The organism is Paenibacillus sp. NPDC058898, from assembly GCF_049316025.1.
GTDB lineage: Bacteria > Bacillota > Bacilli > Paenibacillales > Paenibacillaceae > Paenibacillus_AQ.
Window position 1 is genome coordinate 692,059 of sequence record NZ_JBMOSM010000001.1, and the last position, 57,671, is coordinate 749,729.

General features: G+C 47.6%; 51 protein-coding genes and 3 pseudogenes (2 of these 54 only partly in view). 14 read left to right on the forward strand and 40 right to left on the reverse strand.

The genetic code is table 11. The features are described from left to right. From opp4C to ACOZB4_RS02970, 12 genes and pseudogenes are all read right to left on the reverse strand, one after another. Window positions 1-781 carry the 5' portion of an oligopeptide ABC transporter permease gene (opp4C, locus tag ACOZB4_RS02915; RefSeq protein WP_379406162.1) on the reverse strand. 104 nt of this gene lie to the left of the window's left edge, so 781 of the gene's 885 nt are visible here — the first part of the coding sequence; it begins with the start codon at window positions 779-781; its stop codon lies beyond the left edge, outside the window. Window positions 782-847: 66 nt separating this feature from the next. Further along, window positions 848-1,801, reverse strand: coding sequence for an ABC transporter permease (locus ACOZB4_RS02920; protein WP_339265004.1), 954 nt, complete (start codon window positions 1,799-1,801; stop codon window positions 848-850). 99 nt (window positions 1,802-1,900) lie between these two features. Beyond that, entirely contained in the window at window positions 1,901-3,649 is a 1,749-nt protein-coding gene (locus ACOZB4_RS02925) for an ABC transporter substrate-binding protein (protein ID WP_379406113.1), read from the reverse strand. A gap of 768 nt (window positions 3,650-4,417) precedes the next feature. After that, on the reverse strand, window positions 4,418-4,912 hold the full coding sequence (locus tag ACOZB4_RS02930) for a MarR family transcriptional regulator (RefSeq protein WP_379406112.1): 495 nt from the start codon (window positions 4,910-4,912) through the stop codon (window positions 4,418-4,420). 117 nt (window positions 4,913-5,029) lie between these two features. After that, window positions 5,030-5,848, reverse strand: a complete 819-nt coding sequence (locus ACOZB4_RS02935; RefSeq protein WP_379406111.1) for an MFS transporter — start codon at window positions 5,846-5,848, stop codon at window positions 5,030-5,032. A 14-nt stretch (window positions 5,849-5,862) separates the two neighbouring features. Next, window positions 5,863-6,612 carry a 2,3-diphosphoglycerate-dependent phosphoglycerate mutase gene (gpmA, locus tag ACOZB4_RS02940; RefSeq protein ID WP_379406110.1) on the reverse strand — a complete coding sequence of 250 codons (750 nt, stop codon included), beginning with the start codon at window positions 6,610-6,612 and terminating at the stop codon, window positions 5,863-5,865. A 63-nt stretch (window positions 6,613-6,675) separates the two neighbouring features. Beyond that, complete coding sequence (sufB, locus tag ACOZB4_RS02945; RefSeq protein WP_379406109.1) at window positions 6,676-8,073, reverse strand: Fe-S cluster assembly protein SufB; 1,398 nt, start codon at window positions 8,071-8,073, stop codon at window positions 6,676-6,678. Between the two features lie 15 nt (window positions 8,074-8,088). Continuing rightward, the gene (gene sufD / locus ACOZB4_RS02950; protein WP_379406108.1) at window positions 8,089-9,405 is read right to left on the reverse strand and encodes a Fe-S cluster assembly protein SufD; all 1,317 of its coding nucleotides are present in this window, start codon (window positions 9,403-9,405) and stop codon (window positions 8,089-8,091) included. A gap of 17 nt (window positions 9,406-9,422) precedes the next feature. After that, the gene (gene sufC / locus ACOZB4_RS02955) at window positions 9,423-10,250 is read right to left on the reverse strand and encodes a Fe-S cluster assembly ATPase SufC (RefSeq protein WP_379406107.1); all 828 of its coding nucleotides are present in this window, start codon (window positions 10,248-10,250) and stop codon (window positions 9,423-9,425) included. Between the two features lie 281 nt (window positions 10,251-10,531). Beyond that, window positions 10,532-11,482, reverse strand: coding sequence for a LacI family DNA-binding transcriptional regulator (locus ACOZB4_RS02960; RefSeq protein WP_339265018.1), 951 nt, complete (start codon window positions 11,480-11,482; stop codon window positions 10,532-10,534). A gap of 516 nt (window positions 11,483-11,998) precedes the next feature. Next, window positions 11,999-12,478: a DUF5946 family protein gene (locus tag ACOZB4_RS02965; RefSeq protein WP_422759466.1), complete on the reverse strand. Its 480-nt coding sequence runs from the start codon at window positions 12,476-12,478 to the stop codon at window positions 11,999-12,001. A 108-nt stretch (window positions 12,479-12,586) separates the two neighbouring features. Continuing rightward, window positions 12,587-12,937 (reverse strand): annotated as a pseudogene (locus tag ACOZB4_RS02970) (EamA/RhaT family transporter); the annotation flags it as partial. Here ACOZB4_RS02970 and ACOZB4_RS02975 point away from each other — a divergent pair. Next, window positions 12,912-13,112 (forward strand): EamA family transporter, encoded by a 201-nt coding sequence (locus ACOZB4_RS02975; RefSeq protein ID WP_379406105.1) that lies wholly within the window; start codon window positions 12,912-12,914, stop codon window positions 13,110-13,112. The pseudogene ACOZB4_RS02970 and the gene ACOZB4_RS02975 sit on opposite strands and share 26 nt — an antisense overlap. A gap of 321 nt (window positions 13,113-13,433) precedes the next feature. Here ACOZB4_RS02975 and ACOZB4_RS02980 read toward each other — a convergent pair whose 3' ends face one another. Continuing rightward, window positions 13,434-14,459 carry an SGNH/GDSL hydrolase family protein gene (locus ACOZB4_RS02980; RefSeq protein ID WP_379406104.1) on the reverse strand — a complete coding sequence of 342 codons (1,026 nt, stop codon included), beginning with the start codon at window positions 14,457-14,459 and terminating at the stop codon, window positions 13,434-13,436. A gap of 269 nt (window positions 14,460-14,728) precedes the next feature. On the opposite strand from ACOZB4_RS02980, the gene ACOZB4_RS02985 reads away from it, so the two are divergent. Further along, the gene (locus ACOZB4_RS02985) at window positions 14,729-15,790 is read left to right on the forward strand and encodes a GntR family transcriptional regulator (RefSeq protein ID WP_379406103.1); all 1,062 of its coding nucleotides are present in this window, start codon (window positions 14,729-14,731) and stop codon (window positions 15,788-15,790) included. Window positions 15,791-15,830: 40 nt separating this feature from the next. After that, window positions 15,831-16,838: an SGNH/GDSL hydrolase family protein gene (locus ACOZB4_RS02990; RefSeq protein ID WP_379406102.1), complete on the forward strand. Its 1,008-nt coding sequence runs from the start codon at window positions 15,831-15,833 to the stop codon at window positions 16,836-16,838. Between the two features lie 284 nt (window positions 16,839-17,122). On the opposite strand, the gene ACOZB4_RS02995 is transcribed toward ACOZB4_RS02990, so the two are convergent. The 3 genes from ACOZB4_RS02995 to ACOZB4_RS03005 all read right to left on the reverse strand — a co-directional run bounded on the left by ACOZB4_RS02995 (window position 17,123) and on the right by ACOZB4_RS03005 (window position 21,053). Further along, window positions 17,123-18,661, reverse strand: coding sequence for an extracellular solute-binding protein (locus ACOZB4_RS02995; protein ID WP_379406101.1), 1,539 nt, complete (start codon window positions 18,659-18,661; stop codon window positions 17,123-17,125). A 448-nt stretch (window positions 18,662-19,109) separates the two neighbouring features. Further along, window positions 19,110-20,021: a carbohydrate ABC transporter permease gene (locus tag ACOZB4_RS03000; RefSeq protein WP_379406100.1), complete on the reverse strand. Its 912-nt coding sequence runs from the start codon at window positions 20,019-20,021 to the stop codon at window positions 19,110-19,112. A gap of 126 nt (window positions 20,022-20,147) precedes the next feature. Further along, window positions 20,148-21,053 carry an ABC transporter permease gene (locus ACOZB4_RS03005; protein WP_422759467.1) on the reverse strand — a complete coding sequence of 302 codons (906 nt, stop codon included), beginning with the start codon at window positions 21,051-21,053 and terminating at the stop codon, window positions 20,148-20,150. A gap of 308 nt (window positions 21,054-21,361) precedes the next feature. On the opposite strand from ACOZB4_RS03005, the gene ACOZB4_RS03010 reads away from it, so the two are divergent. Next, window positions 21,362-23,611: an AraC family transcriptional regulator gene (locus ACOZB4_RS03010; RefSeq protein ID WP_379406098.1), complete on the forward strand. Its 2,250-nt coding sequence runs from the start codon at window positions 21,362-21,364 to the stop codon at window positions 23,609-23,611. Between the two features lie 157 nt (window positions 23,612-23,768). On the opposite strand, the gene ACOZB4_RS03015 is transcribed toward ACOZB4_RS03010, so the two are convergent. The 7 genes from ACOZB4_RS03015 to ACOZB4_RS03045 form a co-directional block, all read right to left on the reverse strand. Next, window positions 23,769-25,394: a hypothetical protein gene (locus ACOZB4_RS03015; protein WP_379406097.1), complete on the reverse strand. Its 1,626-nt coding sequence runs from the start codon at window positions 25,392-25,394 to the stop codon at window positions 23,769-23,771. Between the two features lie 505 nt (window positions 25,395-25,899). Continuing rightward, window positions 25,900-26,079, reverse strand: a complete 180-nt coding sequence (locus ACOZB4_RS03020; protein WP_379406096.1) for a hypothetical protein — start codon at window positions 26,077-26,079, stop codon at window positions 25,900-25,902. Continuing rightward, window positions 26,076-29,126 (reverse strand): alpha-mannosidase, encoded by a 3,051-nt coding sequence (locus tag ACOZB4_RS03025; RefSeq protein WP_379406095.1) that lies wholly within the window; start codon window positions 29,124-29,126, stop codon window positions 26,076-26,078. Before ACOZB4_RS03025 ends, ACOZB4_RS03020 begins: the two co-directional genes overlap by 4 nt. Before the next feature lie 92 nt (window positions 29,127-29,218). After that, window positions 29,219-30,844 carry an extracellular solute-binding protein gene (locus tag ACOZB4_RS03030; protein ID WP_379406094.1) on the reverse strand — a complete coding sequence of 542 codons (1,626 nt, stop codon included), beginning with the start codon at window positions 30,842-30,844 and terminating at the stop codon, window positions 29,219-29,221. Window positions 30,845-30,955: 111 nt separating this feature from the next. Continuing rightward, on the reverse strand, window positions 30,956-31,852 hold the full coding sequence (locus ACOZB4_RS03035) for a carbohydrate ABC transporter permease (protein ID WP_379406161.1): 897 nt from the start codon (window positions 31,850-31,852) through the stop codon (window positions 30,956-30,958). Between the two features lie 11 nt (window positions 31,853-31,863). Next, on the reverse strand, window positions 31,864-32,778 hold the full coding sequence (locus ACOZB4_RS03040; RefSeq protein WP_379406093.1) for an ABC transporter permease: 915 nt from the start codon (window positions 32,776-32,778) through the stop codon (window positions 31,864-31,866). A 476-nt stretch (window positions 32,779-33,254) separates the two neighbouring features. Further along, on the reverse strand, window positions 33,255-34,103 hold the full coding sequence (locus ACOZB4_RS03045) for an AraC family transcriptional regulator (protein ID WP_076321459.1): 849 nt from the start codon (window positions 34,101-34,103) through the stop codon (window positions 33,255-33,257). Window positions 34,104-34,248: 145 nt separating this feature from the next. Here ACOZB4_RS03045 and ACOZB4_RS03050 point away from each other — a divergent pair, with 145 nt between their 5' ends. Together ACOZB4_RS03050 and ACOZB4_RS03055 are read left to right on the forward strand one after the other, a co-directional pair. After that, window positions 34,249-35,190, forward strand: coding sequence for an MTP-1 family protein (locus ACOZB4_RS03050; protein ID WP_379406092.1), 942 nt, complete (start codon window positions 34,249-34,251; stop codon window positions 35,188-35,190). 326 nt (window positions 35,191-35,516) lie between these two features. Further along, on the forward strand, window positions 35,517-36,596 hold the full coding sequence (locus tag ACOZB4_RS03055; RefSeq protein WP_379406091.1) for a substrate-binding domain-containing protein: 1,080 nt from the start codon (window positions 35,517-35,519) through the stop codon (window positions 36,594-36,596). 445 nt (window positions 36,597-37,041) lie between these two features. Here the strand turns inward: ACOZB4_RS03055 and ACOZB4_RS03060 are convergent. Next, window positions 37,042-37,182, reverse strand: a pseudogene (locus tag ACOZB4_RS03060) (polyketide cyclase); the annotation flags it as partial. A gap of 100 nt (window positions 37,183-37,282) precedes the next feature. On the opposite strand from ACOZB4_RS03060, the gene ACOZB4_RS03065 reads away from it, so the two are divergent. Beyond that, window positions 37,283-37,492: an ester cyclase gene (locus tag ACOZB4_RS03065; protein ID WP_379406090.1), complete on the forward strand. Its 210-nt coding sequence runs from the start codon at window positions 37,283-37,285 to the stop codon at window positions 37,490-37,492. Between the two features lie 71 nt (window positions 37,493-37,563). Next, on the forward strand, window positions 37,564-37,965 hold the full coding sequence (locus tag ACOZB4_RS03070; protein ID WP_379406089.1) for an ester cyclase: 402 nt from the start codon (window positions 37,564-37,566) through the stop codon (window positions 37,963-37,965). A gap of 161 nt (window positions 37,966-38,126) precedes the next feature. Here the strand turns inward: ACOZB4_RS03070 and ACOZB4_RS03075 are convergent, their stop codons facing one another. The 4 genes from ACOZB4_RS03075 to ACOZB4_RS03090 form a co-directional block, all read right to left on the reverse strand. Continuing rightward, complete coding sequence (locus ACOZB4_RS03075) at window positions 38,127-38,435, reverse strand: hypothetical protein (RefSeq protein ID WP_339290113.1); 309 nt, start codon at window positions 38,433-38,435, stop codon at window positions 38,127-38,129. A gap of 65 nt (window positions 38,436-38,500) precedes the next feature. Beyond that, on the reverse strand, window positions 38,501-38,719 hold the full coding sequence (locus ACOZB4_RS03080; protein WP_379406088.1) for a helix-turn-helix domain-containing protein: 219 nt from the start codon (window positions 38,717-38,719) through the stop codon (window positions 38,501-38,503). Between the two features lie 51 nt (window positions 38,720-38,770). Further along, a complete protein-coding gene (locus tag ACOZB4_RS03085; RefSeq protein ID WP_379406087.1) occupies window positions 38,771-39,688 on the reverse strand; it encodes a GNAT family N-acetyltransferase in 918 nt (305 codons plus the stop codon). 66 nt (window positions 39,689-39,754) lie between these two features. Then, on the reverse strand, window positions 39,755-40,870 hold the full coding sequence (locus ACOZB4_RS03090; protein ID WP_379406086.1) for a hypothetical protein: 1,116 nt from the start codon (window positions 40,868-40,870) through the stop codon (window positions 39,755-39,757). 164 nt (window positions 40,871-41,034) lie between these two features. On the opposite strand from ACOZB4_RS03090, the gene ACOZB4_RS03095 reads away from it, so the two are divergent. Both ACOZB4_RS03095 and ACOZB4_RS03100 read left to right on the forward strand, forming a co-directional pair. Further along, window positions 41,035-41,256, forward strand: a complete 222-nt coding sequence (locus ACOZB4_RS03095) for an ATP-binding protein (RefSeq protein WP_379406085.1) — start codon at window positions 41,035-41,037, stop codon at window positions 41,254-41,256. A gap of 517 nt (window positions 41,257-41,773) precedes the next feature. After that, a complete protein-coding gene (locus ACOZB4_RS03100) occupies window positions 41,774-42,544 on the forward strand; it encodes an ANT(4')-I family aminoglycoside nucleotidyltransferase (protein ID WP_379406084.1) in 771 nt (256 codons plus the stop codon). Between the two features lie 140 nt (window positions 42,545-42,684). Here ACOZB4_RS03100 and ACOZB4_RS03105 read toward each other — a convergent pair whose 3' ends face one another. From ACOZB4_RS03105 to ACOZB4_RS03120, 4 genes are all read right to left on the reverse strand, one after another. Further along, window positions 42,685-42,981 carry a putative quinol monooxygenase gene (locus ACOZB4_RS03105; RefSeq protein ID WP_379406083.1) on the reverse strand — a complete coding sequence of 99 codons (297 nt, stop codon included), beginning with the start codon at window positions 42,979-42,981 and terminating at the stop codon, window positions 42,685-42,687. A 10-nt stretch (window positions 42,982-42,991) separates the two neighbouring features. Next, on the reverse strand, window positions 42,992-43,630 hold the full coding sequence (locus ACOZB4_RS03110; RefSeq protein WP_076321468.1) for a nitroreductase family protein: 639 nt from the start codon (window positions 43,628-43,630) through the stop codon (window positions 42,992-42,994). A 27-nt stretch (window positions 43,631-43,657) separates the two neighbouring features. Next, window positions 43,658-44,059 carry a MarR family winged helix-turn-helix transcriptional regulator gene (locus tag ACOZB4_RS03115; protein ID WP_379406082.1) on the reverse strand — a complete coding sequence of 134 codons (402 nt, stop codon included), beginning with the start codon at window positions 44,057-44,059 and terminating at the stop codon, window positions 43,658-43,660. 269 nt (window positions 44,060-44,328) lie between these two features. Continuing rightward, a complete protein-coding gene (locus ACOZB4_RS03120) occupies window positions 44,329-45,015 on the reverse strand; it encodes an endonuclease/exonuclease/phosphatase family protein (RefSeq protein ID WP_379406081.1) in 687 nt (228 codons plus the stop codon). 445 nt (window positions 45,016-45,460) lie between these two features. On the opposite strand from ACOZB4_RS03120, the gene ACOZB4_RS03125 reads away from it, so the two are divergent. Continuing rightward, complete coding sequence (locus tag ACOZB4_RS03125; protein ID WP_379406080.1) at window positions 45,461-46,618, forward strand: lyase family protein; 1,158 nt, start codon at window positions 45,461-45,463, stop codon at window positions 46,616-46,618. A 310-nt stretch (window positions 46,619-46,928) separates the two neighbouring features. Here the strand turns inward: ACOZB4_RS03125 and rpoN are convergent, their stop codons facing one another. Together rpoN and pruA are read right to left on the reverse strand one after the other, a co-directional pair. Beyond that, window positions 46,929-48,239 carry an RNA polymerase factor sigma-54 gene (gene rpoN, locus ACOZB4_RS03130; protein WP_379406079.1) on the reverse strand — a complete coding sequence of 437 codons (1,311 nt, stop codon included), beginning with the start codon at window positions 48,237-48,239 and terminating at the stop codon, window positions 46,929-46,931. Between the two features lie 147 nt (window positions 48,240-48,386). Further along, the gene (gene pruA / locus ACOZB4_RS03135; protein ID WP_379406078.1) at window positions 48,387-49,934 is read right to left on the reverse strand and encodes an L-glutamate gamma-semialdehyde dehydrogenase; all 1,548 of its coding nucleotides are present in this window, start codon (window positions 49,932-49,934) and stop codon (window positions 48,387-48,389) included. A 191-nt stretch (window positions 49,935-50,125) separates the two neighbouring features. Between pruA and ACOZB4_RS03140 the strand changes: the two genes are divergently transcribed. Next, window positions 50,126-51,046 (forward strand): proline dehydrogenase family protein, encoded by a 921-nt coding sequence (locus ACOZB4_RS03140; RefSeq protein WP_379406077.1) that lies wholly within the window; start codon window positions 50,126-50,128, stop codon window positions 51,044-51,046. Between the two features lie 85 nt (window positions 51,047-51,131). After that, complete coding sequence (locus ACOZB4_RS03145) at window positions 51,132-52,871, forward strand: sigma 54-interacting transcriptional regulator (RefSeq protein ID WP_379406076.1); 1,740 nt, start codon at window positions 51,132-51,134, stop codon at window positions 52,869-52,871. Window positions 52,872-53,325: 454 nt separating this feature from the next. Here ACOZB4_RS03145 and ACOZB4_RS03150 read toward each other — a convergent pair whose 3' ends face one another. The 5 genes and pseudogenes from ACOZB4_RS03150 to ACOZB4_RS03170 form a co-directional block, all read right to left on the reverse strand. Then, window positions 53,326-54,552: a copper amine oxidase N-terminal domain-containing protein gene (locus ACOZB4_RS03150; RefSeq protein WP_379406075.1), complete on the reverse strand. Its 1,227-nt coding sequence runs from the start codon at window positions 54,550-54,552 to the stop codon at window positions 53,326-53,328. Window positions 54,553-54,787: 235 nt separating this feature from the next. Continuing rightward, window positions 54,788-55,159 (reverse strand): hypothetical protein, encoded by a 372-nt coding sequence (locus ACOZB4_RS03155; RefSeq protein WP_379406074.1) that lies wholly within the window; start codon window positions 55,157-55,159, stop codon window positions 54,788-54,790. Between the two features lie 33 nt (window positions 55,160-55,192). Continuing rightward, window positions 55,193-55,297, reverse strand: coding sequence for a putative immunity protein (locus tag ACOZB4_RS03160; protein ID WP_379406073.1), 105 nt, complete (start codon window positions 55,295-55,297; stop codon window positions 55,193-55,195). 567 nt (window positions 55,298-55,864) lie between these two features. Then, a pseudogene (locus ACOZB4_RS03165) lies at window positions 55,865-56,119 on the reverse strand (virginiamycin B lyase family protein); the annotation flags it as partial. A 61-nt stretch (window positions 56,120-56,180) separates the two neighbouring features. After that, entirely contained in the window at window positions 56,181-56,675 is a 495-nt protein-coding gene (locus ACOZB4_RS03170) for a DUF6022 family protein (RefSeq protein ID WP_379406072.1), read from the reverse strand. 151 nt (window positions 56,676-56,826) lie between these two features. Between ACOZB4_RS03170 and ACOZB4_RS03175 the strand changes: the two genes are divergently transcribed. Beyond that, the gene (locus tag ACOZB4_RS03175; protein ID WP_379406071.1) at window positions 56,827-57,525 is read left to right on the forward strand and encodes a MerR family transcriptional regulator; all 699 of its coding nucleotides are present in this window, start codon (window positions 56,827-56,829) and stop codon (window positions 57,523-57,525) included. Window positions 57,526-57,666: 141 nt separating this feature from the next. Here the strand turns inward: ACOZB4_RS03175 and ACOZB4_RS03180 are convergent, their stop codons facing one another. Beyond that, on the reverse strand, window positions 57,667-57,671 hold the 3' end of the coding sequence (locus ACOZB4_RS03180) for a DUF4855 domain-containing protein (RefSeq protein WP_379406070.1). Its footprint extends 166 nt past the window's final position; only the last 5 of its 171 coding nucleotides appear in the window; its start codon lies beyond the right edge, outside the window — the gene reads right to left on this strand; its stop codon occupies window positions 57,667-57,669.

The window sequence follows — 57,671 nt, forward strand, 5'->3', positions numbered from 1 at the left end:
ACAGCCAGGGCCGTTTCTCAAAATCGATGACGTTGTTGGCCGCATCGATCATATTTCCCCAAGTGGGCGTCGGGGGCATGACCCCGAGCCCGAAGAAGCTGAGCACCGATTCCGACAGTATCGCTCCTCCGATGCTAAGTGTGGCAATGACGATCAGAAGCGGGAAGACATTGGGCAGCAAATGGCGAAACAGCTTTCGCTTATCGCTGAGACCTAGCACGTCGGCAGCTATCATATACTCCCGTTCCCGCAGGGTCAGCATTTGGCTGCGGACGAGCCTCGCCACGCCTGGCCAGCCGATGACGCTGAGCATGAGCATGACCAGATACAGCCGATAGTCGGTCGGAACCTTCCAATCTGACATCAACGCCCCCATGATGAAAAGAATTGGAAGACCCGGAATCGTAAACAACAAATCGGCGGTTCGCATGATCAACTGATCGACTACTCCACGATAATAACCCGAAATGACGCCGAGAACCGTCCCGATTGTCATGGATAACGCCATGGACGCAAGGCCGACCGTGAGCGAAATTCGGCCTGCTTGCAAGAGCCGGGTCAGCACATCGCGGCCAAGCAGGTCCGTTCCCAGCCAATGCTTGCCGCTTGGGGGCTGGTGCATCATCGCGGGATTGATTTTGCCATCCGCATATGGCGAGAACAAGGGACCGATAAAGCAAGCAACAAACATCAACACGATGAAGGCGAAGCCAGTTACGGCCAGCTTGTTTTTCTTGAGCTTCCGAGTGGATTGCTTCCATAAGGAGTCTGAGACCTCCATTTCTCGGCTGGCTTTTCCGGCTTGACTTGCCGTCGTTGGAATCGACAAAGGTAGTTCCTCCTTTCTTTAAAGCCTGACCCGGGGATCGGAAGTGTGGTAGAGGATATCGGATATGAGCGTCCCGACGACCGTCAAGATAGCCAAAAACATGGTAAAGCCCATGAGGAGCGGATAATCCCGCACCGTGAAAGATTGCATGTACAACTGGCCGATGCCCGGCCAATTGAATATCTTCTCAATGATGATGGAGCCGCCGAAAAGGCCCGGCAATTCGAAGCCAATCAACGTAATCGCGGGCAGCATCGCGTTTTTCAATGCGTGGCGGAACAGCACCGTTCTCTCCTTCAACCCTTTTGCACGGGCGGTGCGGACATAATCCTGCCGGATCACCTCCAGCATGTTGCTCCGGAAATAACGGGTGAGCGACCCGACGCCAAGCAAAATCATGACGGCTGCCGGAAGCAGCATATGGTGCAGCACCTCGACGACGTAGTCCCAGCCCTCGGCCCGGCTCCCTGTCGTGATCATTCCACCCGGCGGGAGAATTTTTAAATCGACGGCGAATACTTTGATGAGGAATAACCCGATGAAGAACGAAGGAATCGACATCGCGGCGAAGATGCCGATCATCACCAGGGTATCCAGCAGCGAGTATTGCTTATAGGCCGTAAGAACGCCCACGACGACCGCAATGAACCAGGTGAAGAACGTCGAAACCACTGCCAGCAGAAAGGAGTTCCATATGTAATCCTGAAACAGGTCCAGGACGGGGCGCTGCTGGGCCAAAGAATAACCGAAATCGCCTTTGAAAATGTTGGCCATCCAGTTCACGTATCGTTCAATGACAGGCTTGTTCAACCCGTGAATTTCCCTTAGTTCCGCCTTGCGCTCCTCGCTCAAACTCAAGTTGTTGTCTACATAGTCGCCTGGCGTTAAGGAATACAAGATAAAGATTAACAAGGACGCGCCAATTAATATCAAGAGCATGTACAAGCATCTTCGGAGCAAATAGGTTCTCATGTTCTCTCCTTCATCAGTCACCTCCTTGCCTGATGGGTTCAGGCAGGAGATGTCTTCTTTGATAGAGCTGTCTAATCTTCCCTCCAGCTGCCAGCTCGCTTATTGCAAATTCCAACCCGGCAAGCTGTATGCGATACCCGCGAGCGGGTTCAACTCAAAACCGTCGATGCGTCCGTTGATCGCGATGACTGATTTCGTATAGTTGGTAAACATGATCGGCAATTCGTCATTCAATATTTTGAACATTTCGTGGTAAATCGCTTTACGCTCTTCGACGTCGCCAGTCGCAAGACCCTGGGCGTAAAGCTCTTCGATGCGTGGATTGTCGTAGCCCTTCGTTTCTCCTTTGATGAACCGCTCCACCCCTTGCGAAGGATCACTGATAATCGTCGTCGAGAACGAAGCCATGTCATAATCGCCGTTATTGACCTTGGATACAAGCGTGTTGAAATCCGGGAATTGCTCAGGCACGAAATCAACTCCGATTTCTTTATAGTTCTCTTTGGCGACGGCAATGAAAATATCGGTATTCGGGCTCTTCGATCCCAAATAGTTGATACGGAGCTTGACCCCGTCCTTCTCCCGAATGCCGTCTGCGCCGACCGTCCAGCCCGCTTCGTCCAGCAATTGTTTTGCTTTCTCCGGATCATACGGATACGGGTTGATGCCTTCCTCGGTATAAGACCACAGAATCGGAGATGATGGAATGTTGGCGATCGACGCTGCCCCTTGCCTGGAATCCACGTAAATCAGCTGACGATTCAGACCGTAAGTCAAGGCTTGGCGAACCCGCTTGTCTTTCAATTGATCCCTCTCCAGATTGAATTGATTATAGCCGTAGTTACTGGCCGTGGACGGAATCAGGTTTAAGAAGCCAAGGGATTTCAGTTTCTCGATGTTATCTGTCGTAGCTGAAAAGCTGCCATAGTCGACTTCCCCGGTTTCGATAAACTGCCAAGTGTCTCCCTCCGTGGTCTTGTAGATGAAGTATTCGGTCTTCGGTTTGCCTAACACATAGTGTTCATTGGCGACAAAACGCACTTCTTGGCCTGGAATGAACTTCTCCAGCTTGTAAGGTCCGTTCGTGATCGGATTGGCGTGCAGGTTCTTAATATAATCCAGGTTGCCGAACTGATAATCCTTTCCATAGTACGCTTTGGACAATATCGGTCCACCAAGCACTGTCAACGCCGTTGCGTTGGTCTCTTCCAGCGTCACGGAAATGGTTCGCTCATCGATAATTTGAATGCCTTCAATGGAATCCGCCTTACCGTCCTTGTAGGCTTGACCACCTTTGATCTTCGTCTCCACCACGCTGTTGAGGCCGTCATAAGACGGGTCATGAAGCAAGGTCCATGTAAATTCCACATCCTCGGTTGTCATGGGGGAACCATCGCTGTACTTCAGTCCTTCGCGAAGATAATATGTATAAGTCAGCTTATCCTCGGAAATGTCCCATTTCTCCGCGAGACCCGGAACCGGCAAACCGCCGGTGTCGACGCGGACAAGCGGTGTGTACAGGACAGAGTTTACGTTCCCGTCATAGCCCACTTGGGTGAAGTATGGTGTGAAGGCCCCGCTCGGATTCACCAGCGTCACGATAATCGCATCATTGCGCTGCTTCGCCCTGTCCGGGAGCTTGTTTAGATCGGTTGCGGTCAAGGGTTCTTCGAGTAAATGGCCCTCCGTCCCCTGCTCAGCCGGCTCACTTGCGGCAGTCGCTGGGGGAGTTGACGGCGGCGATGCCTCCGGCTCGTTGTTGGTAGATGCGGATGAGCAAGCAGACAGTATTAGGAATAGCGTCAATAACCCTAACCATAACAAACCGTAATATCGTTGTTTTCTCATAGAAACCACCTTTGTCTTTTTTTAAAACCTAGATTCCAAGTAAAATTATAATTCTAATAGGATAAGTAGGATTTATAGCCAAACTGATGCATCAGTAAGATCATTTTAGCCAGCGTTATTGATTCTGTAAATAGCTAACTTCCGCGTGTTTCTGCCTGAACAGAAACATTCTGACGACTTTTGAACACTACAACGCCGGCCTTAGATTGGCCGGCATTTGTTCAAATGTTGAATATCAATCTTCTTCGGTTCTTCAACGCTTACGATGGATTTCGTCAATCCATTCATGTTCTTTCATCCTAGTTTTCGAATGGAACGACATGCTTCGTGATAGGAAGAAATCGAATGTGCACGCTCCGTTCAATCCCTAAGTTCAGAATCCGTTTTTGCACCGATGATCTCTTGGGCACCCCGACATTCCGCTAATCCGAATTAAGATGCTATTTGTCCAAATGTTGACTCTTCCATATCAGTCAAATTTAGTATTTCACGTACGGTTCGAGCATTTAATTTTTTTTAAAAAAATCTTTTACGTGGCTTTTGCACGTCGTTTTGCATCCTAATAGCACTTAAATACGGATTAAAGTCTGTTGAAGATATGCTTAAATACAAAAAAAGCCACATTTCATGTGACTTTCAAGATACCATGCTCTTGTCGTCCGATCGGAATGTGAACACTTTTGTATCATTAGACATTTACGCTGTCGGAGGACTAGAAACATCTATCAAAAGTTGAATAACCAATTTACGAGGCATCAGGCCGCTCGCCTACTCCTGCTCTTTGTTAGCCCAATACGAGGATACGCTTTGTAAAAATCGCAGAATAACGTGTAATTCCGCTTCCTTAAACGGCTCAAGCAGCTGCATAAACCTCTCCTCCTCCAGCTTGTGAAGCTGTTGATGAAGCTCAAAAACCCGTCTGCCCTTCTCCGTTAAACTAAAGTAGACTTCCTTCTTATTATCATTCAGTTGCCTTCGATGGATATAGCCTTCCTCCAACAGCTTCGCGCTGATCTTCGTAATGCCGGCCTTGGACAATTTCATCTTCTCTGCAAGCGCCGTATTGTTAATCGGCTCGTTGTTGCCGATGCAGTCGATCACGTGTACGCTAGTCAAATGACGCGGGATCGACTCCAATTGCTGCTCTTGTGCATAACGAAAAATCTTGTCCTGCTCCGATTCGATCCTTTGCTCGCTCAGATGCACAATATGAACAACCTGATCCTGGACCAGCCATTTGATCGTCTCCAATGAATTCATCATCTCGCACCTTCCGTAACACAAATTATAGTTTACCGAGAAACAATCGTATCATGTTCCGATACCAGGGAGCAACGTTCCTCTACCAAAGATACGAGATGGTTAACGCACGGGATTCCTTTAGGCTCTGTCGATTCCCCGTTCCTTCTGCCGCGCTTTGCGAATTGCAAAAACAAATGGTAGTGCCAGCACGACAATAAGCGTTGATAAAATGTTCAAATCGTTGATGCCCATCGTTGTGGACAGGTGGGCCAAGTTCGGTCCGACTTCCCCATCGGTCAGCCTTGCGGCGTGGTCAGCCGTACGTGAAGATAGCAGCGTGGTGAATAGAGCCACACCGAACGATACGAATACATTCCGCAGCCAGTTCTGAATGGAGGAGGCGTGTCCGATATATTCGCGGGAAATCTCCTCCATCCCGGCCGTCGTCGCCGGCATCAGCACCAGGGCGAGACCTAGACTGCGGACCGTCATCCACAAGAGCGTATATGCAGATGAGCTGTCGATTTTCAGCCACGCTAGCGGCAAATTTCCTGCGGCCATCAACAGTACGCCAACAAGCAGTAGCGGCATGGGGCCAACCACTTTGTACAGCCGACCGACAACCAAGGACATAATCGCCATGGCACATGTAGCTGGTAACAGAATCATCCCCGAATCAAGTGGCGAATGTCCCTGAACATTTTGCAAGAAAACGGGAACGAGGAGCATGCCCGAAAAAAAGTTGATCATCACGATACACAGCAATATCACCGTCGACGTGAATCGCCGATTCAGAAATACTTTGAGCTGTAGAAGCGGCGTGTCGATTGACATCTCGCGCCAAAGAAACAGTGCTAGCGCCAATAGCCCGCCTCCCAGACAAAGCAGCGTACGGGCCGAGCCCCATCCCCAACCGGAGCCTTGCGACAACGTGATCAACAGCAGCGACAGTTTCAATCCAATTCTTGCCCTTATTCCATAATCTTATCTGGCTCGGCAACCTGCTTGATCTTACTCTCGAGATGCTCCTCGCTTCCAAGGTAATATCTCTCGACCGGATGTAGTCGGTCATCAAGATTATATACAAGCGGAATACCCGTTGGGACGTTCAAATCAATAATCTCTTTTGAGCTGAGATCTTCCAGAAACATGATTAAGGCCCGTAGACTATTGCCATGTGCAGCGATAATGACATTTTTACCCGCTTTAATCTGCGGTGCAATTTCCTTATCCCAATAATCCCTAACCCGAACAACCGTTTCCTTGAGGCTTTCTGTTAACGGGATAAGCTCGTCATCCATGTCGCGATATTTAATATCGTATCTTGGATAACGGGCATCGTCCTTTGTCAAAGCAGGAGGCAGCACATCATAGCTTCTGCGCCATAATTGAACCTGCGCTTCTCCATATTTCTCAGCGGTTGTTGTTTTGCTTAAACCTTGAAGCGCACCATAATGGCGCTCATTAAGCTGCCATGTTTTATATACAGGGATCCACAGCAAATCCATTTCTTCCAGCACATAATCTAGTGTTTTAATCGCTCGCTTTAAATATGAGGTATAGGCTACATCAAATACGAACTGTTCTTCCTTAAGTAATTTGCCGGCATGTAAAGCCTCCTGAATGCCTTTATCCGACAAGTTTACATCCATCCAGCCTGTAAATAAATTCGCTTTGTTCCACAGACTTTCTCCATGTCTAATCAAAACCAATTTATGCATATCTCTCCCATCCTTTCTGATGAACTCAGTTGCAACCTCATAATTCTGGACAGATGATAGAGCTTACCCTATACTGCCTTCCATCTCCAGCTTGATGAGCCTGTTCATTTCAACCGCATATTCCATAGGCAGTTCTTTCGTAAACGGTTCGATGAAGCCCATCACAATCATCTGGGTCGCTTCGTCTTCAGACAGGCCTCGACTCATCAAGTAAAAGAGCTGGTCCTCGGATACCTTGGAAACGGTCGCCTCGTGCTCAAGCGTGACATTGTCGTTCTTGATCTCGTTATAAGGGATCGTATCCGACGTGGACTCATTATCAAGAATGAGCGTGTCGCATTTGATGTTCGATTTGGCTCCTGAAGCTTTGCGTCCAAAGGAAGCCAGACCGCGATACGTGACTTTACCACCATGCTTGCTGATCGATTTTGAAATGATAGTCGAGGTCGTGTCCGGCGCCAGGTGAATCATTTTGGCCCCGGCATCTTGATGCTGTCCTTTGCCAGCGACTGCAATCGAGAGTACCGAACCCCTTGCTCCGCGGCCTTTTAACAATACGGAAGGGTATTTCATGGTCAGTTTCGAACCAATATTGCCGTCCACCCATTCCATTGTTGCATTTTCTTCGGCTACCGCCCGCTTTGTCACCATGTTGTAAATATTGGGCGCCCAATTCTGAATGGTTGTATATCGCGCACGGGAATTTCGCTTACAGATGATTTCCACAACGGCACTATGTAGCGAATTCGTGCTGTAAATCGGTGCAGTGCAGCCTTCTACATAATGCACAAAGCTGTCCTCTTCCGTAATGATGAGCGTCCTTTCGAATTGTCCCATGTTCTCCGAATTGATGCGGAAGTAAGCTTGCAATGGGACTTCGCATTTTATCCCTTTTGGAACATAAACAAAGCTTCCTCCGGACCATACCGCGCTGTTAAGTGCGGCAAATTTGTTATCGCTCGGCGGAATAATGGTGCCAAAATACTGGCGCAGCAGATCCGGGTGCTCGCGCAGCGCCGTATCCGTGTCTGTGAAGATGCCCCCTTGCTCCTCTAACTCTTTCTGGATGCTGTGATACACGACTTCGGATTCATATTGGGCGGACACGCCGGCAAGAAACTTCTGTTCCGCTTCCGGTATGCCAAGCTTGTCAAAGGTTTGCTTAATCTCAATCGGCACTTCCTCCCAGGTCTTCCCCTGCTTCTCGGAAGGCTTGACATAATATTGAATATCATTGAAGTCCAGTGCTCGCAGATCGCCGCCCCATGCAGGCATCGGCATACTTTGGAACAATTCCAGCGATTTCAGACGAAAGTCGAGCATCCAGCCCGGTTCTCCCTTCATCTCCGATATGGTAGCAACAATCTCACGCGTCAGTCCCTTCCCGGATTGGAACACCGCTTGATGCGCATCTTTGAAGCCATACTGATATTCACCCAGCTCCATCAATTCCTTGGCCATTTGTTGTCATCCTCCTTATTCAGATATACTTGCTTGATCTAGTTCCTTGATTTGCCCCAGCTTATGTTCCACGAGTGCTTGCATCTGAGTGGCTACACCTTCCAGCGGTACTTCGGCCACGACGGGAGCGAGGAAACCATACACGATTAGCCGCTCGGCCTCTACGCGGCTAATGCCTCTGGACATCATATAATACAGCTGTTCCGGATTGACTTGTCCGACGCTGGCGGCGTGTCCGGCTTTCACATCGTCTTCATCAATCAACAGGATCGGATTGGCGTCGCCGCGCGCTTCGGGATGCAGCATCAATATTTTTTCCGTCTGCTGTCCGTTCGCCCCGCTTGCACCCTTCTCAATTTTGGTGATCCCGTTCAATATTGCGGTTGACTGCTCTCTCATCACTGCTCTGATTACCATATCGCTTGGCGAATTCTTGCCAAAATGGACCGTCCGGGCTGTGATATTCATAGTCTGATTGCCGGATCCTACCAAGATTGATTTTATATCCGAGCGTGCCCCTTCGCCTTTGAGTATGGATACCGTATCGCTCATCGACTTGCCCCAATTCATTTCGCCATTCAACCAATTCACACTTCCGTCTTGTTCAACGATTGCGCGCCGATAAGTCAGGTCGATCACGTCTCTTTCCAGTTGGTGCAATGACACGACATTGACTGCTGCACCTTCGCCAACGAATACTTCCATAATGGCTTGATTCACTGCCACACTCTTATCTAATGAGGACATGGTATTCTCCACCAGCGTTACGGAACTACGCTTCTCGGCTACCACCAAAACATGCGGCATAAAGAGTGTATCGGATTCGTCTACAAAAAATAGCGTCTGCAGTGGGGTCTCTACATGAACCCCCTCAGGAATGTAAATAAAGGCTCCGCCGCTCCAGTGCGCGGCATGCTGCGCAGTAAGCAGATTCTCTTCAGTCTGCACGGCTTGCATGAAATGAGGCTTTACAAGTTCCGGATACTGCCTTGCTGCTGTTTCCAGATCGGTCAGAATAATTCCCTGCTTCTGAAGCTCTTTTGACAAGCACTTAATGATTGGGCCCGAATTCCGCTGTACCAACATATTGTCCGAGTACACCCATTTCCTGATGGATTCCGGCAATTCATCGAAAGACCTCACCTGCTCTGGCTTACGGCAAATCCCTTGCTGCTGTAATGGCCACCGCTGCAGATTCGTCTTTTCCAGCTTGGGCAGTTGCAGGGTGCTGACGGCATTGATGCCTCTCTTCCTCGACATGATCAACCAATCTGGCTCTGCTTCATATTGAAGCTGTCCTGATACCTGGTTTTCTGCACTGTTCATTGTCATGTTACGGCTCTCCCCTTTCAGATACGCGGTGACTTGGTTTGCATCGGAATTTGAAACGACTCTTCTTCATCCGGCGTCGCCGCTTCTTCTGTAATACCCAGCTCTTCTTTGATCCACTCATATCCGTCTGCTTCTAACCGCTCCGCTAATTCCGGCCCTCCAGACTTTACGATGGTTCCTTGCATCATCACATGTACAAAGTCCGGCTTAATATAATTAAGGAGTCGCTGATAGTGCGTAATAATTAAGAATCCTCGGTCTGCACTGCGCAAAGCATTGACCCCTTCAGCAACGATGCGCAGAGCATCGATGTCCAGACCGGAGTCGATTTCATCCAGAATGACCAATGACGGCTCGAGCATTATCATTTGCAAAATTTCATTTCGCTTTTTCTCCCCCCCGGAAAAGCCCTCGTTCAAGTAACGATGCATAAATTCAGGGTTCATCTCCAACGTCTGCATGCTTGCTTCCATCATGCGCACTAATTTGATCAACGAGATTTCCTGGCCTTCTTCACGTGTTGCATTGATCGCACTACGCATGAAATCGGAATTCGTGACTCCCGTGATCTCACTCGGATATTGCATGGCCAGAAACAATCCTGCCCGTGCCCTTTCATCCACTTCCATCTCCAGCAGATCTTCTCCGTTCAGCGTAACCCTTCCCTCTGTTACTTCGTACTTGGGATGCCCCATCAAAGCGGAGGCCAATGTACTCTTCCCTGTTCCATTCGGTCCCATCACGACATGAATTTCTCCCCCATTTACCGCAAGGCTCAGACCTTTCAAGATTTCCTTACCCTCAACTGCCGCCTTCAATTGTTCTATTCGCAGACTCACTGTCATTTCATCGCCACTCCTTTTCATATGTGTTGATCATATTTTGTTTACTAGTTAACATAATAGTTGATAATGATTCTCATTGTCAACTATCTTTTTGAGAATAACCGTGAATACACCGGTGACTTCCGTTGAATATTGGCAACTGCATCGATAAAACTTAAAAAGCCGCTAAAATAGCGGCTTTCAATGGAACCATGTTTTTGCCCATCGACAAAGCTTTAAAACTCTTCTAAAACCTTGGATTTGTCGCCATTCCATCAGCATTATTAAAGATGAGCTCCTAACTATATCGATTGACGTACAATGATGTGGTAAGGAATCTCTACCTTATCCTTTGATTTCTCAATTGTAAGATCAAAGGCTTGTTCACCGACTTTCACCAATTGATGATCAACCGTAGACAGGTGCAGCCCAATTCCAACGGGTTGATTCTCTTGGCCAATGATCGCCAGATCCTCTGGCACCCCCAGTTGTATGCTCCTTGCATACTGATAAATGCCTGTCGCAACCTCATCGCCGTTCGCATAAACAGCGGTTGGTCTAAGATCCATATTAAGTAGTTGTTGTGCTGCTCTTACCCCGTCATCAATGCTGTAGCAATCCGTGATATGGTATGCTGGCGACAGATCACCAAATATATACTGATACGCTTTTATTGTCAGCTGTGTACTATTACTCTCTTCTCCTCTTGCTGTCGTAAAAGCGACTCGTGAATGCCCTCTATCCTTTAACAGTTGAAACGTGTCTACATAAGATGCATATCGATCCATGTAAGCACAGCCAATCTCAGGATGATCCGTAAACTCGCATGCGACGATCGTCCCATACTTGGTATATGGCATAATGGCATCCCAAGTGTTCGAACGAGAGGTAATGATAATTCCATCCAGTTGTTTATTTTTCAGCATATTTAAGCAGCTAAGCTCTTTTTCAGGATCGTACTTTGTAGGGAGAACCATCACGGAATAATCACGTTCAACCGATCGATTAAGTACACCATGAAGCAGTTGATCAAAGGCTTGATTGTTGTTGTACGGCATGATCACACCGATACTTCTTGTTTCCTTTCGGATTAAATCGACAGCTAAGCGATTTGGCGTATAGTCCATTTCATCAATCACACGCTGCACAGCTGCCCGCTTCGATTCAGATACATAAGGATGTTGATTCAGAACCCTTGATACGGTTGATACGGATACTCCTGCACGCTTTGCGATATCATTAATATTTGCCATTGTCACCTTCTCCTATATCTCACATTTCATACACTAGTCTTACACCAAATCAGCATGTAAAACAACAATCAGCTTCCGACAAGTGTAATCACACTAATGAGGACCTTAACCTAGATTGGCCGCTTATATCCAATATTCCTTGAAATACACAATTCCCCGGATGTTACATTTAGTTTGTGCAATATAACTCTACTAAAAAAATCAAGAAATAAGCGCAAAAAAGACCCCACCGGTGCTGGAAGAGTCTTTGGTCGTAAAATGCATGTTGGATGTAGTAGACGCCTGGTTATCAAGCAGGCATTAATACTGAAGTTCCTATCCCTGATCAGAGGCGTACTTGCGGATTGAACGCACCACTTCGCGATCGAGAGTATTTCCCCTAAAAGGCGTCAGAGTCAGTACGTCGCAATCCTCAATTTGCGCATTCTTCCAAGAATAGATGCTGGCAGCGCTGACCCATCGGTTTTGCTCAAAAGAGCCGCACGCGGTTGACTTGGTTCTGATTCGCATCATTCATCATAAAACAAGTGCTCCCATCTCTTTAAGCGTCGTACGCCCCCACTGCTCTATGAGCTTACAATAGCTTTCGGCGTCATGCATCTGTACAGCTACGTCGGCAATCGTCATGGTCCAAGCCACCTTGGGGAGAGGCGGCGCATTCACTGGCCTTCGAATCTCCTTGGTGCTCCCTGGTCCTCTGGCCATATCTTGGCGAATCAACCCGGTTGCGTAGCCTTCTTCCAGATGCTTCCGTAATGCGGTTTGGACCCAGACGTACATTTCATCGCTATAGCCTTCATGTTGAACCATGTAAGATGCAACAGTGAGAAAGTGAACCTGTCCATAGCTAGGATCGGTGAATTCGAGTGCCATAAATTCGTTAAAAATCGATTGACATGTATTCCCCATAGGTAGATGGGCACTGCATTTTTCGCAAATATTCGACACGTATTCCCCTCCTAACAGCTCATAATCCCCTCTTTCCTTTAGAATCATAATCCTTAACCTTGCGAGAAAGTCAATACCTAAATGAATGAAGTCGTTCTTATCCGCCCAAATCTTACCGAAAAACCGCTAATGTTATGCGGTGATCCGTTTGCAGCGCATTCCAATTGAATACAGAAATGGTGGAAGGACGCCGCTGAATATGCCCAGAGCTAATCCATAAGGAATGATTCCCATAAGTACATCCAAGTCAAACAACAACGTTGGCGGAAATACGATAAATACGGTCAATGCGCCTCCCGTGGAAAGAAGTGCGCTTTTTAAAATAGGAGGGGTCTCCTTTTCAATCGACCCACTCAAAAAAACGAATGTGGAAAAGGATAATGCCGCAAGCATTCCCCAAAAGCTTCCCTGCCATGACAACGCCAAGGGTACCTGAAATAGGATATTGGCAGCCAACACGGAACCAACCAGAAGCAATGCGATGGAAATAAGTTTTGTTGGTTCGGGATTGGGAACCATTCTTACGTCATCCGAATTGCCGGTTGTCGTTACCATGTCCTCTTTAGTGCTGGAAGAAGACATAAGCTGGCCTCAGTGGATAGGGGTGATCATTATTCTATACGGGATTGTTAACAGTAACATTCGATTTCGATCGTACCGCTCAGCAAAATCCTATATGTAGGTTATCAGGCTCTCATATGCTTGTAGTACGCACTTTTTTGTATGGTCCGATCATTTTTGTAAGGGTAGGATACATTTTGATCCTGGGATTATGAGGAGTCATCAAGGATCATTAGCGAAAATAGAAAAGGTTCATGACGTTTAACGCCATGAACCTTTGTTGTCCGAAGAAAATAATATGGGCAATTCATTACATACAAGAACCGGACATTATGGGATCCGGTTCTTGTAATAGCAAAGCAGCGGGGCAAGTCTGTTGAACTCAATATATTTTTTGTTGCAGCCATATATCACAAGTTTCCTTCCCAATAAACGAGCGATTTCAGAACACGCATTCCGTGGCGATCGACGGGCGCTTAAGCAATTCCCATCCGGTCTTGGCGGATATAAAAGAGGCTAGTTCCCATCCCATTCGGTAATGCGTCTGATAGCCGGGATGATATCGGCCGCCCCATCCTTCCACCTCCGGATGAATCAACCCCAGATCAACTACGAATACCTTCCCGTTTCCGCTTTGATTGAAATAGGACACGACCTTATTCACGCTCGCAAGATAGTTGTTATTCATGGTTCCGACACAGCAAAAGACGTAGGGATCGTTATACTTTTCCAGGATAACCTGAATGAATTCAATATAAGCGGCAATATACGCCTCATCGTCAATTGGCGTAGAATAATCGTTCTGGCCCAAATTAATGACGATTCCATCAGGCATATACCGGGAAAAGTCCCATGGCGCCGTCCCTTTGCCGAGCGTCCCCGAAAAATGTTCCGCCAATCCTTGCTTGTTCCCTACCGCATCCTGCCAAACGCCAATTCCGCATATGGCCATCGTATGATATTCCGCATTCAACATTCTGGCGCTGATCCCGACATAGGACATGTATCCGTCGTCAAGATGCGGAGCTTCAGCGAGCACATGCGGATGACCGATCCCTGCTCCATCCGTGATGGAATCCCCAAAGTATTCAAGCCGGACAGGTTTTGCCGCGGGCGGGGCAAGGAAACTTCCGCCGTCAGGCAGAGAAAAATGATGAAATGCTATACTTCCGGTGAGGATCCCCGTTCGTTTGTGGATCTCTAAAGTGTGTTCACCCTCCGGCAGCCCCTGTTCGATTATGTATTCATGTACCCCCTTCTTCAAATTGATCCAATTACGAGCGACACCGTCCACTACGATTTCAACATAATCCTGGCCGTCGGAATCCTCAGCCGTCATCGAGATGACCGTACCTCGGAAGGCAACAAAAACCGCGCTGTTGACCCATCCGCATTTCGGCTTCTCTTTCTCGGTCAGATCGAATCTCCCCATCAGCCTGGCATATTTGATAAAACTAAACTCCAACATAATTCCTCCCTTCAGCTTTTGCATAGACTAACGAAATCCTTATAGTGCAAATTAAAGTATACTTTAATTAGTTATTAACTATATTTATATTATCAATCGATATACTTCTAGTCAATTACAAAGCAATGAAACTCCCTTAATTTATACGTATACATGTGCATGAAATTCAAGATAACAGCCTTGATTTCAATGCATTAATAAAGTATACTTTTATAAAATCATTTGAAGTACCGTGATTAAGCACCAGTCTGTAAAAGAGGAGAATTTTTGTGAACGAGCCGAAGTACATGAAGGTAAAACAAGCGCTGCTGCATCAGATTCAAGTCGGCAAGCTTCGCTCTGGCGATAAGCTGCCGAATGAAGAAGATCTTATGAAACAATTTCATGTAAGCGGAATAACGATTCGAAAAGCAATGACGGAACTGGCCAACGAGGGCGTAATCACCAGAATCAAAAGAAAGGGCTCTTTTGTAAATGGAGATCAAGCCGCAGACCATTCGAGTCACTTGATCGCGTTCATTTTATCGGCGGAGGACAATTACGATGTATCGTATATGAGAATCATCAAAGGCGCCCAGCAAGTGGCCGCCGAATTCAATTACTCCTTAATCGTGGAATGGAGCAACGAAAATTTGGCCGTTGAACAAGCATCCATTCAGAAAATGCTGGACCGGAAAGTCGACGGCTTCTTGATTTATCCGTTCGATCCGATCCAGAGCAAGGATAACTACCTATTTATCGAACAAAATAACATCCCCTATCTATTGGTAGACCGGTACAATGTGGATCATCCCAGCTATTTTTCCGGATGCAACAATTATGACGGAGCGATCCTGGCTACCCGGGAGCTGATCCGTCTGAAGCACACCAAAATAAAGTTCGCAAGCTATCACTTCTTTCTTCATTCCGAGCAGGAGCGGTTCGCCGGCTATTGCAGCGCCATGCGTCAGGCAGGGTTTCCGTTAACCGACGATAACTTGCTGACCCGCGTGGACTATGACGCACTAGCCGACAGTATTTTGATGCGGAATGTTACTGCTTTGTTTTGCTGCAATGACAAACTTGCCATAGAAATGATCGAGAAGCTGACGGACCGCGGCATTAGAATTCCACAGGATGTTTCCATTATGGGATTCGACGATTGGGACCATGCCAGCAACCTGTCGATCGGATTGTCTACCGTCCGGCAAGATTTCGAGGAAATCGGCAGAAACGCTGCGCATTTACTCCACCAAGTTATTCAAGGCAAAACTCTTGGAGGAAACACGAAAATATTGTCTGGCGTTTCTTTGGTGATTCGGGAGTCTACATGTGAGAATCCTTACGCATAAATTCTTTACTTAAATAGATCCTTGAAAGGAAGGTATGTTTATGAAATTCGACTTTTTGAATTTAAGTCTGAGACACGGGCTCTTCCATCAAGAGCCGGATGGCATCTCCTGTTTTCTTCCCGGAAGTGCGATAACCGTGCGCTTTCAAGGACGGGAAATAACGGCCGAGATCGAGGATGTCAACGGAGAGGGGAAAAGCTGGCTTAACGTCTATATCGACGATCTTCCGGTAAGGGTGATGAGAATCGATCCGGATAACCGGCTGTACCAGCTTGCGGATGACCTTGAGGACTCGCCACATACCTTAACGCTGCAGAAACGTACGGAAGCGGCATTCGGCAGCATTAAATTTACTGATTTAACTACGGAGAACGGGACCTTTCTAAGTCCGCCGTCCCCTCTGCCCCATCGGATGCTCATCATTGGTGATTCGATCACGTGCGGCTTTGGTAACGAGGCGCAGATTCCCTGCGACTGCGATGCTTCACGCGAAAATATCGCGCTGGCTTACAGCTCGCTGACCGGTCAACTTTTGAATGCCGAAACTTTGATTGTGGGCGCGTCCGGCACGGGATGCTATCAGAATTTCGGCGGTGGCCAGGAAGGCCGCATGTCGGATTATTTCATGGAAACCATCTGTCCTGATCTCGATCAACAAGCCATGGATCCGTTTCATCCTGAAATGGTTGTCGTTAATCTCGGAACCAATGATTGGTCCGCGCCCATCGAGCCTGCGGATTACCTTGAACAATATCGCAAATTGACGGGTTTTATTCGCGATAGATATCCATCGGCCCCTTTGTTCTGCGCAATCGGTCCGATGACGCTGGATCCCGCTCCCCATTTGAAGGCTCTCGTCCAGCGTCTCCACGAAGAAGGCGACGACAACATTCATTTCGTGGAGTTTCCGCTCATCAAGCGGCCGGAAGACGGAATGGGAGGCTGCGGGCACCCCTCCGTCAAGAAGCATCGGCAAATGGCCGAACACCTGGCCGCGACGATCCGTCAGGTTATTTCCGGTCCTGCCCCGTTTACCGGAAGCCGTTAGAAAATAACAACGACCCGCAAAAAGAACCGCTTCCTATGCGAAGCGATCCAATCTTATCAAGGACGATTTCGTCAAAATATCTATACATGCCTCATAATCACTTTCGATTTATTTTGCGAGTCGATGCAGAAAGAAACGGACTAGCGTAAAGTCATACGCTAGTCCGTTTCTGTTTGTTCATTATTCGCCATTTTGAGCTACTTTCGCTCCACATGGGACACTCCACATTGATGTAAGGATTCCAAAATCGGGGACAGAGGCATTGTTCCAGTGAACAGCAATCTCTATTTTGCCAAGAAGGCATCGACCTGATTCTGCAGCTCCGTCTGGATTTGCTTGAGCACCGCTTCGCCTTCCGTTTTAAATCTGGCAAAGTATTCGTCCGGATCAAGCGCCCCGTTAAATAGTCCGCTATAGTATTTGGCCTGAATAGTCGCAAACTGGGCCACTTCGTTCTTCACCGGAGTCGGATCGAAAGTGAAGCCGGTGAGGATGTCCTTCGTGAAGTTGTCGGCTTTCATAATGAATTGACTGTACTTCTGAGTCTCTTCGTCCGTACCAGCCCACTCCCGCTCTAACGTAGGATTCAACATGAGCTGGAACGAGATGATACCGCCATCGTTGTTCAGCGTTTCGTATTGATGCTCGCCGGTTGATTTCCAGTTCACTCCTTCGATGCCGTGCTCCAGCAAATCATAATTCTCCTGCTTGTTCGCCCAATCGAGGAACATCATCGCGCGGTCTTTATGCTTGCTTGTCTTCACAATGCAGATGAAGTTATCCATCTTGAAATTGGAAATGTTTTTCCCTTGGGTAAGGTCAAACAGACGCACGGCTTCCAACTCGCCGCTCGGAACGACCTGTTTCAGTTGGTCGTTGAACGATTGGGGAACCCCAAAGGCCATTTGGGGCGTAGCCGCTACTTTATTCTGAAGCTGCATTTCTGCCGGACTGCTTTTATTCGTCAAAACGTCCTGCGACATGACTTTGTCCACGAACAGCTTGCGGACATCCTGGATGCCGGACCAGATCTTAGGTTCCTGGGTTTCAAAGAAGTTGTAGACCTTCCCATCGTTGCCCTTGTAATACAGCATCAAGCTGGCTCCAGCAAAATTCGTTGGACGAATGTTGATGCTGGTATCGTCACGGATCAGCCAGTTGACCCAGCTGTAGGTGACGTCGTCTGCGCCTGCGAGTAGCGGTGTAATACCGGACTTACCGTCACGAACGGCATAGAGATAAGTTTTAAGATCCTCATACGTCTTTACGGGCGGCAAGTTGAACTGCTCCCTCAGGTCCTTTCGGATGAAGACTGCTCTCTGTTGAGTATAGGCGCTTCCCAAGGGAACGCCGTAGATGTTGCCGTTAATTTTGTTGGCGTCCCACATTTGTTGCGGCCTCGTCTTTTTTACGTTGGGGCCGTATTGCTCCAGCAGTTCGCTTAATTCTTCGTAATAGCCCTGGGAAGCCATCGTGTCCAAATGCAGCCACGGGGCATCAAACATCAAATCCACGTTCTCTCCCGAAGCCAGCATGACGTTGGTCTTCTGATTCAGATCTGCAAAGTCGACAAATGTAAATTTAACCTGCGTATTGATTTCGGCTTTTAGTCGCTTGTTGACTTCGGTCAGCACCTCGTCATAGTTAGCCCCCTTTGCCCCCGGAATGACAACCTCCAAAGTGACCAGTTCAAGGGACGGATCGCCAGTTTCCCCGGAATCGCCCGGCGCGGATGCGTCCCCGCCGGATCCGGAGCACCCGGACAATGCGATGGCTAGTCCGAGCAGCGTCGTCGCCAAGAACTTGCGTTTTGATTTGGCCATGTAAATTACTCCCTTCAAATCATCATCTTATAGTGCGTGTTCAAAAAGTCAGGTTTTTAGGACCAAGAAGATTGGATGAAGCTAGGGACGCCCGGTAGCGCGGCAACGTAACGGACCGCAATGACCTTATTTGCCCATTTCCCGGCTATTTCCCGCTGCAACGGACTCCAGAGGCCTTATTGGTCCCTCATGGCGGCCATTTATCCTCTTTTGACCGAAATAAGGTCTCCCCGGTCCGTTAGAATCGGGAACTACCACAAAGCGGGCTAATAGCGTTTATGGTGTCCGTTAGCTTAATGGAGGCTACGTGAGCAACTGAAATGTTTCCGCAGGAAACATGCTTCGGGAACATACGCTTTGGCCCGGCTGAATTCAAGATTCGACGTCGAATCCGCTTCATGATCCTGCTTCGTCATGCAAAGACGGCTTTTTGAACAACCTCTTATATTCAACCTTTCACCGAACCGAGCGTCAGACCTTTGACAAAATACTTCTGAACCATTGGATAGACAAGTATAATTGGGCCGATCGTCAGGCATACCGTTGCCAACTTGACCCCTTCCGCCGGCGGCAGCGTAAGCACATTGCCGTGATTGAGCGACGTGAGCTGCATCTGCGACATGAGCTGCCGAAGAAGCAGCTGAAGCGGGTACATATCGCTGTTATCGATAAACAGAAGTGACAGCCACCAATCGTTCCAATATTGCAGTGCGTAGAACAAGCTGATCGTTGCAATAACCGGCGTTGAGATCGGCCGGATAATTTTGAAGAAGATCGTCCACTCTCCGGCGCCGTCCATGTTAGCCGATTCGTTCAGCTCATAAGGCAACGAGCGATAGAACGAGACTAAGATAAACGCAAAAAACGGATTCATGACGTAAGGGAGCACAAGCGCCCACAGCGTATCTTTCAGATGCAGCCATTGAACGACCAGAAGATAGAAGCCGACGAGCCCCGAGCCAAACACCATCGGCACGTAGGTCATAAACGAGAGAAAGCCTCGGTATCGGTTCTTCGGATGGGCCAGCACGTAAGCAAACAACGCAGTGACGACGAGGCCGATAACGGTTCCGATGGCTGTTACCGCAATGGTGATGCCATAGCTGGTAAACATTTGCTTGCCCTGAAGGAGGAAACGATACGACTCCAGCGTAAATTCAGCGGGCCATATGGAGTATCCGTTCACCGCCAAGCTTCGGGTGCTGGAGAACGAATTAATGACCATCAGCCAAAAAGGAAGCAAACAAGCCAACGCAAATATAATCAAAAACAGTCCGAACAACAACACCGCCATTTTATCGGAGAACTCGGTTGTCCGTTGGACTCGTGGGGGCGGGATCAGAGCATCCGGACGATTCATTTGGAATTCACCTCCCTTACATTCCGCGAAATTAAAGTGCGTGTCCAAAAAGTCAGTTCAAGATTCGATGTCGAGTCCACTTCATAATTTGCTTTGTCATGGAAAGATGACATTTTGAACAAGCTCTTAAAATAATCTGGAGTCTTTATCGATTTTCCGAACCAACGCATTAAACGAAACGACGGCGATAAGCCCCATGATAGACTGATAGAATATGATAGCCGATGACATGCTAAAATTTCCAAGCTGCCTTAACGCCCGATAGGAATATGTATCGATGACATCAGTCGTCGGGAATAGAATTCCGTTGTCCCCGATAATTCCGTAGATCATGCCGAAATCCCCGTAGAAGATCCGTCCGACTCCCAAAAGGACGAGAATGATGATTTGCGGCTTCAGCAAGGGCAGCGTAATGTATTTCATCTGCTGCAGCCTCGTGGCTCCATCCAGGCGGGCGCTCTCATAATAATCGGTGGAGAAACCTGTAATGGCAGCGAGCAGAATAATCGAGTAGTAACCGGCACTCTTCCAGATTCGCGTTAAGGTTAGAATAATCGGCCATACCCAGGGGGTCTGGTACCAATCGACAGCCTGAAGCCCGGTCATGCCCAGCACGCGGTTAATCAGGCCGTCCGTATTGTTGAATAAAATGAATGCCATATACCCGACGACGACCCAGGAAATGAAATAAGGAAGGAAGATGACGGATTGGATCGTGCGTTTAAACCATTTCAAGCGAATCTCATTCAAGAAAAGAGCAATGAGAAGCGCAAACACCATCTCAAAAATAATGAACAGCGCATTTAAATAAACCGTATTGACCGTCACTTGAATCCAATCCCGATTGGAGAAAAAGAAGCGAAAGTTGTCCAGCCCCACCCAATCACTGCCCCATATGCCTTTGCTGATCTGAAAGTCCTTGAACGCTAGCAGATGTCCGGACAGAGGAACATAGGAGAAGACAACGAGAAAGATGATTCCCGGTATCGCCATCGTATACAAGCCCCGGTTCTTTACAAGATCCCTAAACATTCTCAATTTATAGTATCCCTCCATTCGATCTGGTCTGTCCGATGTGGCCATATCCTGACAGTGTTTATTATGTACGGAAGGAGGAATTCGGAATAGTCCTCATTGTGTCACAATGGGTATTCAACCTAAGGATTGTGCGGTAAATCGGGCTTTCAGCATCATCTTAATTTCTACTTTGTCAAAATGAGGACTTCACACAAGGGTCGGGATATGATTGAGTAAAGAGGTCACGGCTCGTTTCTTTCTATCGAACCGTTACGTTATACCCTTAAACCGTCAATCCATCAGCAAGGGGTGCTGGCTTATATATGAAGATCAAACCTATTTTACAGAAGACCTATTTTCGAACCTTTCTTGTACTGACCACCGTTCTGATCTGTTCCATGATTCCTTTCGTCTATTTACTGTCTGCAGAATTCGCAAAATACACCATGCTGGAGGTGCGCAGCAATTCGCAGAACGAAGTCAACAACCTGGCTTCGAAGGCCGAAATGATTCTCGGCAATTTGAAAGCTAACGGGCTCAGCATGTACGCCGATCAGAATATTCAGAACTGGTTCTTCAATACAAGCAAAGATCCGCTCATCGACCATGCTGCGCTCGTCGCCCAATCCAACTTCATGTCCACCGAACCACTCATCCAGCGATCCTATCTGATTAATTTGAAGCACAATCTTGTCGTCGATTCCAAAGCCGGAATCGTCCGCAATGAATCCTTTGCCGACCCGAGCATGCTGGAGCGTGTGAAGTCATTCCACCCCCAATATTTGCGCTTCTTTAATCATTCGCTGGATGGCTCGGACTCCCTGGCCCTTATTCTGCCCGCAACCCCCGAGAAGCCGTCTGACTTCTATCTCGTGCTGCTCGTTGATAAACCGCTGCTGTCGAAGCTTCTGTTCGGCCAAACGATCGCCTCGGAGCAAGACATTCGGATTCTCGACGAGCATGGGAAACTTCTATTGGGCGTATCCAATCCCGCGCTGAGCGAACGGCTTTATCAAGCAAGCCAGGAGCAGCAGGACAGCGATTTTCAAGTTCGGCTCCCCCATCAGAGATGGTTCGTCAATACAGCCAAGCTGACTACTGAAAATTGGTCGGTATACTACTCGAACGAGTATCATATTTTGACACGCCACATCTCCTTATTCCAGCACAAATTGATAACGTATACATTGCTGCTACTGGCACTCCTCTCCTTGTTGTTCTTCTGGAGTTCTCGCCGTTCCTTGCGTTCCATCACCTTCTTGTCGGAAAAGCTGAAGGGAAAGGTTGCATTCGCAAACTCCACGTTCGATGCCAAGCCGGATATCCAATGGATCCACGACGGCATCGATATGCTGCTGATCAACGTGGAGCAGCTTCATGCATCCATGAGAAACCAATCCGAGCTCGTTCGAACGGAACTACTCGCCCAGTGGATGCTGCACGGGACGCCGGGTACCAAGGGCTATGAATATATCCATACCCAGACCAAGCTCGCTTCCTGCAACGTTCTGTTTTTAGCCGTTCTTCGGATCGAAGCCTATACGGTCTTTTGCGAACGTTACGATTTCCCCTCCCGGAAATTGATCAAGTACGCCATACGCAATATTAGCGAAGAAGTGTTTGGTGCAGGTTCTTATGCGGCCGAAGGCTTGGATATGGGTGGCGACCATATCATTCTGGTCGTTGGTGGCCATGCATCGGGCGGGCTTCAACTACAACGTCTTCTGGCGGAGACGCAGAATCAGGTCGCACGTATCCTGAACGTTGATACAACGGCTGCAGTCAGCAATGCCTATGACTTCGGCGCCAATATCCGAAACATCTATGATCATATCTACGAATTGACGAAACTGCGATTTCTTAACGGAGAGAAGCAAATTTTTCTGGAGAGCGATTATGAAGAGTTTATGGCAGGGTATCCTTCTGCGTCTGAGGCGCTGGAGACAGCCGAGATCATCAAGTCGATCCGCCGCGGCCGCCCGGAGACCGCGCTCGTTCTGCTGCGTCAGCAGATGAAGCACGTCCATGAGCTTCCTTATCGCGACTGTAAGCTTAACCTGACCTACTTTACCTACGATTTGCTCAAGAACTTCAACAAATCCAGCATCCTGCACGAGATCAGCAGCATTCATCAATTACTCGAGCGGTACAGCACGCTGTCCGAGTTTCAAGCATGGCTGGAGAGCATCGTCACGAAGCTCGCATCCGAGACCGAAGTTCCGAAATCTTCGAACCGCAAGGAAGAGATCGTCTTGGAGATTAAAGAATACGTGGATAACCACTTGCAGGATGCGCAATTATCGATCGAGCAGATAGCCGACAATTTTTCCTTCTCCGTCAGCTATATCCGGCAGTTATTCAAAGAGATCATGAACGTGTCATTGTCCGAGTACATCCTTCAGGAACGAATCGAGAGAGTGAAGGAGAAACTGATCTCCAGCCAGCTCTCGGTGCTGGGGATTGCAGATCAATGCGGTTTCATATCCAAAGGGCATTTTTTTTCCGCATTCAAGAAGTTCACGAATCTAACTCCGAAGCAGTATCGGGAAATCCACGGGGACTCCCCTAGTTAAGATATCGCGCTTGCCAGCTTATCATGGAGAAGCGGCAGCTAAGTATGCTTGTTCCGCAGGAACAGATCCAAGTCGAAAAGGACCTTTCTGGTAAAGCCCCACAGTGCTTACGGAAAGGTCCTTATTCGTTTATCCAAAAAGCTCTGGCGCCCTGGCGCTATTTACCGTTCGTTTCTTGAACCGGCTCAAGCCCCAGCTTCGGATTCGCCAAGTCGAGTTTATACATGATCTGATTGTAGTTATACCGTGGCGTTGGGACATGATTCGTGAATGTATTCGTATAGGTTCCTTCGAAGTAGATGACCCGGCCGCCGTCCTTGTTGAAGTATTCATGCTGGGCTACGTTATAAAAAGTATAGTCGTTATGCGTAACGATATGCTTGGCATTGGTCCAAGGACCTTGAGGCGATGGTGCTTCCGCGTACCAGACTTCCCCAAGTACCGATGTCTTGCCTTGTATCTGCTGCGCGATCATCACGTAACGCTGCCGATATTCATTCCATTCAATGGAGCTTTGGGCGATTTGAACGTCTTCACCAGTATCGATATCCTTCAATTGATAATAACGCGGGTCGTCAGCTTTGATCAGCCCTAATTGGATCAGCTCTTTCTCTTGTTCTTGGTTGAGCGGCTGAGTGTCCTTTTTCCAGCCCCATACGAGCTTACCGTCCGCGTCGCGTTCCAGCGACGTTTGAGCCCCGTTGTATGTCGTTCCCGGCGTCAGGCAAGTAAACGATTCGTATTGGGTATAGTCGATGATGGCGTCATAGCTGGCAGCAACGCGCAAATTCGGAATTCGGTGTTCGGTAAAGAGCCAGTATCCCTTCCCCTCCTCCTCGTAGAAGGTCGCCTGTCCGCCCGGATGGCGCCAGTCGTCTTTGGAAGGGAACTGGACGACCTGCTCGAACTCCTTCGTCGTGTCGTTAAAGGCAAGAATACCGAAGGCGGTGGGTTCAGGATTGTGCGTGCTGTAGCCAGCGAGCAGACGTTCCTGTCCGGCGCTGTCCTTGGCGGTCATCAGACCGAATACCCAGGCTATGCCTGCACCATCAGGCAGAGGCGGCACCAAACTTTTGACGAAACCGTCTTGATTCGTAAAATAGTCCAGATTCACACCGACATCCGGGTCCAGTCCCCCCTTACTGGGAAGCTTGGAAGTCGCACCCGTCACGCGGAAGTTCCCCAGCGGATAGGCTGGTCTGTCCGTATCGCCCCAGAACCAGTACAGTTTATTGTTGTACTCGATCGTCTGCACGGAATCCTGTCCCATGACCAAGCCGTTGATCAGCGGCTCCTTAATGGGCGGCTTCTGGCCAACGAGTAAGCTGTCGCGATAAATGCCTTGGCCTGTCAGCCGGTACAGCCGCTCTGCAATGTTGATCCGATTCATCTCGAGCGTTACACTGCCATTTGGCTTAACCTCTACAGCCTGCCCCCGGTAGCCAAACATATCGGCAGGAATGTCGTAGCCGTCACTCGACATATGGAAGAAGACCGTCTGATCCATCAGACCTGGCTCGTCAAATGCCACAATACCGGCACTGTCCGTATAATACAACACACTGTTCGTCGTCTTCAGTTGGACATGTGGGATGCCCCTGCCTGTCTCGGCATCCACCACCTTGATCATGAATGGCCCCTGGACCTTTATCTTCTCGCTGCTCACATTCGGCTCGGCGCTGCTTCCCGCCGCCTGCGCTGCCATCGCGGCGCCCGGCGCCGTCATGGCCATCAGCAGGATACAAGTCCATATCCCCGCACGTTTCCACTGTTTCATTTTCATTTCTCATACCTCCCGAACTTTTGGCCTTTTGATAGAAGAAATCGTTGCTCTGACCCGATACCGTCTGTTCAATCCATATTTCTACTGCCATGGTTACGAAATACCTCTGGATGTGTTTGGTTTATCGCGTCCAAGCGATCGAAGCGACACTGAGCGGCATTGCTTCTCCGTTGATGAACTCCTCACTAACCACCTCCTTTCGCAGCATGGGAGCAATGCGATGTTCCAGATCGAGCAATAAAAACATCTATCCACATGCTTATTCAATGAAACCAGACCATTTAACGGGAGTTTTGTCTTGCGATATGAGGAAGCTCCGTCTCGAAGCACATTATGTAAGCGAATACATTAATCTTTGTGAGTAACAGCCGCACAAGCTGCGCGGCTGTTCTCTGTAAAGAAATGTCTTTCGAACCCATAAATCTGCTTATGAATATCAATGAAGTCCGATTTCCCTGTCCCCCCTAATATATAGTAGGAATTATTCCAACTAAGGCAGTTGACGTCAGGAACCCATGCGCATTCGCGACCAATCGAAGCTAATCGCCTCCAGCATCCCGTCTACGAGTGCGGCATACCCTTTGCCGACACCTTGGAACAGCCCTTCTCCATACGGATATTTACGTTCACAGTCCGTGATCGAGTCGCCGATCATGACCAGGCGCTGTCCTTCGTTCAGCTTCATCCCCTATTCCTCCCATTCGGCCGGAGCCTGATCGTCTTCACCTCGAACGGACGGAACTGAAGTGATACCTCTTCGCCCTCGTGCGGCAAAGCCGCCAACTTCTCCTCCAGCATAGTTGTCTCATAAACCGCCGCAATGGACAGCCCGAAGTGAAGCCCGCACGCTACAGAAGCTCCCTTGCTCTCGTACAGACGCACGATCCAATCGCCCGATCCGTCTTCGGCAAGCTTGACCGTCTCCGCGATCACATTGGCTTGATCGATGGAGAGCAGCGATTGCGCCTCCCGGCCTCCTCCAGACGCAAGGTTGACGGGATAGTTCAGTTCGTAAGCTTCCCGCACGACAGGACTATCCAGGAACGCGCCGTTCCAGAACGTAAATCCATATGCAAAATGGTGCGTCCCTTGATCGGACGTCTCATCCGGCCACGTCGGAGCCCGAAGCAGAGTTAGGCTCATCGTGTTGCCGTTGACGGCAATCCCGTATTTGCAATCGTTCAGCAGCGCGAAGCCGCGATTCGCTTCAGCAAGCGCCGACCATTTATGCTGAACCACTTCGTAACGATCCGCATCATGCGGACGCGAAGCATGATTCGGCCGCTTGACGTAACCGAACTGAATTTCCTGCAGCGACTCGTTTGTGTGAACGCGAACCGGGAAATCGACTTTTAGCAGCTTGTTCTTCTCGCACCAGTGAACCGTCGTATGGAATTCCACCCGGCGGCTGCCGGCGCGCAAACGGATATCCTGGACCATGGTCGATTGGTTCAGTTCGCGCTCAACCCGAATATTGGCGAAGAGCGGTCCGTTCGCGGTAACGGATACCTTGGCGCTCGCATCCAGCTCGACGGGTGCCAAGCGGTAGCGTCGATCGATCTCCCAGGCATCGAAATCCGAATTTTGATCCCGATACATCCGCATGACGTTGCAGCGATCCGCCGCCCATTCCGTGCTGGTCTCCTTGTCAAAAATACGAGTCAACTCTCCCAGTTCGTTCATTTCGAGCGCAATCCATTCGTTCTCTAGACGCGATTCCGTTGCAAGGACCGCAGACGTTGCTGGAGCATCTCCCGCTTCCACTTCTTCAGTCTTGTACGTTGACCAGCCCATGGAAGGCGCCTCTACCTCGGCGTAACGAAGGCCTTCGTGCATTTGCACCGGCAGAACCACTCCATTCTCATCCGCAATTCCATGGATGCCGGCAGGTAACGCGACCAGTTCCTTTCTCGGCCAGGACAGCGAGTTAAAGACGGTAACCCGGGAGGCGTCGTCGTCCGTGAGCGCATCTCTTGCGTCTGAAGCCATGTCATATACGTTCTGATTCAATTCCTTCAGCTCCAACTGCGCCTCTTCGTGGACGCGATGAATGGAGGAGCCCGGCAGAATATCGTGGAATTGGTTCAGCAGCAGAACCTTCCATAACCGTTCCAAGTCCTCGTAAGGGTAAGCTCGGTTATTAAGCAGCTCCGCCGCAGCCCCCCAAAGCTCCACCTCGCGGAAACCGATTTCCGCCTTCCGGTTTAGCTTTTTGATGATCGCTTGCGTCGTGTAAGTCCCGCGATGAGCGGGATAATAGAGCTCTCCTACATATTTGGCGTCAGGAATGCCTTTTTCGATCTGATCCTCAAAAAATTCGATCGGCGAGCCATGCTTTGTCTTGGGGACGCCCTCCAAATTGCCGAGCCTGCGCATAAACTCGAGATCGTCCCGATTGGATCCGCCGCCTCCGTCACCGTGTCCGAACTGGGTGAGACGTGTGGAAATTCCTTCAAGCTGGACGCGATCGCTCCACTGATGGATCAAGAACGACGGGTTGATCCGAATTGGATAGTAATCGCCGTAATTCATCAGATGCGTCAAAATTTGCGAACCGTCGATCCCTTCCCACATGAACGTATTATGCGGGAACGGATCCGCTACATTATCATAAGTACCGAACAATTTTGTAGACGCGAAATAATGGATCCCGCAGCCCTTCATAATTTGCGGCAGGTTCCCGGAATAGCCGAATACATCAGGCAGCCACAGCATCTCGTTGTCCACGCCGAATTCGTCCTTGAAGAACCGCTTGCCGTGCAGCGCCTGACGGATCAGGCTCTCGCCGCTGGGCAGATTCGTATCGGGCTCCACCCACATGGAGCCTTCGGGAATGATCCTCCCTTCCTTTACCGCCTGTTTGATGCGCGTATAAAGCTCCGGATACAGCGTCTTGACCACTTGGAACAAATACGGCTGGCTCTGGGTATACGTGTATTCCGGGTATTCGTCCATGAGCGCCAGCTGATTGGACATGGTCCGCGCAATCTTCCGCTTTGTCTCCGCGATCGGCCACAGCCAGGCGACATCCAGGTGGGACTGTCCCATCAGGTACAGGGTCGGCGCCGTTGAACCGTTCACGCAGGAGAGGAGCGGCTCCATCAACTTCCGGCACTGCTTTGCGTTCTCACAGAGCGATTCCTGACGCAGGGTCAGGTCGATCGTCGCGAACACCTGAGTCAGGCAACGATCAATCTCCGCAACGCGGAGGGATTTGGCATCCAGATGTTTGCGAAGATCATACAAACATTCCAAATCGATGAAAAACTGGTAGACCTCCTCTTCAAAAACGCAAAGCTGTGACTCTCCGAACATCGGCCTGGAATCCGAATGGCCGGCATACGCCTCCGCGACGATTTCAAATGCCTCGCCGGCTTTCGCCGAAATTGTTAACGTTACGTAATGATGGTTAAGGTCCTTTGCACCGCTAACGATGCCGTTAATGTATACGGTCGCTTCGGATCCGAAATCAAGCATGGCCACAAGCCGTTTGCCTTCGGCCTCTTTGGGAACGATAATGTTCGAGCGGAACCAGCCGTATCCCCAATTTTCTCCCCACCGCTGACCCGGAGCGAAACTCTCAAACGGTCGTCCATCCATTTCATGGATGAACAGTTGTTCCATTGTCGTAAAACCGGAAAAATCGATAACAGAAAGCTTCGTCATCATAAATTGATCTCTTTTGTTTAGCAGCTTTTCCACATGGAATAAAATCTCTTTCTTTTCATTCAAGGTTTCTCACATCCTATGTTTCGTTATCTATGATCCTATCGCCTTGCGATATACCGCCCCTCCGCGGCGGCCTTGCAGCGGAGGGACGATTTCTATTCGTTTCCTAGCGCTCTTTGTGCAGCATCATTATAGATTTTCAGCGCTTCATCAATGTTGCCCATTTTTTGGACCTTATCGATGAATGCCTGCCAATTGTCGAAGCTGTTTTTGCCTGCTACGAATTTAGCCTGTTCTTCCGTAACGAACGTCTTGATCGGGTTCATAATCTCCGAGACCCGCTGGCTTTCACTGCCCGTGAGTTGAATCGACGGCTCGCTCAACCAGGAAGGAACATAGTCGTTCTCGGGCATAGGCAGACTCGTCAGGAATTCCGCCTTCTCAATCGGCACCTCTTCATATTTGCCGTTAAATACCGTATAGTCTGTCGCGGCAAAATCCACGAACGCTCTTGCGTCGCTCACCATCTGCAAGCCGGGGTTATGGTTTCGGCTAGCGCGCATGCCGTATTTATCGCCCTCCAACCAGGGATCCTTGGCCGTTTTCAGCGAGTCGACAAAGGTCGGAACGCCGTCTTCCCCGATCGTATAGGTTGTGCCCTCGATTCCCCAAGTGATGAGCTGGATCATTTCATCCGAATATTGATAATCGATGAATTTGATCAATTCTTCAGGGTTTTTAACTTTCGAGCTTACGCCGTAGACTCCCCAGCCCAAGTCAGGGGTATTGCCGTTCACAACCTCCTGCCAGGCTTTTCCGTACTTCGGATTGTCGGGATACAACGAAACCGCGAAAATCTTCCCGTCGTCGGCCGTTCTCGTGTACTCGGCCGGCGTCGTAAACCACTGCGTCAGCCACATGAGGTTGTCGCCGTTTAGCGCTTTTCTTTTCAGCGTATCGTCTGTATCAATGGTATACTCCGGATCTAACAGTTTCTCCGCATACAGCTTATTCGCAAATTGGAGCGCATCTTTATATCCTTCATCCAGAATTCCGTATACGTATTTCTCGCCGTCCCAAAAAATTTCATCCCGGATATGGTTCGCGGAGAACAGCGATCTCAAGCTGTTCCATTTTGTCGCAACGGGATATTTATCGGGGTAGAGCTCTTTAAGTTTTTTGGCAGCCCCATAAAATTCATCGAGCGTTTCCGGAATTTTGATGTTATTGGCCTCGAACACGTCATAGCGGTAAGCAGACGTATTCTGGATGAGCATGCCGCGATCCTCGGGGAATCTGGGCGTGGAGGTTTCTTTAAAGGTGAACATGTTGCCGTCGGCATCCGTTACCCGCTTCATCCCGTTCTTCACCTTGCTAATGTAGTTCATATAGTTCGGCATTAAATCTTGATACTGGCCTAACTCGAGAAGCTGGCCTTGTTCGGCCATTTCGGTCGTATCATAGAATAAAGGCGTCACGAAGAAATCCGTCAGATCGTCGCTTGCGATCATAAGCTTGACCTTTTCGTCATACTCGGAAGACGGAATATAGTTATATTTGATTTCTACCTTTTTGCCCATATAAGCTTCCATGCGTTTGTGCCATTCCTTGCCCACCAGACTATTTGGATTATCCACACCGTTCGCAGGCAGCGTGACCGAAAAGCGCAAGACTTCTTGATTCTCTTCATGGGTATCGGATTTTTTGGAATCATTCGAACATCCGGAAAAAACCATCAGCGCGATCAACCCAAGGACAAGCATTTTTGCCAATTTGTTCATCCCATTTCCCCCTAATTTGCACAATTAACCGCTTCTTCTTCAAATCTGCTATTTATTACTGGTCTTGAATGACTGCACACTCAACTTGCTTGCACCGGCGCATCCGGATCTCTAGCCTTTGATGGAGCCGACAAATATCCCTTTGGTGAAATGCTTCTGAAAGATCGGATAAATACACATGATCGGAAACATGGTAATAATGATGACGCTCATTCGTACCGCCTTCGGATCAAGCGTTTCCCCCGGGGCATTGATGGCGACCGCGCCGCCTCCTACTCGTCCTTGAATTGCGGTCGTATCCAAGGTAAACAGGTAGTTTCGGAGCACCATCTGCAAAGGATACTTATCCTGATCTCGCAGATAAATCAAAGCCTCGAACCAGCTATTCCAGCTTCCGACCAGACCGAATAGAGCAAAGGTTGCAAACAGCGCTTTCGACAACGGCAGTATAATCCTGAAAAGAACGACTAAATCACTCGCTCCATCGATATAGGCAGAGTCCTTCAGTTCAGAAGGAATATTCAGAAAGAAGGTCCGAAACAGAAACACATTATAAGCACTGATCGCACCGGGGAGAATCATGACCCAAACCGTATCCAACAGATTTAAACCGCGCATAAGCAGGTAAGTCGGAATTAAGCCGCCGCCGAAAAACATCGTAATCATGAGAAAAATGGTCAGAAATTTCTTGCCCGCAAATCCCGGGATCGTGAGCGGATACGCCATCAGTGCCGTAAACAGCAGCATGATGCCCGTAGAGCCGGTCGCATAAATAATCGAGTTCAGATATCCTTTAAAAATGTACGGATCATTAAATACCGTCGTGTACGCTTCCAGATTAAATCCCTTGGGCCAAATCGTTACGCTCCCCGAGGAGATGTAACGCGTGCCGCTAAGCGATGTCGCGATAATGTTCAGAATCGGATATAGCACGACAATCAGGATGAATAGCATGATAACCATATTGAATACATCGAATGCTCTGGAACCCAAACCAGCCTTTTTCAACATCCCACCACCTAGAACAAACTCGTCTCTGATACTTTCCGGCTTAACCAATTGGTCAAGTAAAGGATCGTAAAGGAAATAACCGACATGAATAATCCGATGGCCGTCGTGTACTCGTATTGTGCGCCCAGTATACCTTGACGATAAACATAGGATCCGATGACATCTGCTACTTCGTAAGTCTCAGGCGAATAGAGCAGAATGATCTTCTGGAAATCGCTCCCGAGGATTCCTCCGACGGCGAAAATCAGCAAAATGATTGTGGTCGGCTTAAGCGACGGCCATGTGATGTGCAAAACCTTCTTCCATCGGCCTGCGCCATCTACCTCGGCTACGTCATACAGCGTAGGATCTATTCCGCTTAATGCAGCAAGGTAGATGATCGTGCCGAACCCGACGCCCTGCCATATGCCGGAAGAGATGAAGATAGTCCGGAAATAGTCAGGTTCGAGAAGAAACATGATCGGATCTCCGCCGAAGAAGCCGACAATATGGTTAAACAAACCGTCTCTCGCCGTAAATTCCTTAAGCATCCCCGCAACAATGACAACCGAAATAAAATGCGGGAAATAAGAAACCGTCTGCACAAGCTTCTTAAAGCCCTTGTTTTTCAATTCATTAAACAACAGAGCCAATATAATCGGCGCCGGAAATGACCAAAATAAAGTATACAAACCGAGAAGCAAAGTATTCTTTAATACCCTGAACGCCATCGGATCGTTAAAAAAAGAAGTGAAGTACTTTACCCCCACCCACTCGCTTCCCCATATCCCCTTGGAAGCGTTGAAATCTTTGAAAGCGATTAATATTCCGTACATTGGAAAATAGTGAAAGATTAACAGCGTCAGAAAGCCGGGAAGCACCATAAGGTAGAGATAGCGGTGCTTGACGATTCTGGCCACCAGCCTGTTATTGGTTGTCTTCAAAGGAACACCTCCTGACTGTTAGAGGTTGTTCAAAAAGTCCCGCTTTGATCACGAAGTAGCACTGAAAGTTTATTCGACATCGAATCTTGAATTCAGCCGGGCCTTCCGGTGCTCACGTACCCAAAACGTACGCTCCGCTCCTCAGCCCCTAGCTTCATCCAACCTTCTCGGTGCTGAAAGTCTGGCTTTTTGAACACGCACTATTAACTTAACATGTTGTGATCAATGCGGCTGGTGCTATTACTCCAGGTCGCATGAGTCTGGCCATTTGGTTCGTTTTTTATGTAAGCGCATTCATTTTCACCCCCAGACTGTATCCTAACGTTCGTCGAAAACGCATTTGCTTCCGGCAACCGTCCCCTATAGATATGATCATCGCGATGCCTCACAACTTGTTATGCTAAGTAGAAATTAACACATACTAACTTCATCGTCAACAAATAAAAACACTGATCTATTCATCGGTAATTAGCATACTATCTCCGAATTATCCCGAACTGACGATATCGATGCGGCGTTAGGTTATGCCTCCGCTTGAATAAGTCGTAAAAGTAGCTGACGTTGTCAAGTCCGATCTCAAGGCTGATCTCCACGATGTCCATATCCGTGTTTAGCAGCAAATTCTCGGCATAGGACATTCTCAATTCGTTAATGTACTGGGTTGGGGACATTCCGAGATGCTCCCTGAACATTCTGCATACATAGGCATGCGATTTGCCCGACAGCTGGACAAGCGCAGCCGTTCCCCGCGTGAAGTGCTCTTTCTTTTTCGCCTCTCGGCATAGGGACTTAAACCATTCCGGTTGTCCGGTAAGATCAATCGAATCCGCGTCAGCCTTGATATACCTGGAGAACAGGTCGGTCAAAATGACTCTTACCTCCGCTTTGACGGCCAGCTTCTTCTCCTGCGGAATCAGACTGAGCTGGTCCAGCCGGTAGCGCACATATTCCTTCTCCGTTTTGGACAGCAAGGTCGACGGCGGCATGGCTGGCCCAAGCAGTCTTTCGCTTGGGAACCCTTCTCCCAAGAAAGCTATGAGGTCATCCAGGACCTTGCGATGGAACGACAAATTGATGAACTGGCAATCGCTATCCGTCGTCTGCTCATAGTAATGAACGTCCCGGTCCCGTATGAACACGAGTGTATTTTCCTGCAGCGGCTGCCTTTTGCCGTTAATGACATGCACAACGCTTCCTTTCAGAATAAGAAACAATTCAAAGAAGTCGTGCGTATGCATGCCGATCGTATCGCGCACCGAAGCGATCAGCCGATAGTGGGCCTGAATTTCAGAATCAATGCCGTCTGCCGCAAGAAGCTTCAACATATGCGATATCCCTCCTTGTTTGTATATTGACTAGTTCCTCCGATGTCAAAACACCATAATGCATTCAAAAATAGAGCAAGATTGAGAGCAAGACTTTCGATTAGGATAGAGTTGTTACTGCAGCCTGAAAGGAGATTTGCCACGAATGAACTTATTAGAACTGCGTCAGCAATTCGAAGTAAACAAACGCATTTATGAAAGCGCCAAGCTTGTCTTCCGCGGAGTCGAAGGCTTCGATGTCTACAATCCTTCCATTCCGTTCGAATGGAACGGCAAGCGCTACATTTACGGACGCGTGGAAAAACGCCATGAGTGGGCGAGGTCCTGGGTTCGCCTGTTCGAGCAGAGCGGTCCGGACCAGTGGACAGCCGTGCCGAATACGATGATTTATCAGCTAGAAGATCCTTATATTAGCATGATCAACAAACAGCTCGTATTGGGCGGCACGCATGTCCGTTACAAGCAGGGACGCCTCGATACATTCTACGGTTATTTCTACAAAGGCAGCGATCTTCATGATCTCTTCTACTTCACGACCGGTCCGAATTATATGAAGGACATTCGGCTCGTAGAGCTACAGGACGGGAGGATCGGAGTCTTCTCCAGGCCGCGCGGCGAAGGGGTTCGCAAGGAATTCGGCAGCGAATCCTTGGTGGGATTCACCGTCATCGACAGCCTGGACGAATTGTCTCCGGAAGTCATCGAGAACGCCCCTTATATCCGCGGATTATTCAACAAGGACGAGTGGGGCGGCTGCAACCAGGCCTACTTGCTCGAGAGCGGAAAGGTCGGCGTCATCGGCCATATCTGCTACGCTCAAGAAGATAGATCGACCTATATGAACATGGCCTTCGTATTCGACCCGCAGAGTAATCAATTCTCGGATTTGAAAATCATCGGCACCCGCCCTTGTTATCCGGATGGCCCCGCCAAGAAGCCGCATCTGACCGACTGCGCGTTCACCGCCGGCATCGAAATGCGTCCCGACGGCAAGGTCAATCTGTACAGCGGCATCGGCGATACCGAAGCGGCGCGCATCGCCATTGACTACCCTTTCGAGAAGGAAGGCGCCATTGTAACCTTATAGTTGTAATTCCATGATGGAGCTGCTGGATTCCCCGGCGGCTCCTTTTTATGTCCGATTCATGGTATAGTACCATTCATTTTTTCCAAGGTGTCCGCTTCGAAGTTATTATGATAAGTAAATCAAAACACATACCTTATTTGACCCCATCGTAATACAGACCTCCGTGAAATTCAAACCTTTTATATCATTTCGCTCCTTTTTTGTTTAATTTCTGAACATTTCTCACCTATTCGACAAAATCTTTAATGGGATGTGTTTCAAGTACGTATACTTTTTAAAGCGGTGTGCGTTATAATTGAGGAAATGTTGATACGAGGTGAACTTACTTGAACAAGAAGGACTTGGCTCTTCCAAAGTACCAGATGGTAAAAGACTATGTCTTATCCCAGATCGAGAATCAGGAATTTACGAAGGACGATCGGATTCCTAGCGAGTCGGAATTTTCCAAACTGCTGGATGTCAGCTCCATCACTGTGCGTAAAGCGCTGTCAGAGCTGGTGAACGAGGGCGTGATTTACCGCATCCGAGGTAAGGGAAGCTTTGTCGCCAGCCAAGTAGCCGTCTCGGAGAAGACCTCCAATCTGGTGGCCTTCGTCATCTCCGGCATCGACCTGTACGACAGTTCGTATATGCAGATCATGAGAGGCATTCAGTCACTTCTAGGCCAGCATGGCTGCAAGCTGATCATCGAATTCGTGGAGAACGACTTCGAACAGGAACGTGAGCTCGTTCTGGGGCTCATTCAAACGGAGCTAAGAGGATTACTCATCTATTCCTCTGATCCCGAAGCTGCAAAGGGCTATCTCGGAGAGGTTCGCAAAAAATCGATTCCGTTTGTTATGCTGGATCGCTCCCCTTCCAGCTATCCAGTCAACGTTGTCACCTGTAACAACCATGACGGTGCTTACGAAGCTGTTGAATACTTGATCCAGCAAGGACATCGACGAATTGGATTCGCGGCTTACGATTATCATCTGAGCCCGGAAGTCGACAGATATAACGGTTATTGCAATGCCATGTCGAATGCGTCCCTTCCTATACCCGATTCGCTCTTGTTCCTGGATAAGGAACTGGACTATGCTGCGCTTGCGCGCCTTATCCAAGACGGAGAGCTGACCGCGCTATTCTGCGCGAACGACAAGCGGGCCCTTGAGGTAATCGAACAGCTCACCGCACTTGACATACGTATCCCCGAACAAGTATCCCTAATGGGCTTTGATGATTTCGAGAGCTCCAAATTTGCCAAGGTGGCCTTGAGCACCGTGAAGCAATATTTCGACGTCCTAGGCTTTGAGAGTGCCAAGCTGCTGCTCGAAATTACCGAAGGCTCATCTTACGGCAATAAGAAAGTCATGCTGCCTACAAGCTTGGTCATACGTGACACGATCAAGATAGTCCAAGGTTAAAGCAAAGCTAAAAAGGCATTGGATTCCAGGATATGCTGGTATCCATTGCCGGTCATAATGCCGCAAAACATGCTAAAGAAATAGGTCCATTGTAATTTCAAGAGATCATGGATCAGCCCTATCTATAATCCTCCACGCCTATCCTCTTGATACAAATTCTGTACTATTTGACGCTAACGGATTCGACACCTCCGATTCCTTGATCGCATCTACCAACAAATTTCTCTAGATCGATAACCGTTCTATCGAAAAAATGATTGATACGTCGAGCTTCCTCCTCGGTTTTGTCACACTTGATGATCTTGTTTTCTTTTCTGTTTCAATAGGCCAGCTATCCAGATTTAACATCATGAGAAACTCTGTACTTATAATGGTATATCCCTCCGCATCATAACCATCCGGTCTTTCATCAGAAAACACAGTGAGCCAAAAGTATGCTGGATTTTTAGTGGTCAGCGAGCGTCTCTCCGGTTTCAAGCAACGTCTTCATACCTGAAAGAACAATCGGCAACCCGTTTTCAAGAATTTTTGCAGTGCTCATCGCCTGTTCGAATTCATCATGTATAACGGTTACGAGCGTCACGCCACCGCATTTATCAAGGACATTGCGAATCAGAGCATGTTGGAGAAGACCGATCAATTCTTTGCACCGCAAATCGTAGAGGCATACGGATCGGCGGTTTACCGTGGAGGAAATTCTGGCCCAAGGTGAGAAGGTCATCGCTAGAATCTTCATGACGGCTGTGCATGCTGGCCATTTTGCAGGAAATGCACCTACAGGCAGAACCGTGAAGGCAACACAGTTCCGCGAATTTCGCGTCATCGAAGGGGACATCGCTGATCACCGCGGCTGGTTCGATACGGCCACGCTTTTGCCTCAGATCCAAGCTCAATAACCGCCTATGAAGAACGGCATTTCGTCGTTAAGTCAATTCCTAATAACCCATTCATAAGGAGATGTTTAAGTATGAAAACGTTGGAACAAACCAATGTGGAGACGGTAAACCAATTTATCGAGGCATTTTGGAATCAGAGTGAATTGGAGTCTGTGGATCGATTTCTGACCAACGATTATCAAGAGCTCTCTTATCAATCCAAGGAAGGCCTAAAAAAATTCGCTGCAACGATCTTGGAGGCATTTCCCGATAAACGCTACACCGTGGAAGAGATCATCGGTCAAGGGGATAAGGTGCTCGTGAGAATGACTGTGAAAGGCACACAGCAAGGCATGTTCTTTGGAAGCGCGCCCACGGGCAATACGATTGATGTCACGCTTTACCGTCAATATCGCGTTGTGGACGGCAAGATCGCCGAGCATCGGGGCTGGATCGACATGGTGTCCATGTGGAACCAAATTCGGGGCAACTAACTCCGTAAAATACAACGCTTCACATACTACCGACCCAAAACTGGGTCGGTTATGTGTTGTAATGAAAGATCATAGAGGCAGAATTAGAGCCTTACTACTTGCCCTTTGTTTTGGGACGCTTCTCATCTAGTTAGATATTCATCTAATCGGCAATAAAGACATTACCCTTCCACGATATCTGCCCGAAGATCAGTTGCAATTTCGATCATGAGGGGTACGATTTCTTGATGGGAGACGGCTACATACAACTCCCCCATATAGTGTCTGAATGGAATAAGGGCTTCTCCCTGCTTCCACATAAAGAAATCCCCTTCTATAGACATAGTGCTTTCCTCCCCTTTCACAGTCAGCACCGTCTGATAAGTAAAATCAGCTTTGGATGAAAAATAAGCTTGGCATTCTTCCAATGAAATCTCTTGACCACTTGAGTTTGGTTGCATGGATCTCGTAATTCGATAACGTTGATTCATAAATATCCTCCAAAAATAAAATGACCTTGTATCCTCCAATACATTAATTGTTAAGCTGGTCTCTGTCAATTGAGTTGGATGACTCCGACTAAGCAACCTATTGGGTCGTGGCGAACTTGCCGAGTGATGTTCCCATACTTTGTCGGTGATATGCCTTTTTTAACCGTAAACTGATTGATAAAGTAAGTGTCATACTCAAATCCGGTAGCGCGTGCAATTTCATCAAGCTTCATACCGGTATGAGTTAAAAGATCAAAGGCAACTTTCAAACGATGTGAAAACAAATAACCCTTTGCTGTATGTCCGCATGTTTCCTGGAACTGTTTATTAAGAGTTCATGAGAATGACTTACACCATACAAACATATTTCCAAGTTCTTGAAAGCCAACCCTCGTGCAGACGCGCATCGCGTCATCCGGTTCAGGTTCCAGCGTCCACATCCCCCCATGATTAATGTAGAGCTTGCTGACGCCGACTTCTTTCAAGCGGCGCATACACTCGTATAAGAGGTTTGTCGCCAATCCCCTTCTTCGATGCGTCGGAGCCGTTCCGAACGGTTCGATAATCGCGATGTTGTTCTCGCGATCGAGCCAGATATTTGCAAAGCCGACGACTGTATTCGCCTCGTCTAGTATAACCAAGTCGAAATCCTGACTGTACGTTGGACAGGACATCAAACGGCGGTAAATATTCATATCCGGCGCAGTCAACCCTGCTGAACCGCTCATGATCATAACCTTTTGCTCAATATTACCCATCTTAATCGGACGAACCTTGAACCCCTCGGGAAAACGAGGCTCGTGATTCGCAGTTTCCAAATCGATTACCCCGGAATACATGTACCATGTATGCTGCTCGTATCCCCTTGCCTTCAGCGTCTCTACTCGGGGATGATCCTCGACATAACCCCAAATATAAACTTCCAATCCACTCCGATCTTCAAGCGACAGACCGCAGTAGTGTCTTTCAGCCCAGGCGAATATTTCATCTTCCAGGTGAACGTAATCAGGCCCGGTAAAACAATAAATAATTCGATAATGCCCCGGCCAGATCGCACCGATGATCGTTCCGTCTTCAATTTCACAGATTGTCAGGCTTTGAAGGAACTTATCACCGCCGAAGGCGCGGTTGTAGTCAAAATCTCCAAGACTCGGGTAAAACCGGCGGTTACGGTCGGCAAACTTTTGGGTGATCACCTTGCGAAGCGCTGTGTAATCGCTCTCATCCCTATATGGCCGAAATTGTACTGTCACGTCTATACACTCTCCGTTTCTCACTTCTAGACACCTATAATCGTGACCCGTGTTATCGACATGTACTCATACTCTGTTTATATAAAATGATTCGAATTCAGTGACAGAGTCGAACTGGTTCAATGATATACCTTCTGTTCTAAGGTGATTCTCTAATTTTTCTATAAGCTGCAGAATTGCTATTCGCAACGGTTCGAGATCTTTGAGATCCAGTAACGCAGTGAGATCTGGATAGCCGAAGCGATGATAAAATTCCCGATACTCGCCCAAATCGAAAATGCCAGGCCAGTGTCCTTTTTCGGCTGCGTACAGTATACGAGCCAATCCATCTTGAACACCTATAGCAACGAAAAACGCGGTTTCATAGTGGCCTTTTTCGCAAGCGGTTAGGAGTTTGTTAAGCATTCCTTTTTCCTCTTCGTAGTATCCCTTCATCCAATCTTGGTATGAACGTAATCCTTTGAGCTTGTTTCTTCGTTCTGAAATTAGATTAAGAGTGTCTAGAGTCAGTTTCTCACAAGCAGACTTGATTTCATCTTTAGAATGGCTGAACATCATGGTGTCAAGGTAAAGATCCAGTCGTTCTGGCTTCATAGGTAGATTTCTGACTTGCTCACGATAATGGCCCCAACTACGTGTATAGTATCTTTGGTTTATCAATGCAAGAGATCTAAAAATGTGAGCGGCAATATCTTGTGCCTGTGTTCGACAAAAGGATAAATCCATGGTGTCTTCGGCAAGTCGGAACTTCATCAAGCTAGTAAAACAATCACGCACTGCAACCTCAGCTCTGTTAATCATCGTAAGCGTGTTGAATGGCTGCTCCATGGAAGATATGGTTTCGCGAAGTTTCATGAATTTCGCTAGGTCTTCTTCTGAACGGACATACAATAGTTCACAATCCGAAATAATGGTCGTGCTCCAATCTTCAGATGTTGCCATTCTTTCAGCACGATCCCAGCCGATAGGCCAGAAATCAAAACTAATACCGTCGATTATAAACTGTAATTCTACTTGTTTCCCTCTAGGAGAGGCCGGTATGAAGAAAAAGTCTAAATCCGATCGCTCAGTTGCCCTACCCTGTAAGTATGATCCGTAATATCCGACAATCGCAACATCTTGGGGGTAATGGGTCTTAATATGTTTGACAATGATATCAGCTACGGCAAAAACATCTACCATCAAATAACCTCCTTGTTCATGCATCCTGTATAACTGCGTATTGGGAATACTAATAATGCCAAATGTTGATCGTATCGCTCATTCTAGTGGCAGCACTTCAAGTTTAGGTTGTTATCCAGTAAGTGTAAAAGGAAAAGATAATTATAAACAAACAGTCCAGTCATTTGGCGTACCGTTCCATTAGGTATACGCCAAAAGGTGGGAATATCTCGGTCGTCATTGAAAAAGAGGTCACTTATCGGAATGAAATATATGCATGTGTCTCGATCATGGACAACGGAATCGGTATTCCGACGGAAGAGCTTCCCCATCTTTTCGACCGTTTCTATCGTGTAGAAAAGGCCCGTTCGAGGCATACAGGCGGAGCGGGGCTTGGATTTGACTAACGATATATGTTTTTGTCCTCCGTTTTTGACAAGAACATATATCGTTAAAAATACAAAAAGCCGCAACTATGCGGCACCGTTTCCTCTATTATGCTTGTCAACCTTGATATCTTCGACATAGGCATATTTGTTCCAATTTCTTTTTATAACAATTTATCCCACGACTTTGATTATTTACGAGCGCTAAGTAAATGATTTTATGCGGATTGTCGATATAGCTCGAATGATCCTGAACCGTATCTTCTTCAATCGGTTCATCATCGGGGCCTAATTTTAGCCTTTTTAAAATTTTCTAGTTAATTGTACAATCATTACATAGCAGATTCTACCATTTGTTAATCGTTAAGGCTCCACTCAACACCTTGTAATAATAATTTTCATTGGGTACAATTTCCATATGAAAACATTGTGGGAGGAAATATAATGCATCCAAAAAAAGTCCCCCGTTAAGCCCGAGGTCCTCCATCCATGTGTTAGTAGCTTACCACCCAAATAATTCAAAGGGAGATGCACGCTAATGCACATGAATGGACCTGTGAATATTTCTCGAACCGAAAGACTTCAAACCTGCCACGACATTGCTTCGAGATTACACGAGGTTTACGGAGAAAAAATCCTAGCCATTGGGGTCTATGGTTCTGTTTCCAGAGGTACGGACGGCCCTTACTCGGACATTGAGATGTTTTGCGTTCTAAATGAATCCAATGAGTCCGTAGACTTTAGCTATGAATGGTCTGCTGGGCCTTGGAAAGCAGAAGTGAACGTCTGTAGTGCAGACGTTCTCATTAAGATCGCCTCTACGGTTGAAGGAGACTGGCCATTGACGCATGGGCCATTCTTTTCCCAGCTTTGCCTGTATGACCCTGAAGGCTTTTTCCCAAGATTAAAGGAAGCTGCAGAGTCACCTACAAAGGAAGATTTTCGACATGCAATCCATGAAGTCCTTGTAGGGGAAATGTACGAATTTGTTGGAAAACTAAGAAATGTAAGTCTAAATGGACCTCATACCTATTTGCCTTATTTGGCAGTGGAATTTGCACAATATGGAGCTATGTTAGTCGGGTTACACAACCAAAAGCTTTACTCTACTGGCTCCATGGTTCTACCGGAAGCCTTGAAACTGCCTGGTCGTCCAGAAGGATTCGACAATGTTCTGCGAATGGTTATGTCTGGAGAATTAGCAAATCCTTCTAGTGTTGTTTCAGCCTGTGAAAATTTCTGGAATGGCATTGTGAAATGGGCAACCGAGCATAACTACTCAATCCATTCTAAACGATTTCCATTCTGATTCGCATTTTAAACGCACTTATGATGTAGGCTATCCAAAGCCCGCTTTTATAAGGGTATAGGAATATCTCTTCGATCATAACTGGCGCAAAAAAAGGTCAATCCTCTGGGATCGACCTTTTTTTGACTTTAGATCTTTAATTATTTTCTAATAGGCTGACCTGTAAGAGCTTGAACCTGTAACGGAGCTGTCAAGTATTTTGGAGCATTAGCTACGAACGCCTGAAAATGGCTGCTTGCATTGTGAGCCCCTACTGCTTCTTCATCTTTCCATTGTTCAACCATCACATATGTGTCATCCTGATCTGTATCCTTTAGGAGTTTATACGACACATTCCCTGCCTCCGCGCGGGATGACGCAATAAGTTCTTGTATGGACTCCAGAAATTCCGCTTCTACTTCACGGTTTACTTTCATTTCTGCATGAATAATAATCATAGTCATAACCTCACTTCCACTCCGCAATGCGGTCAATAGGCAGACGAGTTGTTCTACGTGCCTCTTTAGCAGCTTTACCTACAGATATGAGCATAACCGGTACATAACGTTCCTTTTCCATACCAAATGCTTCCGCAATTCGGGATTTGTCATATCCGCCAATCGGGTTTGTATCATATCCACGGGCACGAGCAGAAAGCATGAGCTGCATGGATACCAAGCCGCTATCAATAAGAATCATTTCGCGAAAAGCTTGTGCTGGTATACGTGCAAAAAGATCAGTATAGTTAGCCATCAGTTGATCTTTAATCTCTTGCGGCAAATAGCCTCTCTCCACAGCAGTACCCATAATTTCGTCAGCATTATCAAATGCGTTCATATCTCCGAAAACGGCAATGACTGCAGAGGAAGTTGTAACTTGCGTTTTGTTACCTGGTGCAAGCTCTTCAAGCGTCGCTTTACCTTCTGGGCTATCAACGACAAGAAATCTCCAAGGCTGAAGATTAACGGAAGAGGGTGCCAAAGTTGCTTCTTCCAAAATCTCAGTCATTTCCTCACGGCTGATTTTAACCGCTGGATCGTACACCCGCACAGAGCGACGGGAGGTAATTATTTCTTTATAATCATTGATTAGGGATGTTACAGTCATGATAGTCTCTCCTTTAATCTCTATAAGTTAATTGGTCTTACTAGATTCTTTCATCTGTTGAATCTGGCTGTTCAGCTTCTGCAGCACTTGAACAAACGCAAGTCGTTCTGATTCTGTAAGGTCTGCCTGCAGGGCCTCCATAAATCGTTCTTTCTCCGCTCTAAACGTTGCTACTTTTCTCTTGCCTTCTTCAGTTAGCTGAACTAACGTAATCCGGTTGTCATTCTCACATCTGGTTCGCAGAAGCATTCCTTCCGCTTCCAACTGCTGAACATGTCGGGTCACCGCAGCAGGATCAATAGACACTGCCTTCTGCAAATCCGATTGGCTAATTTGGCCCCTCGTCAGTTTGCATAGGAGTTCGAGCCGATTGGGACTAACTCCAGCACATCGTTCAAACCGGGTCGCTATATGCTTGTTTAAATGCATTAGCAAGTACAGCAGGTCTTCTGTATGACATGTAGAGATGATAAATACCTCCTTCAATTCATTGACTCATCAATAATTGACGGGTCAATCATATATCTTTATTTACAGAAAATCAAGTCCCCTTGCAGAAAATAAGACCGACAAAGATTCCGTTTCGGGAACTTCATCGGTCTATTCAGTAATTTTAATTACTTAGCTTCTACACCTGGATGAGGTTCATTTCTTCGTGGATAAAACACAAAGTCTTTATGACAGATCATCCCAATCTCTTACTGCCAGCGAAGTTCTGCAATGACCGGATAATGATCCGACGCGTCGTAAGGAATAACCCTAGCTGTGGCCAGTTCTGTCGGCATGTTTACAAAGATGTGATCGATCTCCTTACCATTTTCCATGGTAGGCAGGTTGTTCTGAAGCGTGACTTTTGTCCATCGGGCGTTCAACCGTTTCATGAAAGGATCGTCCATCTCCATATTAAAGTCCCCGGCCAGGATCGTCGGTTGTTCCAGTTTCTCTAAAGCATTCCAAAGAATTGGATTCTGTTTTATCCGTTCCCTCATATGTACCCCCAAATGCGTATTTACTACTGTAACCACGTCTTCATTGATTTGCAGTTTTACCATTAAGATGCTCCTTCTCTCTTTAGACCCGCCAATATACTGAATTTCTTTTGAAATTATCGGATAGCGGCTTAAAATAGCGTTTCCATATTGAAAAATAATGAGATTAACGCTAGGAGAGAAACAAGCGTGCATCCTGAGCTGTTTAGCCAGCCTTTTCAGCTGATCTCGAAAGCCGCTTCGGGGCAGAAAACGGTCCACCCCTTGCAATGCAACAATATCCGGTTGGACTTTTGTGATCACTTCCGCTATGCGGCTCAAACTTGCTTTCCCATCTAATCCTTTTCCGTGCCGTATGCTGTAGGACATCACTTTCAGATTGATGTTGTTATCCATATGAATCACCTTTTCCATTTTATCTATCTAACCTTCGTGTAGTTTACAATGGATATAAAAGTTAATGATCAGATGAAGCAATGAAATCTAACAGCAGGCTTAGCCTTGGAACCCTTTGTTATTTTTTCACAAAATGTCAATATTCATAAGTCCCAATTAATGTTAATAACGCTATATATAAACTACTATCCCTTTACCCTAAATAAGAACGGGAAACTGATCGTGAATATTCTTACAACAAGAGAATCAACCTTTTCAACAAACATATTCAGGGGCATCATGCAGCGGTCGCTATTTGCAATTAAATAAGGCCGGATAGCATACTCTGATGTATGTCGTTTTGTAATTTCATACTCATATCTCGAAGAATCCCATCTTGATGGCACGAAAATTGCTTATTAACCCTATAAGGAAATGACGACACAACATTTTCGAAAGGGATGAGATGATGATGTTAAGAATTGAGCAGGACAAGAATGGAGAGGTCAACGTTCCTTCCCATGCATACTACGGTGTGGAGACGATGCGCGCTGCCGGAGAATATCCCACTGTGAACGCTCGCGTCCATAGCGAATTTATTAAGGCTTTGGCTTCCGTCAAAAGCGCTACCGTACGTGCAGGCATAGAGCATAGCATCGTGCCGGAGCGAATCGGAAATCTTATCATGAAGGCGACGGATGAAATCATGGATGGAAAGCATTCGGAGCAATTTATTACAGATTATATCCATGGTTCTTCAAGCAATATCCTGAATGTGAATATGAACGAGGTGCTTGCCAACCGGGCACTGGAGCTGATGCTTGAGGATAAAGGAAACTATGCGGTGGTTGATCCAGACATTCACGTGAACGGCCCCCATACAGCCGATTGGATCATTTCGACTACGCTAAACGTCGCCGCCCATCAATCTTCGCACAAGTTAATCACAGCCATCGAGAGATTAAAGTATCGATTATGGATGGCAAAAGAACTTCTCGAGGGACAACGTCCGGCCGATTCCGCGGATTCTGTTATGATGGTGTCGACACGACTGATCCGTTCTTTCAGGGAATCCGCGAAGCAGCTGCAGCTCGATGTGACGCCGCTCACGGAAGCCGCCTCCCGATTAAAGAGCATCCGGATCGCTTCCGCACCGGATGCTGCCATGCCCCATTCGTATTGCGAATTAACGGAGAGAACCGTCTCTTACTTAAGGCAAATTACTCGTACTGATTATTTTGCAGCAAGTCACTACCAAGATTCTTCTTCCGTCAGCAAAAGCGCCTATGCAGACCTTTCATCGGTTCTGAAAACATTGGCTGTTAATCTGTTCAAGCTATGCTGCGATATTCGGAACGCCTTTATGAGTGAGAAGGATATGAATCCGCCGAACCGCATTTACTATGAATCTGCTGGATTTTTGCATCAGGTCTGTATGCAGGTTATTGGATATGACCATATCATCAACCTCGCCGAGGAAACCAGGATGCCTGATGACGACACCGTTCCTCCGGTAATCTTCTACCATTTAATGGAGTCGCTTGACATTATGATGAAGGGAATCGGATCGTTTGCAAGTTCGCTGACACGAGTGCAGAATGATGCCGATACAACAGCCGACTGAAGGAAAATGACGCACCGCCTCAGGAGTATTGAAAATCGAATAGGAGGCTACTAATAGTTGAGTAGCCGCCCTTCCACACCACCGTACGTAAGTTCGGTATACGGCGGTTCAATCGCTTAAGTGCAAGTTACGCATGCGCTCGTACTGCGCAGGAAAGTCATAATATCCTGCCTGTGCGAGCTTTTCATTTGTAATCGAACGCTGTAATATCGCGCTTACGGCTATATACAGATTTTCATCTCTAAGTTATCGCCCATGCTTGGCGGACCCAAGTAAGGGTGTCTCGGAAACCTATCCGAGACACCCTTTTCTATCTGCGCTTACGGAATGAGGAGGGCATAATCTGCATTTGTTCCCGATACTTTGCAACCGTTCTGCGAGACAGCCGGATTCCCTCCGCTCGCAGCATATCCGCCATATGCTGATCCGAATAGGGAATGTTTTTATTTTCGGCGTCGATAAGCTCCTTGATTCGGGCTTTAACACTCCGGGAGGATACACCGCTACCGCCCGTCGTCGATAGTCTAGCGGAGAAAAAATATTTCAGAGGGAGCACACCATGCGGCGTAAGTACGAATTTACCGTTCACCGCCCGGCTAACGGTCGATTCATGCAGGTCCAGTTTGGTGGATATCGTATTCATCTTCATCGGTGCAATTCCCTTGATTCCTTCAACCAGAAACTGTCCCTGCTCCTCCATAATGGCATTGACGACCCTCATCAGCGTCCGGTTCCTCTTCTCCAAGCTCCGAACCAGCCAACGGGCAGATTGGACGCAGCTGCTCAAATACGAAGTGGCTTCGGCTGATCCCCGCAACTTAACCCATTCTCGGGAGGAGTTGTTAATGGAGAGCTTGGGGAGATTTTCCGGATGGATCGACACTATGAAGCCACCCTCATAGTATTCGACGATCGCATCCGGAACGATATACTCTGGCTCTAACGAGGCATACGCCAGCCCCGGACGAGGATTCAATCCGCGAATATATTCCGATGCCGTCCTTGCCGTCTCCATGGGTATGTTCAAAGCCATTGCGATCTTCTCCAGCTTCCCGGATGCCAGCTCCGACATATACCGGTCTACGACTTCATACGCATACGGAGCGGCCGCCGGATCTCTATTAATCTGCAGCAGCAGGCATTCACTCAAATCTCTGCAGCCGACACCGGCAGGCTCTAACGATTGCAATGCCTCATGGGCGCTCCGAATAAGCTCTTCTGATACGTCAAGCTTCCTTCTGATTTCGGTGATCGGGATATCCAGATATCCGTCATCCCTTAGATTCCCCGCCATAAATGCCGCAATTCGGTATACCTCCCTCGGCAAGGGGAGCATACGCAGTTGGCTCCTAAGCCTTGACTCCAACGTGTCCTGCGACTGCCTTGCGTTCCGTAATGGGTCCATCTCGTACCCATTGCTGATTGTGGCCCTTCTCCTGTAGCCATAAGCGTCGTAATCCCGTCTGAATTCGAGTTCAAGGACCGGGTTTTCAGCTTCCTGCTCCTGTAAATACCGGACCAGGTCTTCGGCGGACATGGTTAATATATGAATCGATTGCTTCAGTTCAGGAGTTATTGCCAGCTTCGTGCTTTGGTCTTGCACTAATTGATAGCTCAGCAACAGATTCTCCTCCTCCCGCAGGCTCTCTTCAATGAATATACTGTTCCCTCTTGACTATACTCAAAAACATTCGAAATGAACATCATGATTTCGTGTCTAATATTTTAGACTATATATGATATGTTGAGCGTTTTGATGTTCATCCTGCTAGAAGCGCTCAGCTACCAGCTTTGCCTGCGTAAACAACAGCAAATAATCCCGACCGCCGGCTTTTGAATCCGTGCCTGACATATTAAATCCGCCGAACGGATGCGTTCCGACCAAGGCGCCAGTGCATTTGCGATTGAAATACAGATTGCCAACGAAAAGTTCGCGTCTTGCCTTATCCAGATTCGGCCCGCTACGAGAAATGACGGCACCGGTCAAGCCATAATCCGTATTGTTGGCATACGCCACCGCCTCATCAAAGGTTTTCGCCTTCGTGAATGTAACTACCGGACCGAATATTTCTTCCCGCGAAATCCGGGCATTCGGGTCTACATCCGCGAAAATCGTCGGTTCGATGAAGTATCCGTTCGGATCTCCTGTGCCGCCACCAAGGACCAAGCGTCCTTCCTGTTTTCCGATTTCGATATACTCCTGAATTTTAAGGTATGCCTTTTCATCAATAACAGGACCTACATCGGTTGCGGCGGCTGCCGGGACACCCATTACCAGCTGACTTGCCCGCTCCACTACACGCTGCAGCACGATGTCGTAGACTTTCTCATGGACGATAGCCCTGGAACAAGCCGAACACTTCTGCCCGGAGAAACCGAAGGCGGACAGCGTTATGGCGTCCACCGCCAGATCGAGGTCTGCATCCTGATCAACGATGATCGCATCTTTGCCGCCCATTTCCGCAATGACACGTTTGATCCATTTTTGCCCAGGCTGCGTCTTGGCCGCCCGTTCATTGATGCGGAGTCCAACATCGCGGGAGCCTGTAAAGCTGACGAAACGGGTCAGTGGGTGGTCAACAAGGTAATCGCCGACCTCTCCACCCGGTCCAGGAACGAAGTTGACGACGCCTGACGGCAACCCCACCTCTTCGAGCAGTGCCATAAATTTGGCAGCGATGACAGGTGTTGGACTGGCCGGTTTAAGGACGACGGTATTCCCGGATACAACGGCAGCCATCGTCATGCCTGCCATAATGGCCAATGGAAAGTTCCATGGCGGAATGATGACACCGACGCCTAAAGGCAGATAATACAGCTCATTCTCTTCTTCCTGGCTAACCGTTAATGGCTGCGGCTGGCTAAGCCGCTGTATCTCGCGTCCATAGAACTCCAGGAAATCGATCGCCTCCGCCGTTTCAACATCCGCTTCTACCCGGGTCTTCCCAGCCTCAAATGTCATCAAGGCGGAAAATTCATGTCTGCGCCGGCGCAAAATAGCTGCTGCCCGGAATAAATAACGTGCACGCTCATTCGGATCAGTCCGCTTCCAAGTCTCAAATGCAGCTGCAGCCGCCTGCATTGCCTGCTCCGCATATTGTACATTCGCCTGAGATACGATACCGACCACCTGAGCTTTATTCGCAGGGTTAGTGGAGACGGCTTTGTGCTCAGTCATGATGCGCTCACCTCCGATGATTAGCGGATACTCTTTGCCAAGTCCTGCCTCCGTCTGCTCAAGTACGCGGTCATATTCCGCATTGTTACGCTCATCCTTAAAGTTAACAAACGACTCGTTCCTGAATTCAGTTCTCATAATTATTACCCACCCTTTTTCGTGTGATTTGGGTAGAATCGTCAAACCCTATTCCACCGGTCCTCTTGGATAATAAGCAATTATCGTGCCAACTGTGCTTGTTTCTTTCGTCTGGAACGATTTTTGCTTGCAGTTAAACCTGGTAAAGATTCATTGCACGAGCAATGACAACCTGAAAGGAGAAATCAACCGTGGATAGTACTGAACTCTATCGAAAAGTATTATTATCAGTTTCCGGCAATAAACTGGTCGAGCATCTTGCCCTTCGGTACGGCCGTAAATTAGCAGCTAAATTCATTGCAGGTAATAGCTTGGAGGAAGCGTTGGATGAAATTGAGAGGTTGAACGAGAAAGGGATCATCGTCACATTGGATCATCTGGGGGAGGGAATCACACAGTTATCGGAAGCTGCAGGCTACAGAGAGGAATATATACGCTTAATTAATGGGATCGCCATGCGGAAGGTGAACTCCAACGTATCACTGAAGCCAACGCAGATGGGCTTGGCTCTTGATCCGGAAGCATGCTATAGCAACATTCGGGACATCGTCATCCAAGCTGAACAAGATAACAATTTCGTACGGATCGATATGGAGGATTCCCCCTTTACACAAGCGACAATCGATATCGTTCTTCGCCTTCACGGGGAGGGATTAACCAATGTCGGGACTGTAATTCAAGCCTACTTGCTGCGTTCACGCGAAGATGTGAAGCGATTGATTGAAGCTGGTGTAAACCTCCGTCTCGTAAAAGGAGCGTACAAGGAGCCGGCATCCGTTGCCTATCAGCAAATGAGCGAAGTCATCGATAACTTCAAAGACCTCATTCAAATGCACCTTGACCAAGGCGTGTACACCGCCATTGCTTCGCATGATGATCGCATCATCGATTGGGTCAAGGAATATGCTCTTAAGAACGGCATCCCGAACGATGCCTACGAATTCCAGATGTTGTACGGCCTGCGAATGAACGACCAGGCGCAATTGGCGAAGGAAGGCCACCGAATCCGCTGCTATATGCCCTACGGCAGCATGTGGTACCCGTACTACACCCGACGGCTGGCAGAAAAGCCTGCTAATCTATGGATGGTTGTCAAAAATATGTTCAAATGATTTACACTGGAAAACAGGCCCGGTATAATGGCCCTAGTACCAGATTGTAAGCATTTACATTTCCCATAAAATAGGGGGCAATCGAATGAAGCATCTATTGCCGGCCGTGGAGCATTTCATCCGCACGGACTGCATAATTGTAGATCTGACCGACCTTGTAGCCATCCGGGGTGCACGGATGGCCGCCGAGTTCACCCCTGTTTTTGTCAGGGATGAGTCCGGTCAATATGCACTGCTGCCTGTATCGGCAGCCGAAACCATTCTGAATGTTCAAGATATCCTGATCAACGTCAAGACAGTAAACACAGATGATCCGTTAACGAAAGTCTCTGCTGCCTTCAACTCTTGTTCATTGGCGATCGTTCTTAACGACGGCAAGGCTGTCGGTTACCTTTCCGCACAGGATGTTATGGATGCGGTGGTGCAAGCTCACCGGGTGCTGGAGGCTTATTTTGCAACAACGCTGGATACCTTGGACCCGGACGTTGCCATTACGCTGATTGACGAGGAAGGATGTGTAGCCGTCTGGACGTCTGGAGCGGAGCATATATTCTCCATTCCGAAAGACGCTATCATCGGCAAGCCTGCTTCGGATTTCTTTCCCGTCGATCGTCTGCAGTCTCTTCGCACGCTCGAAACCGGCCAGCCCGCCCATAAAATGCAGCATCGGCCGCGGCACGACCTGTTCGTCCTAATTAATTCGAATCCGGTTACCCTCGAGGATCGGATTATTGGCGCCGTTGCGGCGGAATCAGACCTGACCACCCAAATGCGGCTGCATCAAGAGCTGCTGCAGATGACAAGCAAGGTCCATCATCTTCAGAAGGAAGTGGCCCTGCTGAACCCTGCGGCAGACCCATTTCAGCATATCAAGGGAACGAGCCGCGCGATTAAACACAGTATCGAAACGATCAAAAAGATCAGTTCGACAAAAGCGACGGTGCTTATCCTGGGTGAGAGCGGTACCGGAAAAGAATTATTCGCGAAGGCGATCCACGAGTCCCGCGAGTCGATGAACGCCCCCTTCATTGCAATCAATTGCGGAGCCATACCAGCCGCACTGTTCGAGAGCGAATTATTTGGCTACGAACGGGGCGCTTTCTCAGGTGCAGACCCGAAAGGGAAGAAAGGGAAGATCGAACTGGCCCGCGGCGGCACCCTATTCCTTGACGAGATCGGGGAAATGCCTCTTGATCTTCAGGTCAAGCTGCTGCGCGTGCTCCAAGAACGGAGTTACTTCCCGGTCGGCGGCACGAAGTTGCTGCAGGCCGACTGCCGGATTATCGCGGCCACAAACCGTGATTTGAAGCGAATGATTGATGATGGTAGCTTTCGCGAGGACTTATATTACCGGCTAAACGTCGTAACTTTGGAGGTTCCCCCCTTACGCGCCCGCAAAGAAGATATTTACGAGCTGACACAGTCCTTTCTTCACGAATTCTCGCTCGTTTATGGCCGCCATATCCATTCGTTTACGCCGGAGGTATTCGAGGATTTGCTTCATTACGATTGGCCTGGCAACATCCGCGAGCTGCGCAACACCATTGAGCGCCTCGTCATCTTCTCTACCGAAGGAGAGATTCGGCGCGAATATTTGCCAGACCATATTTATTCCGGCGATAAGAGTCCGCAGCCGGGAGAGGATGTTGGTGCAAGCACCGCACCCATCAACGGTGCTACATACCAGGCTAGGCTTGACGAGTACGAGCGGAACCTAATGCGTGAGGCGCTTGATGCGGTCAACGGGAACAAGTATACGCTGGCGAAGCAGCTCGGCATTTCGCGGGCTACGCTCTACAATAAGCTCAAACGGCTGAAACTGTGAAGCTAGCTTGGATGGACGATGTCTAATATTTTGGACACTTCAATTTTGAATGTCTAAAATTGCATACATAATGGAATTATCAGCCAATTATGAATCTTACACGCTTGTACCTTGCTTTTCTTGCTGACTTCCATCGTATTGATCTGTTCATTATTTCCCAAAAACGAAAGGCAGCTGATCGTTTGATCAGCCGCCTCTTTATCATGGTTCAACTACCGTATCCAGTTAGCTAAATAAACTCTATTTCTCTAGCTTGTCATTGTTTGTTATTTCAACCTCTGACAGGCTAATCACGGATCTCAAGCTTTCGTTTCTGTAGTCCATACAAACCGGCAGCAGCAATCGCTATAAAAATTGCGCTGGATGCCACGCCGAGTTGCAAGCCGTACCGGTTCGACCACCACATCTCCGACGATGGGGTCGATAATCTGTCCAGAGGCAAAAAAGCAGCTTCTTATTTCATGTCCTTCCAGCTTTTGAAATCGTGAATGGCGAAGCCGGCATAGCTTGTGTAGTGCGCCAATTGATTATGGGCGGACTGCAACTCTTTTTCCATCACTTCGCTGCTCATAGAATAGAATGAGACCCGCGGCCCCTCTTTGCTTTCGAGCGTTTCTACAGCAACAACAACTTTCTTCTTCAACGTGGAGGCTTCTCTCAGTATGGCCTGCGCATTCTTCACAATTCCATTGCTGCCTAACGCATAATTCCGATAATTCATGATGACTAGGCAATCGAACTTCTCTAGCATCCATGCGCTCATACTGTAATCCTTCCCCGGTACATTAATCGTATTTAGCCAAAACGGAACATCGATCGCAATTTTCAAGCCGCTCCCTTTGGTTTCTTTCTCGATCAGTCTCAAATTGTCCATCCAGCTTTCAAGAATCTTCTTATTGTCCTTCGTCCATTCACTTAGCGCATAAGGTTCAATATCGAAATGCAATCCCGAAAAGCTTGCTTCCGGGCCAACAGCGGCGTTATAGGCTTTAACCCACGCTATAAATTTTTGAATATCCTCCTGCTTAGACCTATAGGCCCATTCGGGACGACCCTCAAGTGCCTCCACTTGAATTCCTTCGCTCTTCGCTTTTCGAATAAAACCCTCATATATTGCTGGATCTATGTCTCTATCAACCTGAAGGTAAATATCCGTTAACCCTTTTATTCTTGCAAAACTTATAATTTTATCTTGATCCTGTTTCAGGATGTTGCTATCCCATATCCATGTTCCTTTCGGAGCACGAGCCACTGAGGTCATGACACTCACCAGATTGAGAGAAGGCTGCCAATCCACAATTGCATGCAAGGCTTCACTAATAAAGCGAAGCGGGACCATCGTGCGACCGTTTTTGAGCACCGCCGACCCTTCAAAATCTACTCTTTTTCCATTCACCAGTGCATGATTATCGCCAATCATCAGTATAATGATGTCACGGTTAAGCAAGATCGTGATTTGTTTTAATTTTCCGCTCCATTTCGTAGTAGCTCCGAGCTTGTCGGATACAAAAGCAAGTGGAACCATCGTAAGGTTGGTTTTTTGATCGACGTATGGGTGTTCATCTGGGAATTGTACTTCACGGCCATCCACGGATACTCGGACTTCAGAAGCGTAGATAGCGGGGGTAAACGCAGCTAAACATAGCAGGATAGCTAACGTGCATACTAGCAATTTTCTCATGTGTGACTTCCTCATCTTATTTTTTTATTTTCTTTACTGTGCATGCAATGTTCGACTATGAGATTATAAGGTATGTAATAATTGGTAACAAGAACAACGACGCAACGAAGCGTCGTTGTTCTTCTGATACTTCCAAGTTATATATGGAAACTCGGTTTCCATCGTTATTTTTTGAGCGAAATCCTACAGGTCTTCTATCCTTGATCCAGTATCGTTTTACGCCGAGAGCCGCATTTCACTTAAAATTTACTGTGTGAACATCAAGAGCTTCTATAGCTGCTTCAATAGAAGCAATGCGTCTTTCAAGTAACGTCTTTTGAGGACTACCTTCTTTAGCGTTTTCATGCTGTTTTTCTACAGATGGAAGAATACCAATTATAACCTTTCGGGCTTCAAGGATGTTTTCCTTTTCGTATGAAAAATCTGCTCCATACCAAGCATTTTCTAGACTATCTAAGGCGATTTTCACTGCATCCAGTCGTTTCTTAACGAGGGTTGCGTTTGATCCTTTCTCAATCATATTCTTGTAGGCATTTTCGAGTTTGCTTAAAGTTGACTGCATCGATTTTATCAACAATGTTTGGCGTTCTGGACTAACAGCTTTCATTTTTCTCACTCCTCACTCCCTTATGTATTGTACTCAACGTAAGGTGCTGATCCCATAGGTCGCTGCACCCAACTCGTGAGCAGTTACATGCGTCACAGCCAGCGCCTGCCCGGCGAGCCTGTGCTGCGTTAGCTTCAAAGGCGGCCTTACTTGATTGAGTTCAATCACTCGACAATGGCGGTCTTCATTTGGTTGTGTTTGCTCGAAATAATGTAGCTCATGTTGTGCGCAATCGACTGCCTATATCGTAAGAAGAGGATAATCCGTATCTGCCAATGTACCGCCCGACTCATAATGACGAAGCTAGGGGCTTCCATTACAATCCGCTTCCTTTCGATTCCAATATAAGTGTACAACATTTATGCAAGTGCAAAGATAAAACTGACATCCCCTTCATTTCCCTAATATCAATATAAAAAGATTATCAAAGTACTTTAATGTTTTCTCTAAAGATTGTTTGAATCATATGAGGTACATTAGATCATTCTCCTCTACTTGTAATGACTCAATTATGGCTACAAAAATGATCTATCAGGCTATTCGGCTTTGTTGATGTGTTTTTCAACTATAGTGTCCTTTAGCTAAATAATCTGTTGATGTTATTCAATTAGAAGCTCTTGTCATCGAGTCACGACAAGAACTTATATACTTAAAAGAAAAAAGCCGCATAGAATGCGACTTACACAGTTTTCATGTTCTTGTCGTCCGACAATTCAGTGTTGGAATTGGAAATTCTGTTACATCGCCTTCGGTGGCTATTCTGCCGACCGAATTACCTCGATTCTGCGTAAACCATAATGCCCCGTTTGGGCCGGGAACAATAAATGAAGGAAATGAGTCTGAATTAGGCAACTCAAATTCGGTCATCTCCCCCGATGTGGTTAACCTTCCGATTCTGCCGCTATTCATTTCCGTAAACCAAATCGCACCTTCCCGATCTTCCGTCATGCCGAAAGGCGCTATTGGCTTGATACTCGGTAAACCGCAAGTCCCGATCCGATCCGATTGCCCCGTTGTTCCGTTATTCTGATTCCTTAATCCGTCGAATCCCTCGCGCGATTTGTTCCCTCTCATGCTCGCTTAGCGAATATAGTACAGGTGCCCTAGGAATGTCGAACTTCAGATGAGAATGAGGGATTTCCGTCAATAGAGTTCCAATAGGTTGTTGACCATTCTTACTACGAATAACGTTCCAGAAAATTCTAGACCTATTTTCCTCGGTTCCCCATTTTTCAAGCGAATTGCGAAATAGCAAACATTTCCCGATGACAAAATCATGCTCCTTGAGGGGCTCCGTTGCTTCGAAACCTGCATCTTCAAGGCTATCAAAGATTACGGGCATCAACTGGTCCAAATAAAGCCCATAGGCAGCATCCTCGATTTCACGAAAAGCGATTGTTAACTCATCAAGCATCGAATCGTATAGTGTTTTCCATACCGATTCGATATATTGATTGCCTGCCCCGCCAATCTCCTCAATGGTCATGTCGTAACGGAATACTGGTTTTACAGTCATATATACTCCTCCTTGAATTGGATTATCTCCATCATATAACATGTAAGCCAATTGGAAGGTTAGAGGATAAATTTGAAGGAAATCAATAAATAATCAAGAATAACTTTACAAGTGTTTTAATGTTGTGCATTGTTCACGAAGGTGGGATAACATGGGCTTTCGACCCAAAAAACTGGCTGAAAAATACGGGTTAAGCAGCAGCACCCTGCGGAACTACGAAGCGAAGGGGCTGATACCTCCTGCAGTTCGATCTTCAAATGGATATCGTATGTATACCGAACGGCATGAAGCTTATCTGGCATGTATTCAAGCCATGGCTGCCGGATTTGGTATGGAAGTAACGAGCGAGGTAATGCATTGTCTTGGGCGAAATGAGTTGAATGACGCATTGTGGATCGTCAGGGATCGGGAGGTCATGCTGCATCGGGAAAAAGCAAGTTTAGATCAACTGGTAAGGGAATTGAAATCGTATTCTGAAGGTAGTCAAGCTTACGACTTTAACCAACATTTCAGCATCCGCGAGGTTTCCAGCCGGACAGGGGCTCCTAAATCGGCAATCCGTTACTGGGAGCAAAGCGGCCTGTTTACGGCTAAGCGAGACCCTGATAACGATTACCGTCTTTATAATGAAGCACACCTATATAAAATTAGGATGTTTCAGGTACTGCAGAGCGCTGTTTATTCCGAGGAAACCGTGAACTTAAAACAATCCATTGCACGCTTAGATCTAGAGAACATCGAGCATGCGATGAAGCTTTCTGAAAGTATCCAGGCTTACCTGCACAAAACGATCAAACTCCAGATGCGAGCGCACTATTTTCTATATCGCTTAATTAAAGACCCATTGTAGTGTATAGATTAATAAACGAAGCCATGGTAACAGCGTAGGATTATCGCTGTGACCATGGCTTTTATTTATTTGGAACTATAAGTTATCCGTATCATGGCGCGAGGAGTATTTGTCATGAAAGACCTTGGTTCAAGGCCGAAATCAAC

Coding starts and splice junctions, on each gene's coding strand:
- ACOZB4_RS02920 (WP_339265004.1), bottom strand. CDS start 1,801: ATGAGAACCTATTTGCTCCGAAGATGCTTGTACATGCTCTTGATATTA.
- ACOZB4_RS02925 (WP_379406113.1), bottom strand. CDS start 3,649: ATGAGAAAACAACGATATTACGGTTTGTTATGGTTAGGGTTATTGACG.
- ACOZB4_RS02930 (WP_379406112.1), bottom strand. CDS start 4,912: ATGATGAATTCATTGGAGACGATCAAATGGCTGGTCCAGGATCAGGTT.
- gpmA (WP_379406110.1), bottom strand. CDS start 6,612: ATGCATAAATTGGTTTTGATTAGACATGGAGAAAGTCTGTGGAACAAA.
- sufB (WP_379406109.1), bottom strand. CDS start 8,073: ATGGCCAAGGAATTGATGGAGCTGGGTGAATATCAGTATGGCTTCAAA.
- sufD (WP_379406108.1), bottom strand. CDS start 9,405: ATGACAATGAACAGTGCAGAAAACCAGGTATCAGGACAGCTTCAATAT.
- sufC (WP_379406107.1), bottom strand. CDS start 10,250: ATGACAGTGAGTCTGCGAATAGAACAATTGAAGGCGGCAGTTGAGGGT.
- ACOZB4_RS02960 (WP_339265018.1), bottom strand. CDS start 11,482: ATGGCAAATATTAATGATATCGCAAAGCGTGCAGGAGTATCCGTATCA.
- ACOZB4_RS02965 (WP_422759466.1), bottom strand. CDS start 12,478: ATGATTCTAAAGGAAAGAGGGGATTATGAGCTGTTAGGAGGGGAATAC.
- ACOZB4_RS02975 (WP_379406105.1), top strand. CDS start 12,912: ATGGAAATAAGTTTTGTTGGTTCGGGATTGGGAACCATTCTTACGTCA.
- ACOZB4_RS02980 (WP_379406104.1), bottom strand. CDS start 14,459: ATGTTGGAGTTTAGTTTTATCAAATATGCCAGGCTGATGGGGAGATTC.
- ACOZB4_RS02990 (WP_379406102.1), top strand. CDS start 15,831: ATGAAATTCGACTTTTTGAATTTAAGTCTGAGACACGGGCTCTTCCAT.
- ACOZB4_RS02995 (WP_379406101.1), bottom strand. CDS start 18,661: ATGGCCAAATCAAAACGCAAGTTCTTGGCGACGACGCTGCTCGGACTA.
- ACOZB4_RS03000 (WP_379406100.1), bottom strand. CDS start 20,021: ATGAATCGTCCGGATGCTCTGATCCCGCCCCCACGAGTCCAACGGACA.
- ACOZB4_RS03005 (WP_422759467.1), bottom strand. CDS start 21,053: ATGTTTAGGGATCTTGTAAAGAACCGGGGCTTGTATACGATGGCGATA.
- ACOZB4_RS03010 (WP_379406098.1), top strand. CDS start 21,362: ATGAAGATCAAACCTATTTTACAGAAGACCTATTTTCGAACCTTTCTT.
- ACOZB4_RS03015 (WP_379406097.1), bottom strand. CDS start 25,394: ATGAAAATGAAACAGTGGAAACGTGCGGGGATATGGACTTGTATCCTG.
- ACOZB4_RS03020 (WP_379406096.1), bottom strand. CDS start 26,079: ATGAAGCTGAACGAAGGACAGCGCCTGGTCATGATCGGCGACTCGATC.
- ACOZB4_RS03030 (WP_379406094.1), bottom strand. CDS start 30,844: ATGAACAAATTGGCAAAAATGCTTGTCCTTGGGTTGATCGCGCTGATG.
- ACOZB4_RS03045 (WP_076321459.1), bottom strand. CDS start 34,103: ATGTTGAAGCTTCTTGCGGCAGACGGCATTGATTCTGAAATTCAGGCC.
- ACOZB4_RS03050 (WP_379406092.1), top strand. CDS start 34,249: ATGAACTTATTAGAACTGCGTCAGCAATTCGAAGTAAACAAACGCATT.
- ACOZB4_RS03070 (WP_379406089.1), top strand. CDS start 37,564: ATGAAAACGTTGGAACAAACCAATGTGGAGACGGTAAACCAATTTATC.
- ACOZB4_RS03075 (WP_339290113.1), bottom strand. CDS start 38,435: ATGAATCAACGTTATCGAATTACGAGATCCATGCAACCAAACTCAAGT.
- ACOZB4_RS03090 (WP_379406086.1), bottom strand. CDS start 40,870: ATGGTAGATGTTTTTGCCGTAGCTGATATCATTGTCAAACATATTAAG.
- ACOZB4_RS03100 (WP_379406084.1), top strand. CDS start 41,774: ATGCACATGAATGGACCTGTGAATATTTCTCGAACCGAAAGACTTCAA.
- ACOZB4_RS03105 (WP_379406083.1), bottom strand. CDS start 42,981: ATGATTATTATTCATGCAGAAATGAAAGTAAACCGTGAAGTAGAAGCG.
- ACOZB4_RS03110 (WP_076321468.1), bottom strand. CDS start 43,630: ATGACTGTAACATCCCTAATCAATGATTATAAAGAAATAATTACCTCC.
- ACOZB4_RS03115 (WP_379406082.1), bottom strand. CDS start 44,059: ATGCATTTAAACAAGCATATAGCGACCCGGTTTGAACGATGTGCTGGA.
- ACOZB4_RS03120 (WP_379406081.1), bottom strand. CDS start 45,015: ATGGATAACAACATCAATCTGAAAGTGATGTCCTACAGCATACGGCAC.
- ACOZB4_RS03125 (WP_379406080.1), top strand. CDS start 45,461: ATGATGATGTTAAGAATTGAGCAGGACAAGAATGGAGAGGTCAACGTT.
- pruA (WP_379406078.1), bottom strand. CDS start 49,934: ATGAGAACTGAATTCAGGAACGAGTCGTTTGTTAACTTTAAGGATGAG.
- ACOZB4_RS03145 (WP_379406076.1), top strand. CDS start 51,132: ATGAAGCATCTATTGCCGGCCGTGGAGCATTTCATCCGCACGGACTGC.
- ACOZB4_RS03150 (WP_379406075.1), bottom strand. CDS start 54,552: ATGAGAAAATTGCTAGTATGCACGTTAGCTATCCTGCTATGTTTAGCT.
- ACOZB4_RS03155 (WP_379406074.1), bottom strand. CDS start 55,159: ATGAAAGCTGTTAGTCCAGAACGCCAAACATTGTTGATAAAATCGATG.
- ACOZB4_RS03170 (WP_379406072.1), bottom strand. CDS start 56,675: ATGACTGTAAAACCAGTATTCCGTTACGACATGACCATTGAGGAGATT.
- ACOZB4_RS03175 (WP_379406071.1), top strand. CDS start 56,827: ATGGGCTTTCGACCCAAAAAACTGGCTGAAAAATACGGGTTAAGCAGC.